53 protein-coding genes and 2 pseudogenes (2 of these 55 cut by a window edge) are annotated in these 56,964 nt (G+C 66.5%); 31 read left to right on the top strand and 24 right to left on the bottom strand.

From position 1 onward, the window contains the following. On the bottom strand, positions 1-699 hold the 5' portion of the coding sequence (locus tag ACU6WY_RS15120) for an NAD(P)-dependent alcohol dehydrogenase (RefSeq protein WP_483820430.1). The gene continues 336 nt to the left of window position 1, outside the view; the window shows 699 of its 1,035 coding nt (coding positions 1-699); the start codon lies at positions 697-699; the stop codon falls past the left edge of the window. A 389-nt stretch (positions 700-1,088) separates the two neighbouring features. On the opposite strand from ACU6WY_RS15120, the gene ACU6WY_RS15115 reads away from it, so the two are divergent. The 4 genes from ACU6WY_RS15115 to ACU6WY_RS15100 all read left to right on the top strand — a co-directional run bounded on the left by ACU6WY_RS15115 (position 1,089) and on the right by ACU6WY_RS15100 (position 5,389). Further along, positions 1,089-2,396 (top strand): GAF domain-containing protein, encoded by a 1,308-nt coding sequence (locus ACU6WY_RS15115; RefSeq protein WP_483820429.1) that lies wholly within the window; start codon positions 1,089-1,091, stop codon positions 2,394-2,396. A gap of 28 nt (positions 2,397-2,424) precedes the next feature. Beyond that, positions 2,425-2,949, top strand: coding sequence for a hypothetical protein (locus ACU6WY_RS15110; RefSeq protein ID WP_483820428.1), 525 nt, complete (start codon positions 2,425-2,427; stop codon positions 2,947-2,949). A 292-nt stretch (positions 2,950-3,241) separates the two neighbouring features. Beyond that, positions 3,242-4,792 carry an acetaldehyde dehydrogenase ExaC gene (gene exaC, locus ACU6WY_RS15105; protein WP_483820427.1) on the top strand — a complete coding sequence of 517 codons (1,551 nt, stop codon included), beginning with the start codon at positions 3,242-3,244 and terminating at the stop codon, positions 4,790-4,792. 207 nt (positions 4,793-4,999) lie between these two features. Then, on the top strand, positions 5,000-5,389 hold the full coding sequence (locus ACU6WY_RS15100) for a DUF779 domain-containing protein (protein ID WP_483820426.1): 390 nt from the start codon (positions 5,000-5,002) through the stop codon (positions 5,387-5,389). A gap of 78 nt (positions 5,390-5,467) precedes the next feature. Here the strand turns inward: ACU6WY_RS15100 and ACU6WY_RS15095 are convergent, their stop codons facing one another. The 6 genes and pseudogenes from ACU6WY_RS15095 to ACU6WY_RS15070 all read right to left on the bottom strand — a co-directional run. Then, a complete protein-coding gene (locus tag ACU6WY_RS15095; RefSeq protein ID WP_483820425.1) occupies positions 5,468-6,295 on the bottom strand; it encodes a hypothetical protein in 828 nt (275 codons plus the stop codon). Continuing rightward, complete coding sequence (locus tag ACU6WY_RS15090; protein ID WP_483820424.1) at positions 6,292-7,947, bottom strand: AAA family ATPase; 1,656 nt, start codon at positions 7,945-7,947, stop codon at positions 6,292-6,294. The genes ACU6WY_RS15095 and ACU6WY_RS15090 overlap by 4 nt, the downstream gene beginning before the upstream one ends. A 480-nt stretch (positions 7,948-8,427) precedes the next feature. Then, a protein-coding gene (locus tag ACU6WY_RS15085) for an IS3 family transposase (protein ID WP_483820423.1) occupies positions 8,428-9,665 on the bottom strand; the annotation gives its coding sequence in 2 pieces (ribosomal slippage) (positions 8,428-9,380 and positions 9,380-9,665; 1,239 coding nt in all). A gap of 100 nt (positions 9,666-9,765) precedes the next feature. Continuing rightward, complete coding sequence (locus tag ACU6WY_RS15080) at positions 9,766-12,186, bottom strand: S8 family peptidase (RefSeq protein WP_483820422.1); 2,421 nt, start codon at positions 12,184-12,186, stop codon at positions 9,766-9,768. A 185-nt stretch (positions 12,187-12,371) separates the two neighbouring features. After that, the gene (locus ACU6WY_RS15075; protein ID WP_230006341.1) at positions 12,372-13,328 is read right to left on the bottom strand and encodes an AAA family ATPase; all 957 of its coding nucleotides are present in this window, start codon (positions 13,326-13,328) and stop codon (positions 12,372-12,374) included. Between the two features lie 197 nt (positions 13,329-13,525). Beyond that, positions 13,526-14,170 (bottom strand): annotated as a pseudogene (locus ACU6WY_RS15070) (IS481 family transposase); the annotation flags it as partial. 70 nt (positions 14,171-14,240) lie between these two features. Here ACU6WY_RS15070 and ACU6WY_RS15065 point away from each other — a divergent pair. Further along, positions 14,241-15,418, top strand: a protein-coding gene (locus ACU6WY_RS15065) for an IS3 family transposase (RefSeq protein ID WP_483820421.1) whose coding sequence is annotated in 2 segments (ribosomal slippage) — positions 14,241-14,507 and positions 14,510-15,418 — 1,176 coding nt in all. Because the reading frame shifts where the segments join, the coding sequence is not laid out codon by codon here. 141 nt (positions 15,419-15,559) lie between these two features. On the opposite strand, the gene ACU6WY_RS15060 is transcribed toward ACU6WY_RS15065, so the two are convergent. Continuing rightward, the gene (locus tag ACU6WY_RS15060) at positions 15,560-15,781 is read right to left on the bottom strand and encodes a hypothetical protein (protein WP_483820420.1); all 222 of its coding nucleotides are present in this window, start codon (positions 15,779-15,781) and stop codon (positions 15,560-15,562) included. 112 nt (positions 15,782-15,893) lie between these two features. Here ACU6WY_RS15060 and ACU6WY_RS15055 point away from each other — a divergent pair, with 112 nt between their 5' ends. After that, complete coding sequence (locus ACU6WY_RS15055; protein WP_483820419.1) at positions 15,894-17,075, top strand: helix-turn-helix domain-containing protein; 1,182 nt, start codon at positions 15,894-15,896, stop codon at positions 17,073-17,075. 303 nt (positions 17,076-17,378) lie between these two features. Here the strand turns inward: ACU6WY_RS15055 and ACU6WY_RS15050 are convergent, their stop codons facing one another. The 7 genes from ACU6WY_RS15050 to ACU6WY_RS15020 all read right to left on the bottom strand — a co-directional run bounded on the left by ACU6WY_RS15050 (position 17,379) and on the right by ACU6WY_RS15020 (position 23,269). Next, complete coding sequence (locus ACU6WY_RS15050) at positions 17,379-17,699, bottom strand: hypothetical protein (protein WP_483820418.1); 321 nt, start codon at positions 17,697-17,699, stop codon at positions 17,379-17,381. An 8-nt stretch (positions 17,700-17,707) separates the two neighbouring features. Then, positions 17,708-18,655, bottom strand: coding sequence for a hypothetical protein (locus ACU6WY_RS15045; RefSeq protein WP_483820417.1), 948 nt, complete (start codon positions 18,653-18,655; stop codon positions 17,708-17,710). Between the two features lie 210 nt (positions 18,656-18,865). Beyond that, on the bottom strand, positions 18,866-19,471 hold the full coding sequence (locus ACU6WY_RS15040) for a response regulator (protein ID WP_483820416.1): 606 nt from the start codon (positions 19,469-19,471) through the stop codon (positions 18,866-18,868). Beyond that, positions 19,468-20,613 (bottom strand): sensor histidine kinase, encoded by a 1,146-nt coding sequence (locus ACU6WY_RS15035; RefSeq protein ID WP_483820415.1) that lies wholly within the window; start codon positions 20,611-20,613, stop codon positions 19,468-19,470. Before ACU6WY_RS15035 ends, ACU6WY_RS15040 begins: the two co-directional genes overlap by 4 nt. A 20-nt stretch (positions 20,614-20,633) precedes the next feature. Next, positions 20,634-21,431, bottom strand: coding sequence for an ABC transporter permease (locus ACU6WY_RS15030; RefSeq protein ID WP_483820414.1), 798 nt, complete (start codon positions 21,429-21,431; stop codon positions 20,634-20,636). After that, positions 21,428-22,363, bottom strand: a complete 936-nt coding sequence (locus ACU6WY_RS15025) for an ABC transporter ATP-binding protein (RefSeq protein WP_483820413.1) — start codon at positions 22,361-22,363, stop codon at positions 21,428-21,430. The genes ACU6WY_RS15030 and ACU6WY_RS15025 overlap by 4 nt, the downstream gene beginning before the upstream one ends. 75 nt (positions 22,364-22,438) lie before the next feature. Continuing rightward, entirely contained in the window at positions 22,439-23,269 is an 831-nt protein-coding gene (locus tag ACU6WY_RS15020) for a class I SAM-dependent methyltransferase (RefSeq protein WP_483820412.1), read from the bottom strand. 119 nt (positions 23,270-23,388) lie between these two features. On the opposite strand from ACU6WY_RS15020, the gene ACU6WY_RS15015 reads away from it, so the two are divergent. Then, complete coding sequence (locus ACU6WY_RS15015) at positions 23,389-24,330, top strand: ATP-grasp domain-containing protein (protein ID WP_483820411.1); 942 nt, start codon at positions 23,389-23,391, stop codon at positions 24,328-24,330. A gap of 62 nt (positions 24,331-24,392) precedes the next feature. Here the strand turns inward: ACU6WY_RS15015 and ACU6WY_RS15010 are convergent, their stop codons facing one another. The 3 genes from ACU6WY_RS15010 to ACU6WY_RS15000 all read right to left on the bottom strand — a co-directional run bounded on the left by ACU6WY_RS15010 (position 24,393) and on the right by ACU6WY_RS15000 (position 27,242). Then, positions 24,393-24,812 (bottom strand): hypothetical protein, encoded by a 420-nt coding sequence (locus ACU6WY_RS15010; RefSeq protein ID WP_483820410.1) that lies wholly within the window; start codon positions 24,810-24,812, stop codon positions 24,393-24,395. Between the two features lie 164 nt (positions 24,813-24,976). Further along, a complete protein-coding gene (locus ACU6WY_RS15005; RefSeq protein ID WP_483820409.1) occupies positions 24,977-26,038 on the bottom strand; it encodes an LLM class flavin-dependent oxidoreductase in 1,062 nt (353 codons plus the stop codon). A gap of 298 nt (positions 26,039-26,336) precedes the next feature. Then, positions 26,337-27,242 (bottom strand): LysR family transcriptional regulator, encoded by a 906-nt coding sequence (locus ACU6WY_RS15000; RefSeq protein ID WP_483820408.1) that lies wholly within the window; start codon positions 27,240-27,242, stop codon positions 26,337-26,339. A 104-nt stretch (positions 27,243-27,346) separates the two neighbouring features. Here ACU6WY_RS15000 and ACU6WY_RS14995 point away from each other — a divergent pair, with 104 nt between their 5' ends. Beyond that, positions 27,347-28,705, top strand: a complete 1,359-nt coding sequence (locus tag ACU6WY_RS14995) for an MFS transporter (protein ID WP_483820407.1) — start codon at positions 27,347-27,349, stop codon at positions 28,703-28,705. 5 nt (positions 28,706-28,710) lie between these two features. After that, positions 28,711-29,460, top strand: coding sequence for a 3-hydroxybutyrate dehydrogenase (locus ACU6WY_RS14990; protein ID WP_483820406.1), 750 nt, complete (start codon positions 28,711-28,713; stop codon positions 29,458-29,460). Positions 29,461-29,693: 233 nt separating this feature from the next. Here the strand turns inward: ACU6WY_RS14990 and ACU6WY_RS14985 are convergent, their stop codons facing one another. Beyond that, a complete protein-coding gene (locus ACU6WY_RS14985; protein ID WP_483820405.1) occupies positions 29,694-30,776 on the bottom strand; it encodes a hypothetical protein in 1,083 nt (360 codons plus the stop codon). A gap of 247 nt (positions 30,777-31,023) precedes the next feature. Between ACU6WY_RS14985 and rpsF the strand changes: the two genes are divergently transcribed. The 6 genes from rpsF to ACU6WY_RS14955 all read left to right on the top strand — a co-directional run bounded on the left by rpsF (position 31,024) and on the right by ACU6WY_RS14955 (position 34,712). Then, on the top strand, positions 31,024-31,416 hold the full coding sequence (rpsF, locus tag ACU6WY_RS14980; RefSeq protein ID WP_483820404.1) for a 30S ribosomal protein S6: 393 nt from the start codon (positions 31,024-31,026) through the stop codon (positions 31,414-31,416). A 5-nt stretch (positions 31,417-31,421) separates the two neighbouring features. Further along, a complete protein-coding gene (locus tag ACU6WY_RS14975; protein ID WP_483820403.1) occupies positions 31,422-31,937 on the top strand; it encodes a single-stranded DNA-binding protein in 516 nt (171 codons plus the stop codon). Positions 31,938-32,038: 101 nt separating this feature from the next. Next, positions 32,039-32,293, top strand: a complete 255-nt coding sequence (gene rpsR / locus ACU6WY_RS14970) for a 30S ribosomal protein S18 (protein ID WP_013584646.1) — start codon at positions 32,039-32,041, stop codon at positions 32,291-32,293. A gap of 10 nt (positions 32,294-32,303) precedes the next feature. Then, positions 32,304-32,756: a 50S ribosomal protein L9 gene (gene rplI / locus ACU6WY_RS14965; protein ID WP_483820402.1), complete on the top strand. Its 453-nt coding sequence runs from the start codon at positions 32,304-32,306 to the stop codon at positions 32,754-32,756. A gap of 218 nt (positions 32,757-32,974) precedes the next feature. Further along, the gene (locus ACU6WY_RS14960) at positions 32,975-34,288 is read left to right on the top strand and encodes an amidohydrolase family protein (RefSeq protein ID WP_483820401.1); all 1,314 of its coding nucleotides are present in this window, start codon (positions 32,975-32,977) and stop codon (positions 34,286-34,288) included. Next, complete coding sequence (locus tag ACU6WY_RS14955) at positions 34,281-34,712, top strand: cupin domain-containing protein (protein ID WP_483820400.1); 432 nt, start codon at positions 34,281-34,283, stop codon at positions 34,710-34,712. The genes ACU6WY_RS14960 and ACU6WY_RS14955 overlap by 8 nt, the downstream gene beginning before the upstream one ends. Positions 34,713-35,207: 495 nt before the next feature. On the opposite strand, the gene ACU6WY_RS14950 is transcribed toward ACU6WY_RS14955, so the two are convergent. After that, positions 35,208-36,671: a chaplin family protein gene (locus ACU6WY_RS14950; RefSeq protein ID WP_483820399.1), complete on the bottom strand. Its 1,464-nt coding sequence runs from the start codon at positions 36,669-36,671 to the stop codon at positions 35,208-35,210. An 81-nt stretch (positions 36,672-36,752) separates the two neighbouring features. Next, entirely contained in the window at positions 36,753-37,835 is a 1,083-nt protein-coding gene (locus tag ACU6WY_RS14945; RefSeq protein ID WP_483820398.1) for a hypothetical protein, read from the bottom strand. A gap of 601 nt (positions 37,836-38,436) precedes the next feature. On the opposite strand from ACU6WY_RS14945, the gene dnaB reads away from it, so the two are divergent. The 6 genes from dnaB (at position 38,437) to ACU6WY_RS14915 (ending at position 44,201) form a co-directional block, all read left to right on the top strand. Further along, positions 38,437-39,804 (top strand): replicative DNA helicase, encoded by a 1,368-nt coding sequence (dnaB, locus tag ACU6WY_RS14940; RefSeq protein ID WP_483820397.1) that lies wholly within the window; start codon positions 38,437-38,439, stop codon positions 39,802-39,804. Positions 39,805-40,017: 213 nt separating this feature from the next. Further along, positions 40,018-40,974, top strand: a complete 957-nt coding sequence (locus ACU6WY_RS14935; protein WP_005054599.1) for an SMODS domain-containing nucleotidyltransferase — start codon at positions 40,018-40,020, stop codon at positions 40,972-40,974. A 2-nt stretch (positions 40,975-40,976) separates the two neighbouring features. Then, positions 40,977-41,483 carry a hypothetical protein gene (locus ACU6WY_RS14930; RefSeq protein ID WP_005054597.1) on the top strand — a complete coding sequence of 169 codons (507 nt, stop codon included), beginning with the start codon at positions 40,977-40,979 and terminating at the stop codon, positions 41,481-41,483. Between the two features lie 13 nt (positions 41,484-41,496). Then, positions 41,497-42,786, top strand: a complete 1,290-nt coding sequence (locus tag ACU6WY_RS14925) for a ThiF family adenylyltransferase (RefSeq protein WP_005054595.1) — start codon at positions 41,497-41,499, stop codon at positions 42,784-42,786. Beyond that, on the top strand, positions 42,783-43,304 hold the full coding sequence (locus ACU6WY_RS14920; protein ID WP_052323164.1) for a Mov34/MPN/PAD-1 family protein: 522 nt from the start codon (positions 42,783-42,785) through the stop codon (positions 43,302-43,304). Before ACU6WY_RS14925 ends, ACU6WY_RS14920 begins: the two co-directional genes overlap by 4 nt. A 165-nt stretch (positions 43,305-43,469) precedes the next feature. Continuing rightward, complete coding sequence (locus ACU6WY_RS14915; RefSeq protein WP_005054591.1) at positions 43,470-44,201, top strand: DUF6602 domain-containing protein; 732 nt, start codon at positions 43,470-43,472, stop codon at positions 44,199-44,201. On the opposite strand, the gene ACU6WY_RS14910 is transcribed toward ACU6WY_RS14915, so the two are convergent. Further along, entirely contained in the window at positions 44,198-44,521 is a 324-nt protein-coding gene (locus ACU6WY_RS14910; RefSeq protein ID WP_005054589.1) for a hypothetical protein, read from the bottom strand. The genes ACU6WY_RS14915 and ACU6WY_RS14910 overlap by 4 nt on opposite strands. A gap of 332 nt (positions 44,522-44,853) precedes the next feature. On the opposite strand from ACU6WY_RS14910, the gene ACU6WY_RS14905 reads away from it, so the two are divergent. Genes ACU6WY_RS14905 through ACU6WY_RS14880 form a run of 6 tightly spaced genes read left to right on the top strand, consistent with a single transcriptional unit; the run spans position 44,854 to position 51,815 of the window. Next, positions 44,854-45,573, top strand: coding sequence for a TnsA-like heteromeric transposase endonuclease subunit (locus tag ACU6WY_RS14905; RefSeq protein WP_005055286.1), 720 nt, complete (start codon positions 44,854-44,856; stop codon positions 45,571-45,573). Positions 45,574-45,629: 56 nt separating this feature from the next. Then, complete coding sequence (locus ACU6WY_RS14900) at positions 45,630-47,783, top strand: DDE-type integrase/transposase/recombinase (protein ID WP_005055284.1); 2,154 nt, start codon at positions 45,630-45,632, stop codon at positions 47,781-47,783. Continuing rightward, positions 47,780-48,940: an AAA family ATPase gene (locus ACU6WY_RS14895; protein ID WP_005055282.1), complete on the top strand. Its 1,161-nt coding sequence runs from the start codon at positions 47,780-47,782 to the stop codon at positions 48,938-48,940. The genes ACU6WY_RS14900 and ACU6WY_RS14895 overlap by 4 nt, the downstream gene beginning before the upstream one ends. Then, on the top strand, positions 48,937-51,180 hold the full coding sequence (locus ACU6WY_RS14890; protein WP_101305218.1) for a TniQ family protein: 2,244 nt from the start codon (positions 48,937-48,939) through the stop codon (positions 51,178-51,180). Before ACU6WY_RS14895 ends, ACU6WY_RS14890 begins: the two co-directional genes overlap by 4 nt. Further along, positions 51,177-51,386: a hypothetical protein gene (locus tag ACU6WY_RS14885; protein WP_133177970.1), complete on the top strand. Its 210-nt coding sequence runs from the start codon at positions 51,177-51,179 to the stop codon at positions 51,384-51,386. The genes ACU6WY_RS14890 and ACU6WY_RS14885 overlap by 4 nt, the downstream gene beginning before the upstream one ends. A gap of 21 nt (positions 51,387-51,407) precedes the next feature. Next, positions 51,408-51,815 (top strand): hypothetical protein, encoded by a 408-nt coding sequence (locus ACU6WY_RS14880; RefSeq protein WP_043341843.1) that lies wholly within the window; start codon positions 51,408-51,410, stop codon positions 51,813-51,815. Here the strand turns inward: ACU6WY_RS14880 and ACU6WY_RS14875 are convergent. Next, positions 51,812-52,618: a metallophosphoesterase gene (locus ACU6WY_RS14875; protein WP_005054963.1), complete on the bottom strand. Its 807-nt coding sequence runs from the start codon at positions 52,616-52,618 to the stop codon at positions 51,812-51,814. The two genes, ACU6WY_RS14880 and ACU6WY_RS14875, sit on opposite strands and share 4 nt — an antisense overlap. An 80-nt stretch (positions 52,619-52,698) precedes the next feature. Next, positions 52,699-53,160: a hypothetical protein gene (locus ACU6WY_RS14870; RefSeq protein WP_005054965.1), complete on the bottom strand. Its 462-nt coding sequence runs from the start codon at positions 53,158-53,160 to the stop codon at positions 52,699-52,701. Positions 53,161-53,677: 517 nt separating this feature from the next. Here ACU6WY_RS14870 and ACU6WY_RS14865 point away from each other — a divergent pair. The 4 genes and pseudogenes from ACU6WY_RS14865 to ACU6WY_RS14850 form a co-directional block, all read left to right on the top strand. Continuing rightward, a pseudogene (locus ACU6WY_RS14865) lies at positions 53,678-53,827 on the top strand (translation initiation factor IF-2 N-terminal domain-containing protein); the annotation flags it as partial. A gap of 42 nt (positions 53,828-53,869) precedes the next feature. After that, positions 53,870-55,489 carry an AAA family ATPase gene (locus ACU6WY_RS14860; protein ID WP_230007221.1) on the top strand — a complete coding sequence of 540 codons (1,620 nt, stop codon included), beginning with the start codon at positions 53,870-53,872 and terminating at the stop codon, positions 55,487-55,489. After that, positions 55,486-56,589 carry a hypothetical protein gene (locus ACU6WY_RS14855; protein ID WP_005054969.1) on the top strand — a complete coding sequence of 368 codons (1,104 nt, stop codon included), beginning with the start codon at positions 55,486-55,488 and terminating at the stop codon, positions 56,587-56,589. The genes ACU6WY_RS14860 and ACU6WY_RS14855 overlap by 4 nt, the downstream gene beginning before the upstream one ends. A gap of 216 nt (positions 56,590-56,805) precedes the next feature. Continuing rightward, positions 56,806-56,964, top strand: partial view of a hypothetical protein gene (locus ACU6WY_RS14850; protein WP_165801300.1) — the beginning only. 1,038 nt of this gene lie beyond the right edge of the window; 159 of the gene's 1,197 nt are visible here — the first part of the coding sequence; the start codon lies at positions 56,806-56,808; the stop codon falls past the right edge of the window.

Below are 56,964 nucleotides of genomic sequence, written 5' to 3'. Positions count from 1 at the left end.
CTCGCGGATGCGCTCGGCGGCGTGCTCGTCGGAAGTCACCGTGTGGTGTGCGCCGACCTCGCGGGCGAGGGCGAGCTTGTCTTCGCTGAGGTCGACCGCGATGACGGTGGCCTGCGTGATCGCGCGGAGGATCTGCACGCCCACGTGTCCGAGACCGCCGACGCCGATCACGACGGCCGTGGCACCGGGGTACAGCTTCTCTTTGGCGGCGACGATCGCGTGGTACGGGGTGAGTCCGGCATCCGTCAGCGACACCGTTTCGACGGGGTCGAGGTCACCGAGCGGAACGAGGTGGCGCGGGTCGTCGATGATGACGTACTCGGCCATCGCGCCGGGGCTGCCGAGTCCGGGAGGGGTGATGCCCATCTCGGCGGCGTAGGGGCAGTAGTTCTCGGCGCCGCTGGCGCACGCGTGGCAGCGCCCGCAGCCCCAGGGGCCGTAGATGGCGTATGCGGCGCCGATCTCGACGCCCTCGACACCCTCGCCGAGCTCGTCGACGACGCCGGCGCCCTCGTGGCCGAGGGTCAGGGGGAGGCCGTAGGTGTACTGCTCCTCGGGCAGGTCCATCAGGAACCAGTCGGAGTGGCACAGGCCGGCAGCCGTCACCTTCAGGCGCACCTGACCGGGGCCGGGGTGCGGGTCTTCGATTTCGACGACCTCGGGTCCTTTGCCGATCTCGCGGTATTGCACAGCCTTCATGGCATCCCTTTCTGTCGGGGTTCGGGTACTTCCACGCTCCTCCCGCCGTGGGGGCGTGTCGAGGGGGGTGGCGGCGTTTTTCCGGGATGGGAACGGCTCTCATCAGGGGGTCCAGATCGTCGAGCGGATGCCAAGCCCGACACGCCGATGCGAGCGCGCTGATTCGCCTGCTGCGGCGCGTTTCGCCTCGTGCGGGGAGCCCCCTCGCCCGGTTCGGGGCGCGGAACGTGCACCGGGGCGGTCGATGTGCGCCCCACTGCACGGATCGCGCCCCGAACCCGCGGCGCCACTGCACGGATCGCGCCCCGAATCCGTGGCCGGGACGCCCCACGGCCTCGACCCCGCGACCTACACTGAAACCGACCACCGTCACCGCCGATGGGAGTCCCGTGCCTTCTCCGTGGTCGCGACCGGCCATCTCCCCCGAGACCTCGGGGTTGCTCATCGCGCGCGCCCACGACGAACTCCTCGCCGGCAACGACGACCCGCGACTCGCCGACGTGCGGGCCCTCGTGCGGGAATCGTGGCGGCGGTCGCTGGCATCCCTCGTCGGACCCGAGGGCCTCCCCTCCCTCGACCTCGCCTCGGAAGAACTTGAGGCGTATCGCCGCGCGCACCCGCTCGCTGGCGTCATGGACATGGTCCGGGCGCTGCTGCTGCCCGGGTCGGCCGAGGATTCCGGCGTCGTGGTGGCCGTGGGCGACGCGGCCGGACGCCTGCTCTGGGTCGAGGGCGACCGGCGGGTCCGCACCCTCACCGGCGACATGGGCTTCGTCGCGGGGGCGAACTGGGCGGAGGATGCCGTGGGCACCTCGGCCCCGGGAACGGCCATCGCGCTCGACCGGTCGGTGCAGATCCGCGGCGCGGAGCACTTCAACCGGCACGTGCAGCCGTGGTCGTGCACCGCGGCGCCCGTGCACGATCCCGAGACGCGGCGGTTGCTCGGCGTGATCGACGTCACGGGAGGCCCCGAGGCCGTGACTCCCCAGGCCCAGTTGCTCGTGGATGCCACGGCCCGCGCGATCGAGAGCGAGATCCTCGTCGCGCGACTCCGTGCGCAGCAGAACCCCCCGCCGCGTCGACCGAAACGCTCCCCCGGCACGCGCGCGGTGCTCCGGATCCTCGGCCGGGACCGGGCGCTGCTGGAGGTGTCGGGCGAGACCGGGGAGTCGGTGGTCGAGCTCGGCGCCCGCCACGCCGAGATCCTGCTGCTCCTGGCCGTGCACCGCGAGGGCATGTCGGCCGAGGTGCTGAGCGAAGCCGTCTACGGGCACCCGGCGACCGAGACGCTGCGACCCGAGATGGTGCGGCTGCGGCGCGTGCTCGCGCCCCTCGCGCCCGGGCTCGTGCCGGCATCCCGCCCGTATCGGCTGCCCGACGGTCTCGAGACCGACGCGCAGCAGGTGCTGTCGCTGCTCGATCGCGGGGCGCACCGCGTGGCCCTCGCCGCGTATCGCGGGCCGGTGTTGCCCGATTCGGTGGCGCCCGGGGTGGTCGAGGTGCGCGAGTCGGTGCGTCAGGCGCTGCGCGAAGCGCTCATCGAGGAGGCGGGGGTCGACGTGCTGCTCGCGTACGCCGAGACCGCCGACGCGCGCGACGACGGGGAGCTGCTGCGGCTGTGCCTCGAGATGCTGCCGGCCCGCTCCCCGAAGCGCGCCGGACTCGTCGCCCGGATCGAGCGCCTCGAAGGGGACTGATGTCGGAGGCCCTGGTTACGCTGGCTGCATGGACGAACAGACGCTCGACATCTTCTCGGCTGCTCGCGCGCGGCGCGACGTGGGGCGCATCCGCGAGGCTCTCGCCGAGGTGAAGGCCGGCGACATCGCCCGCGTGATCGTCCGCTCGCCCCGCTACGGGCTCTACGCGCTCGAGGGCACCGTGCGTATCGGCGTGGGCGGCCAGCCGCTCGTCGGCGATGTCATCCTCGCGACCAGCGCCGAGATCCAGCGCATCGACCTCGGCATCCCTGCCCCCGCGGCCGCCCTGTCGGCCGACGTCGTCGACCCCTCGACGCTCCCCCACGGAACGCCCGTGCGCGTGACCTTCCTCACGCCCACGCACAACACGTTCGCCGTCACCGGTCCGATCACCGCGGGCAACGACCGCTTCCTCCTCGTCGGCAGCTGGATCGTCGCCGACGACCGCGTGATCGCCCCGCGCGTGCAGAGCATCGAGCGTCTCGACGACGTCGACCTGCACGAGGTCAACGTCCCGCCGCTGCGGTCAGTGCTGGCCGACGCCGACGCGTAAGCGCACGACAGAAGGGATGCCGCGGCCTCAGGGTCGCGGCATCCGTCGTTCCGCGCGGTGCGCCCCCGCGGTGCGGCCCCTCGGCGCCGCCCCGCGGGCGCCCCTCGGCGCCGAGAACACACGATCCGGTCGAGAGCACACGTTACGGTCGGCCCCAACGTGTGCTTTCGACCCGAACGTGTGCTTTCGCGGTCCCGACCCATGCAACCGGATGCAACCTCCCCCGGCGTACCGTCGGCGCATCGCCGCCCCAAGGCCGTTGCGGCGTTCATGACCGTCGAAGGAGACACGCATGACCATCGTCGAAGAAGGCGTTTCCAGCGTCTACGCCGCCCCCGGAACGCGGGGAGCCGTCGCCGAGTATCGCTCGCGGTACGGGCACTACATCGGTGGCGAATGGGTCGAGCCGCACAGCGGTGAGTACTTCGAAGACATCACTCCCGTCACCGGCAAGCCGTTCTGCGAGGTGGCGCGCGGCGACGCCGCCGACATCGACCGGGCAGTGGATGCCGCGTGGACGGCGTTCGCATCGTGGAAGAAGACCACGGCCGCCGAGCGCAGCGTCATCCTGAACAAGATCGCCGACCGCATCGAAGAGAACCTCGAGAAGATCGCCGTCGCCGAGACGTGGGAGAACGGCAAGCCGGTGCGCGAGACGCTCGCGGCCGACATTCCGTTGACCGTCGACCACTTCCGCTACTTCGCAGGTGTGCTGCGGGCGCAGGAGGGGTCGCTCAGCCAGCTCGATGAGAACACCGTCGCGTACCACTTCAACGAGCCGCTCGGTGTGGTGGCCCAGATCATCCCGTGGAACTTTCCGATCCTCATGGCCGCGTGGAAGCTCGCTCCCGCGCTCGCGGCGGGCAACTGCGTCGTGATCAAGCCGGCCGAGCAGACGCCGGCATCCCTGCTGTTCCTGTTCGACATCATCGGCGACCTGCTGCCGGCCGGGGTCGTGAACATCGTCAACGGTTTCGGTATCGAGGCGGGGGCGCCGCTGGCGCAGCACAAGCGCGTCCGCAAGGTCGCTTTCACGGGTGAGACCACGACGGGGCGCCTGATCATGCAGTACGCGTCGCAGAACCTCATCCCGGTGACGCTCGAACTCGGAGGCAAGAGCCCGAACCTCTTCTTCGAAGACGTCGCGCGGGCCACCGACGACGCCTACTACGACAAGGCGCTCGAGGGCTTCACGCTCTTCGCCCTCAACCAGGGCGAGGTGTGCACGTGCCCGTCGCGGGCGCTGATCCAGCGGTCGATCTACGACCAGTTCCTCGGCGACGGCCTCGCGCGCGTCGGCAAGGTGAAGCAGGGCAACCCGCTCGACCCCGAGACGATGATCGGCGCACAGGCCTCGAACGACCAGCTCGAGAAGATCCTGTCGTACATCGAGATCGGCAAGGCCGGCGGTGCGAAGCTGCTCACCGGCGGCGAGCGGGTCGACCTCGGCGGCGACCTGTCGGGCGGCTACTACGTGCAGCCGACGGTGTTCGAGGGCACGAACGACATGCGCATCTTCCAGGAGGAGATCTTCGGCCCCGTGCTCTCGGTCACGTCGTTCGACGACTTCGACGACGCGATCTCGATCGCGAACGACACCCTCTACGGCCTCGGCGCCGGCGTGTGGAGCCGCAACGGCGACACCGCCTACCGCGCGGGCCGGGCGATCGAGGCCGGACGCGTGTGGACGAACACCTACCACCAGTACCCCGCGCACGCCGCGTTCGGCGGGTACAAGCAGTCGGGCATCGGCCGCGAGAACCACCTCAAGATGCTCGACCACTACCAGCAGACGAAGAACCTGCTCGTGTCGTACGCCGAAGGCGCGATGGGCTTCTTCTAAGCCACAGAGCCGGGGTCGTGGCGGCGACCCCGGCCCTCGTGACCCCCGGATCCTGTCCGGGGGTCACACCCGTTTGATCGGTGACCCGCCGAGCGCCGCGCCCCTTGTCCCACTTATGGCGGGTTTGCGGCGAGCTCGTCCCACTTATGGCGGGTTGGCCAGCCTTCTGCCAGCACATTTTGGGACATGAACCGAAAGGAGTGGGACATGACGACCCAGCTCTCACGCGTCGACGTGACGGATGCCGCGGCCGCGCTGCTGCGCGACCTGACGGCGAAGCACGGCCCGCTGATGTTCCACCAGTCGGGCGGCTGCTGCGACGGCAGCTCCCCCATGTGTTACCCCGTGGGGATGTTCCTCACCGGCCCGAGCGACGTGCACCTCGGCTCGATCGACGTCGGCCTCGACGACCCGATCGAGGTGTACATGTCGGAGTCGCAGTTCGAGTACTGGAAGTTCACGCACCTCACGATCGACGTGGTGCCGGGGCGTGGGGCCGGGTTCTCGGTGGAGGGGCCGACGGGGATGCGGTTCTTGATTCGGTCTCGGATGTTGACGGAGGAGGAGGCGGGGGCGTTCGGGGTGGTGGGGATGTAAGTGTCCAAGTGCGGGGGTGCCCGCGGCTCGCGGCTGACGTACTCCGACGGCTACAGCCGCCCATCGGCCGATGGCGGTCTAGTTGGAAATCGGTTGTCTGGCCGCCCACTCTGTCAATGCCGAGGCGAGCATGCCCTGAGTCGCACACTCGATCATCTCAAGGCCGGCCTTGCGCGCCGCCTTATCTGCCTGTTCCCATACGGCATGCGAAACTCTGCCGGTGATGCAGACGGCAACATCACGAGTAGCGTCGAGCCCGGACCAACGCTCGTCGATATTTCGTGGTGGTTTCGACTTCTCAGAGGCTATCCAATTCACGTCACTGGCCTGCAACCCAAAGGTAGATTCCAACATGGCGGTCGCGCTTGCTGTAGGGGAGCCGCCGACGAGGTGTAGCCGACGCTTCCGGAACTTTGACTTTATTGCCTCTGCCCTAAGCGCCGAGGGTTCCTGTTGCGGGTCGAAGATAAGTTCAACTGAGCGGGCGCCAATACAGACAGCAGACTCGGTTGGGTCCCAATACCGCCCATCGCTTAGTATTGCGTCCAAGGAATCGCCGTGGGCGGTCGCATCGAAGACAATGCATAGTCTCGCGTCCACTTCACCCAAGTATTCAGGCCGGATCTCCTCGTCAGTAGGTTCACGGTCACCATTGGAAACTCTGGTAAGGATGCTTTGGAGAGCGACCTGGCATTCACGCGCGAATCTTGGCGGCCCGAAGTTAATTCTTTGTTCTGGATAACCGAGCTTTTCGAGGCGCGCGATGACCCAATGAAAAGATTCAAGACCCAGTTCGACTCTATTCACTTCACCCAGGAGCACGACTCTCTTCCAGAACTCTTCCTCGTCGGCGCAGGTGCAGGTCGTTGGAGCGATTAAGAGGTGAGGATCTGTGAGGGTCGTCATGCTTCAGACTTGTCACGTCGACTTGTTATCGCGCGAACGATTGCGCGCGAGTCCTGCTCTTGGGAATCAAAGAATCCGTTGGGCCATTCGTCGAGATTGCCCAGGTCCGAAATTCGCAATTCTCGAACCTCGGTTCCTTCCGCGAGTGGCTCAGCGAATAGCACGTGAACTCGACGTCTAGAAACGCGCCGGTCTGCCACCCTGCGCCGCACTCTCGTGATCAGATACTCGCTGTGTGTCTCAACGATTATGCCTAAATCCTTGCGGGCAAATAGTAGGAAGTCGCCTAGTCGGGACTGAACTGAAGGATGGAGGTGTAGCTCCGGCTGTTCGAGGAGCACCAGCGATTGTGGTGGCGCGTCAAGAACGATGGCTATCACCGGTAGCAACTGACTGGCGCCAACGCCAACCATCGTGAGATCTCGGTCTACACCGTTTACGTTTACGCGCAGGCCCCGACCCAGTTTTCCTTGGTCTTCAACGGTGACTGCCTCACCTATGCCCAGGTATGACGCCCACAGTCCTACCGCGGTTGTCAGATCAGAGGTGCGCTCGTTTCCGTCCCAGTCCCGGTATTTCACTGGGCTTGTTCGGTTTGAAAGTAGCTCTGCCGTAAGTTCGCCTCTCACACCGACCGGCGTCGTGCGAGACCGTGGTCCGATTTTCGATACGACCTGAGGCTCTTCTCTCAAAGGACCCAGGTATCGAACTGACTGAGAAACTTTCGTTAGGACGTCATTTGCCGAAAGGAGTGCATTGAAAGCTGTCGATATCGCGGGAATCGTCAAAGATACATATCGTGCCGGAATACGTCGATACGAGTTTGCGATGCCAGGCCGGACGGGAATCGGCTGCCAGGTTCCATCTTCGGATCTATCGGCGAGCGCACGGAGCAGAATTTCGATGTCGGCATTGGACAATGTAGATCTTGATTCATCGATGAACAGAGAGCCGCCGACAACAGCTCTTGCCGCGTCGCTAAGCGCTCCTGCTTCTCTCTCCACCTGAGTCCGGTAAAAATTGGCGAAGATGAGCTCGGTGAATTGATTCGCAATGTCGTGATCCCTGAGGTTCGCGCGAGAGAACGTGCGACGAAGCTCGCGCAATGTTGTTTTCCCGTCGACTCGGGGGTGGAGCGCGACGGGTAGAAGGCCATTGAATGTGACGTAGGTGTGGGCGGGCGCCGGGTCGCCGTTGACCTCCCGGACCCTGAGGATTGTGTCTCCGTGCGCACGATCGCTATCGACTTGGGTGTGCGCACGCTCGGTTACCCTGGTGTCGCTTGCAAGGAATATGGGTGCACCCTCTCGGGTCACCACGCACTCGGAGACCTTCAGGCCATCGGTCGTGGGGCGAAGTGTTAACTCGACGAGCCACTCGACGCCTTCTGACCCGCTGCGTGATCGGGCTGTGCACGCTACGGCGAGGTTGGGCTTTCCGCTCTTGACGACGTCGCGAGGCACACCGAGTCTCACTAGGTTGCCATTGAGGGTGACCTCCTGGTCGCCCGTTTGCGCCATGAGAAGGAGGCTCTGCAGGAGGCTGGACTTTCCGGAGCTGTTCGCCCCCGCTAAGGCCACAAGTCCCGTCAGAGGAGTCTCGGCGAAGTCAATCGCTTTGAAGTTCCGAACAGACCACGACAGTGGCTGCATAATTCCGGGACGGTTTGGGCGCGCGTCTCCTTCTGCCACGGCAGTCCAATCTTTGTAGTCGCTTCGAACATCATGCCATCGGGGGACGCTGGTGCTCTCCTTGTGGGGACGTCGCAGAGACCGGTGCCGAGGACGCGAGTCGGATGGACCCAGGCGGGAGGTCTGATTACCTTTTGAAGGTTCGTCTAAGGCTGTGAGCCTCCCCGCTCACAATCTTGCCCAGCTTTCACTGGTGTTCTTAGGTTTCTGGAGGCCTATCCATCGCGCCGGAATGCTGTCGAGCTCGTGCAAAACGGCTCGCCGCTCGTCGACAAAGCTGGGGCATCGTGCCGCCCTTGTGGGGTCAATGGGTGCCGGGGCCGCATCGCGGCACGTGACGCTCGCCTCGCCGACAATGTGGACACGGCTTGCCGACCGCATCTGTGGCGGTGGCAGGGCAGGGTGAAGTCGTGTGGCCGTGAATCGGCCTGACTTTCGTTCCTATCGGGAGCCTTGTCCGGCCGGTGCCGGATTGGCTGATTCTTGGTCAGCGTAGTACGCCGTCTCGACCTCGGCGGGGGTGCGCATGTCGAGCTCACCGTGGAGGCGGGAGTTGTTCCACCACCACACCCATTCGAGGGTCGCGAGCTCGACCTGCTCGACGGTGCGCCATGGGCCGCGCTGGCGGATGAGCTCGGTCTTGAAGAAGTTGTTCACCGCCTCCGCCATCGCGTTATCAAACGAGTCGCCGACGGTTCCGGTTGAGGGGACGGCGCCGAGTTCGACGATCCGGTCGGTGTAGACCATCGCGGTGTAGTTCGACCCGTGATCCGCATGATGGACCAGCCCGTCCAGGCGCCCGCCGACGTTCCACGCGGCCATGTCCAGCGCCTGCATCGGCAGGATTTCCGACCGCAGCGTCGACGCAACATTCCAGCCGACGATGCGTCTCGAGTAGACGTCGGTGACGAACGCGACGTAAGCGAAGCCGGACCACGTGGCGACATAGGTCACGTCGCAGACCCAGAGCCGCCGCGGCGCACGCGCAGTGAAGCGTCTGTTCACGAGATCGCTCGGCAGAACCGCGGTCTTGTTGGGGCGGGTGGTGAACATTCGCTTGGACTTGCGGACGCCTCGGACGCCCGCGAGCCGCATCAGCCGTTCCGTCTGGTCGCGACCGATCTCCCACCCTTGCCGGCGCATGAGGGCATGCATCTTCCGGCGCCCGTAGACGCCGTAGTTCTCCGCATGCAACCGCGCGACCTCCGGTGCCAGCAGCTCATCTTTCAGCTGCCGGGCCGACGGCGCTCGAACGAGGGCGGCGCGGTAGCCGCGGGAGGTGAGGAATCCCTGGACTGCGGGTCGGAGAACCCGGCAGATGAGCTCGACCCCGAAACGATCCCGGTACTCGTTGATGAACCGGACCATCGCGGTCAGGGGCGGTCGAGCTCCTTCGCGAAAAACACGCTCGCAGCCTTGAGGATCTCATTCGCCTTCCGCAACTCCGAGACCTCCTTCTCGAGCTGCTTGATGCGCTGCGCTGCTTCGGTCGTGACCCCAGGCTTAGCGCCCGCATCCACCTCCGCTTGACGTTGCCACAACCGCAACGTCTCCGGGCTCATCCCCAACAGCCCCGCCACATGCCGCGCGGCGCTCATCAACGTCAGGTGCGACGGTCGCGTCTCCGCGAGCATCCGCAACGCCCGCTCACGCATCTCCGGCGAGTACTTCCTGTTCATCGAGTTCCATCCTTGCTTGAAGAACGGAACGAAAGTCAGGCCGATTCACTCGATGGTTCTAGCCGAGTTCCCGGCCCGGGACCGGCCCGCAACCACGGTCTCAGGTACCGACGCGTCCCCTGACCTCAGTGGCAACCCGAGTCCGCAGTCCTGCGCGAACCTCATCGTGTACGGCCACCGTGCTGCCCACCCGGGTTTCAATCGACACAACCAGTCCATACCTGACCGATTTTCCGCGGCGGAGCGTCGCGCCATCCTTCATGCAATCGATGTGCAAGGTGAGCGACTCATCATCGGTGAAAACAAGTGCGCGGTCGCCTTCGATGATTTCGTGTTGACATGACCCACGGCGCGCGGCGTGATAGTCCGCTTCGCGTCGGTCGCCAAGAGCGAACCGCTTCTCCGGCGCATCGAAGAAGACCTTGGTTCCGCGATATCGGGTGAGGGCTCCAGAGGTGGGCGCGAAGTAGGCGAGCGTCACGGTCAGCCGGTGCCATTCGGCTTGGCGTCGAAGCGAGGGTGGGAGAGGAATGTCGTACGTGTGGCGCTGATCTCGTTCGATGGAGCCGCCCGCGATGAGTGTCGCTCTTTGGGCGAGGTCGCGGTCGATTCGGTCCGAGTTGAGGACGCCGTATCCCAGGAGTGCGGTGAGTTCCTTCCGCGCCTTGAGGGCGTCCATACTCAGGACGCGCCGAAGCTGCGAGTTGCCGTCCCCCCACTCGCTTGCGTGTACCAGGAGCGCCTTCACGAGGACCGGATGGTAGAGCGCATCGGGGAATGCCGGGTCGCCCGTCGACGCACCTTCCTCCAGCAGGTCGAACAACAGGCTTGCTTCACGGGTAATGAGTGCGGTCGCGTTGCTCGTGCCAAACGTAAAGACGGAGTTGTCGAGGCTTCCGCCGACTCCTGGTGCGGCGACCTTCACCCCCGGACCGGTGGCGCGTGATGGGATGATTCTCACCCGCTGCTCGTTTTCTCCGGGAACCTGAACTGGTCTCGCGTAGAGTGCCCGTCCGCCGGTGTGGTGAATTTCGGGCTTCACGGATCGACCAACTCCCGGGCCTACGCCTCCGTAGAAGGCCGGGAGGCCCGCGATTGCAAGGTCCCATGCGGTCGCGGGAACGTCGATGTCGCCGGCGCCGTCCGCGTGCGTGGCACCGACCGTCAGTGCGTTTAGCGAGTCGCCTGGTGGGAGAATTCCACGAACGCGGGCGGACGCCTTCGCTGATCTCAGCGCTTCCGCTCTGACCCGATCTAGATCCTGTGCGTCTTCAGCGGTAATCGTCAACTCATGCGGATGGTTACCGGCGCTCACGACAAACAGAACGTTGTACTCAAGCGAAAGCCAGTCGAGCAGCCTGCCAGCGGCGCTCATGCGGCGGACAAATGCCCGAGTTTCGGCTCCGATGGAGAGGTTGAAGACGCGGACACTCGGCGCCGCAGCGGGTCGGCCGTTCTCGCCTTCGATGACACGTTTGACGGCTCGGTGCAGTAGATCAGGAAACAGCACGTCGCCGACGACCCGCTCGCTGTTGGAAAGGAACTCGTGTGGTCGCAGGATCGGCCGGACGTACAAGGGTCGGTCCAGCGGGCCAGATGAGTTCGATAGATCGCCGTGGAGTATTAGCGAAGCCATCGAGGTGCCGTGGTGCCTGGCAGACAAAGAGTAGGCCTGAGTGAGATCGTCGGGATCATCTACGATCAGTCGCCCCTGAAGGACGGTGTGGTTCTCAACCGGCAATCCATCTAGCAGCGCAATGCGAGGTAGCGCCTGCGTCGGGGCGGGCTCGGGTCTGACGGTGATCGGTCCGGCCTCCGCCTCCGCCGGCCCGACGCTCATCGGCTCGAACGGGGAGACGAACATCACATCATCCATGCCGAGCAGCCGAATCGCGCCCGCTCCATCGCGGAGCACGGACTCAACCTCCTGCGACGGCAACTCCGCGAGGATGGCGTGGTATCCGATCTCGGGGATCTCGGCGGAACTAACGATCCGTCCGCCCGAGTCAGCAATGATCGCTCGAACGTGAGCGTCCGCCTCGCGACGATTTGCTGAGTCTTGCCGGTACCAAAGCTCGACCTCGACCCGAACCGGGCTACTCGACTGACCTACAACCTCGAGCCTTTCGCGCCACGCATCGAGCAGGCCGGTCTCGCGGATGCGGTCCTCAGGTCCCCACCGCCGAATGGTGCGGAGCTGGCTGAAAGCGGATCGGAATTTGGCCAGGCCACGATCGAAGACCATGTCTGGCTCTGTGACCCACTGATCGAACAGTCGAACAAGCTGGCGTACAGCCTCGCTATTGGACATCACAAGGTAGAGCGATCGGCCGACCTTATCGTCGGGGCGGTCCTCGCCCGACGACGACATGTGAAAGTCGTCGTCTGCATCGGTTTCGTCCTCAGGGAGCTCGGCCAAGAACTCGAGACCATCGATGTGAGCGATCGCGTTCTTGAAGTCCTGCACGCTGCCGGCGAGGTCGAACACCACGACAAGTTCTGGGTCGATCTCGTCTGCCACGTCCGCGGTCAGCTCCGCACGACGATGCTCGAACGCCTCCGACAGTTCACGAAATTTGGGTGCGAGCCGCGCGCCCTGGGCTGTGCTCCCTGGCCCGACGACCCGCGGTGGAACCGATGGTGACTGACGTCCGCGGTTACCAACTCGCGGCGAGGGCAGTGCAAGTACCGGGTACGGCTCTCCGCTCATTCAGAGGCCTGTACGCGCCGGTGTTCAAGTCGCTCCTGCACGATGGCGCGCAGATTCGGCTCAGGTAACGCTAGAACTGCTCGACGGCGCACGTCGAGCGCAAATTCTTCTAGTTCCGCGTAGCTGGCGCCAGCCAACTTGTCCGCGAGGGTCCGCGGCGTGAATCCGAGATCGCCACCGAATCGTGCGGCGAGGCGCTCGAGAAATTTCGTTGCTCGAGCGCGACTAGGTACTTCGAGATCCACTCTGATCTGGAAGCGGCGCCAGGCTGCGCGGTCCAGCAACTCGCTGTGGTTCGTTGCTCCGACGAGGATGACATGGGCTGGCAGTCGGTCGATCTGCAGCAAGAGTGTCGAGACCACTCGTTTGATTTCGCCCGTCTCGTGCTCGTCAGCTCGCTCTTTCGCGATCGTGTCCAGCTCGTCGAAGAACAACACGCAACGTCGAGTGCGGGCAAATTCGAAAGCTGAGTCGAGGCGAGCGGCAGTTTCACCGAGGAAGCTGGAAACGATTCCTTCGTAGCGAACGACGTAGAAGGGAAGCATCAACTCGGATGCGATCGCTTCCGCGACGCTTGTCTTTCCGTTGCCAGGTGGGCCTGAAAGAAGCAGACGATTTCGAGGCTCAATCCCATAGCTTCTGAGGAGATCAGCTCGCTTCTGCTCTTCGATGAGTTCGCTCACGGTGCGCTCGGGAACGAGTGCGAGATCGAGATCCGACAGACGGCGCTGGGGGACGACCTCGTGAAGAAGATCACGAACTGCGTTGCTCTTGTCATCGCGAGAAATACCCTGCCCAGAGGTCGTTATGACTTCCGACAGGCGATCCGCGAGCAGGTGGTGCTGGTTCGCGCGCTCTTCTGCAATCACGGCTTCGACAAGCGCGCGAAAACGCTCCCGATCTCCGTGGCGCTCTGCCTGGACGAGGTCAAGCAGTAGGTCCGCGCGCGCCATCGTAGCCTCCTGTTTGCTGCCGTCTCGCGCCCGATTCTACTGGGGGAGCTGACATTCGCCACGATCAACCCGAGTGTGGTGCAGGACACGCGGCGATAGTTTCTCGACTGCGCGGGCCGCCGACGAAACGTTGGTGACCCTGAGCGTCCGTGACGTGCCGACACTGGTGGGCCCGTCCGCTCGGTGTTGCCGCGGGGCTAGATGTTGTGCCCAGGCAGGTTGTTTGAGATCCGGCTGATGGGCGGGAGCTTGCCGATGGCGGTGTGGGGCCTGTGGTGATTGTAGAAGTGCAACCAGGCGGGCAGCGCGGCCCGGCGCGCTGACTCGGAGTTGTAGTGCTTCGAGTAGGCCCAGCCGTCTGCCAGGGTGCGGTGGAAACGCTCGATCTTGCCATTGGTCTGCGGGCGTCGTGGCCGAGTGAACTTCGGCGTGATCCCGAGGTTGTTGCAGGCGTGCCGCCAGGCGTGCGACCGGTAGGCCGATCCGTTGTCGGAGAGCACTCGCTCGATGGTCACGCCGTGGTCGGCGAACCACGAGACCGCTCGGCGCAGCACGCCGATCGCGGTGTCAGCTCGTTCGTCGTCATGGATCTCGGCGTAGGCAACGCGGGAGTGATCGTCGATGACGGTGTGCACGAACGCGTGGCCGATCAGCGGGTCTCTGTTTTTGCCCTTGCGTCGGTTCGGTTCCGTCGCCGCACGGTTCTTCATGCCTTGGGCTCGGCCGACGAATCGCCAGCCACCGCCGATGGGGATGTTGCCAAGCTTCTTCACATCGACGTGGATCAGAGACCCCGGACTCTCGTGCTCATAACGACGCGCCGGCTCGCCCGTCCGCACGTCAGGGCGTGAGGAACGGATCGGTGACAGCTGATCGTTAGTGCCGGGAGGCGCTGACGGGGAGGATGTCATCATGCCCGGTCCCTATCCCAGAGAGTTCCGCGAGGACGTTGTCGCGGTCGCTCGTCGCCGTGAGAGCGGCGTCACCATCAAGCAGATCGCCACCGATTTCGGGATCAGCGAGGCGACGTTGCAGAACTGGCTCCGCCAAGCCGATATCGAGGAAGGCAACCGTCCCGGCCAGACCGCCGCGGACGCGGCGGAAGCGCGCGAGTTGAAGAAGCGGATCCGGTTGCTCGAGCAGGAGAACGAGGTCCTCAGGCGTGCGGCGGCGTATCTGTCGCAGGCGAACCTGAAACTGGGTGGCTCCCCAAAATGACGTACCCGCTCGTATCGGAGCTCGCCGACGCGGGGATCCCCGTGACGGTGTCGTGCCGGGTCCTCAAGCTCGCTCGCCAGCCCTACTACCGGTGGCGCAACGACCCGGTCCGCGACTCGGATGTTCTCCGTGCGTACCGCATCAACGCCCTGCATGATGCTCACACTGAAGACCCGACGTTCGGCTACCGGTACCTGGCCGACGAAGCACGCCGGGCCGGGTGGCGGATGAGCCGGCGCACGGCGTGGAAGCTGTGCTCGCAGGCCGGGATCCTCTCGTCCGCGCAACGCCGGCGACGCGGGAAGAGCAAGAAGGCCGGCCCGCCCGTGTTCGACGACCACGTGAAACGGGTATTCCGCGCCGACGCCCCGAACCGGGTCTGGCTCACGGACATCACGGAGCATTGGACGAGCGAAGGCAAGCTCTACTGCTGCGCGATCAAAGACGTATTCTCCAACCGGATCGTCGGATACTCGATCTCCGATCGGATGACCGCGAAGCTCGCCGTCGACGCCGTCCGAAACGCCGTCGCCCGCCGCAGCGAGGTCGCCGGGTGCATCCTGCATGCCGATAGGGGCAGCCAATTTCGCAGCAGGGCAATGGCCCGTGAGCTACGCCGTCACGACATGGTCGGATCCATGGGCCGCGTCGGCGCCGCCGGAGACAACGCGGCCATGGAGAGCTTCTGGTCGCTGCTGCAAACGAACGTGCTCAACCAGCAGCGGTGGACGACGCGGCAGGAACTACGCCTCGCGATCGTCGTCTGGATCGAGCGGAAGTATCACCGGCAGCGAGCCCAGGACACCCTCGGCGGGTTGACGCCCATCGAGTTCGAAGCCAAGCTAACCGAGCCGCTCACCCTCGCGGCCTAAACCACACCTGTCACCAGTTCGTTCCTCACGCCCCGATCGGCTAACTGCCGTATTCGCGGGCACTATCCCGAAAGCGGAGCGAACGTGACCCGACGTTGGAAGCACGCCGCACGCCGCACGCCGTCACCGTCACCGTCACCGTCACCGTGCGAGGTTCAGAGCGGCATCCATTCCGCGTCGACCTGAGGCAGCGGCGATATCGCCAAGCAGCTGCTGGGCGGCATCGCTTTTCAAAGCGCGGGCGCAAAAGTCATGCACGCCTGGGATGGTGACCAGGAGGCCTGCGCCTGCGGCGACGAGCGCCAAGCCAACCGGCACACGCCAGCTTGACGACGCGCTCTGGGTTGCTGTGTCCATGTTCATAATCTTCCCTTTCATGAGGCGAACTGCAGGTTTAGTCAGCTGGACGCAAAGTTAGCATGCTAAACGCTAACAGCGCAACACATCCTCGACTTTTCGACGCTAGACTGGCCCCATGGTCAGCTACTCGCTAGAAGCCCTCGGGAGCGTCATTCAGGAACTGCGAGATAAGCGCGGCTGGACACAAGAGGAATTAGGTCGTCGCGTTGGATATCGCGGTGGAGCGGGCGTCACGATCTCGCGCATTGAGAACGGGAACTTGAATCCCCCTCAAGCTCGTCTACTGGAGATCGCTCGTGTGCTCGACGTCGGCCCGGACGAGCTGTTGAACCTCGCCAAAGTCAAGACCGGCGCATCGATGGACGCGGGGGATAGAGGCGACGCTATCGAGGACCGAGTCGCTGAGATCAGTCGCGAGAGTGACCGCAGGACGAAGCTCCTCACGACCTTGGACGAATTTTGCGACGCTCGTGATCGGGCAGCGAGTGACTTCCTGGCAAGGTTCTGCCACATCGCTGCGCGAGTGGAAGGTACCTCGGTGCCGGACCTAGCCGAACTCGTGCCGCTTGGTCTCGTCGGCGGCGACGGCCCCGCGGCTGAATCCACCTACCAACTCCTGTTCACGCGAATCGGCGTTGCGACGACGCTCGCTCGATCTGCCAGGTCATCCGTGTTTGATGAGTCGGGTGACGCCTGGTACGCGTCGTTCGTGGAAGAGGTGAAGCGCGGCGCTGTCACGACGGGCGCGACTATTCTCGCGGGAACGAGCGGCACGGCAGCGATCAGTGGCCTCGGCGCAGCGATGCGCATGAGCGAGTCTGCCACCCCTGCCGCGGTCGCGGTTGATATCGCCGTTCGCATTGGAAAGGTCACCGGTGAGCTGCTGGGCAAGCTGACGGGAGTAGCGGTACGGAATCGCAAGCGGCAACTGGAGCTCGCAGCTGACGCAGATAATGTGGCCGCCACCATGAGGAGGACCCAACCAGGTGTCCTCGCCGTGACGGAGTTCATCCCTCGGGCAACAATGATCCTGGATTACATCGCGGTGCATGCAGGGCACGCGCTTAGCCGCTGGGAGGGCCAGCTTGGTGCCGATGCGATTGAGTGGCAATCCCTCAGCGCGCAGCATCGACGGCGCTACGACGACTTCGTTCAGATTGCGGCAGCGCAGCTTGCGGTCGCCTCCATCAGCCCGAACGAGTTGATTCTGAGGCGCGGAGCCGATCTCGATCGGGACAGGGCGCTAATTGACGCGCTTTTGTCCCAAACGCTAGAGGTGGTCACGGCGAGAGTATGAGTCGCGCGGAGCCGGTGCGGTGGGGAGCGACCAACGCGAACCGCTCGAAATCTCCGTGCTCCCGGCCCATTCCCGGCCCAAGGCCTCGGAAAGCCGACGTTGGCCGCATCCGATCGGTGCGTCTGTTCTCGATGCGCTCGCTCAACGACCGGGCGGCGCAGCATCACGCCCTCACTACGAAAACCGGCGCTGATCAGGGCAAAGCAAAACCCCCGCGGATAGAAGCTCCGCGAGGGTTTCTAGGGTGACGTAATGATCACCCGTGTGGCTCCGACGGGCGTCGAACCCGTGACCTAACGATTTTCAGTCGCGCGACAGGTCGGTGGGTAGTGCCCCCGAAGGCCGAGCAGCGACTTCGTTCGCGTGCCGATCGGCCATCTTGCGCCCGACCCGATCGCGGATCATCGCTGTGATCGCGAAGCCGACAATCAAGGCCGGCGCGGCGAGCGTCGCCTCGCTGGCGAGCGACGAGATGAGGGCGCTGGCGACAGCCGCCGCTGCCGCCGCTCCCGCGAGGGCACGCGGACTCCGGAGCTCGTATCCCAACCCGGCTCCGACACCGATCACGGCGGCGAGTATGCACACCACCACGGGCTCGCGGAGCAACGTGAGAACGTGTTCCATCTTCCGCCTCAGCAATAGGTGTGTGAAATTGCACCGGGCAGCGGCGCTACGACGATGTGCAAGCACCCCTTCGGGCGCAGGTTGTTCGCCGTAGCGGCCTGCACCTGCAGATATCCCGACCACAGCCCGCATGCGAGCACGAGCCGCTTGTCCTTCACCAAGGCGGCGCAGAACGATGAGGCGCCCGCGTAGTCCTTGATGTTCGCCGTTTCCGAGCGAGTGAGCGTGAGCCCCCATGTCGCATTCCGCCAGCCCCAGGTTGGATCGGCGACGATTGGGTAGATGGTGGCATCCGTCGGAGAGACGATCTGGACGAGTCGATCACCGCGAACCTCATAGTGCGTAGGAACGGGCGCGCCGCTCGCGTCCGTTGCCCAGGGGGCGTCAATGGGAACGGCGACTCCTTCACGGCTGTCCTGGACGAACGCCGCGTTGCCCGTTGTATCGACGACGGCCCGGAAACCGTCCATTCCGAACTCTGCCTCGTGCGTCGCGTGGCGATCAGGAATCACGGTGTGCACGCGGGTGTCGCCGGTCTCCAACGCTTGAACTGCGACGCTCGCGTCGTTGTCGCTCGTGTAGACGACGGTCCCGTCATTGGCCGCCTCTGCTCGGCTGAGGTCGAGTCCTTCCGGCAGCGTGATGCCGGCCGAAAGTTCTCTCCCTCCGACCGTCGTCGACACTTCGATGGGGTCATCAGGAGTGACGGGGATACTCGTGTCCGTACCGAGGGCGCCTGCCTCGAAGGAACTTCCAGTCTCGACGGCAGGCGCCGGTTCAATGAGATCCGGGGCGGCGTCCGAGACGAGGGTCGCAACCTCAGAAGCGTCGATGACGCTGGTGGGCTCGATTGCCGAAGCCGGCACCGCCGACCAGGCGACGACGCAACAGGCTATTGCCGCCACGGTCAGATGCCTGTAGAGCCGCGCTCGCGGGGATACGGGTTCGCTTGTCATGTGATTCACCTCTCTGCGCCGCGGAAGCGAGAGCAGAATGGCGAGTTGATCTCGTGCTCCGATGCCGTGGCCGCTAAGGAACACTAAGAAGCATGAGCATGCACGCACGCGTATGCGCCGCGAAATCCACCCGAAGCTGGGTTGTGTCCGCCACAGGGAGGACACGGCCGCTTCCCCCACGGGGTTAGTGAGGTTGCACTGAGCGTCGGCTTAGAGCCACCCCCGCTCCACCGCCACCCTCACCGCATCCGCCCGATTCCGTCCCCCGGTCTTCCCAATCGCGCTGGACAGGTGATTCTTCACTGTCCCCTCCGACAGATGCACCATCCGCGCAATATCCGCGATCGAGCCACCCGAACGGGCCGCGGCCAGAACGTCCGTCTCCCGCTCCGTCAGCGGTGAGTCCCCCTGCGCGAGTGACTCCGCGGCCAACGCAGGATCCACGACCCGCAGCCCGGCAGACACCCGCCGCACCGCATCCGCCAGCTCTGCCGCGGGGGTGTCCTTGACGACGAACCCCGACGCCCCGGCCTGCATGGCCCGCGCCAGATATCCCGGCCGGCCGAAGGTCGTGACGATGAGGGCGCGGCATCCGGGGTTCTCCGCACGTAGCTGAGCCGCGGCGGCGATGCCGTCGATGCCGGGCATCTCGATGTCGAGCAGCGCCACCGTCGCGCCCGAGGTGCGGGCGGCCTCGACCACCTCGTCGCCGCGGCCGACCTGGGCGACGACCTCGATGTCGGGCTCCAGACCGAGCAGGGCGGCGAGGGCGCCGCGCACGAGCGCCTGATCGTCGGCGATGAGCAGGCGGATCACCACGTCACCCTCACACGGAATCCGCCGAGGTCGCTGCGCCCCACGGTCATGCGGCCGCCCGCGGTCTCGACGCGCTCGCGTAACCCGGCGAGGCCGGAGCCGGAAGACAAAGACCCGGAAGGCCCGCGCCCATCGTCCGCGACCTCCACCGACCGAGAATCCAGCGAAACCCGACACAAAGAAGCCCCCGCGTGCCGCACCACGTTCGTCACCGCCTCGCGCACCACCCAGCCCGCAAGCTCGCGTCGGTCCGACGGCACCTGCTCCGTCGACCCGGGCAGCTCCGCGGTCACCCCGGCGCTCTCCAGCGCCGCCCGCGCGGCCGCGAGCTCGCCGCTGATGCTCACGCCGCGATACCCGTGCACCGTCGCGCGCACGTCGGCCAGCGCACCGCGAGACAGCTGCTCGATCTGCGCGATTTCGTCGCGGGCCGCGGGGGAGCCGGCATCCATCAGTCGTCCGGCCAGCTCGGCCTTCACCGTGATCACGGTCAGCGAGTGGCCGAGGATGTCGTGTACGTCGCGCGCGACCCTCCCTCGCTCACGCTCGGCGGCGAGCTCGGCCACCTGCTCCTGGGCGGTGCGGAGCTTCTCGAGCGTGGCGATGTTGCTGAAGAACGAGAACATCGTGATCGACGCCGACACGATGACGGCGGCGTTCAAGACGTTGAGGAAAATATCCGTGCCCGCCCCCACGCCCACGGCGAACGACAGCGCCGCGAGGGCCAGCACGAGCGACAGCACCACGGCCCACCCGAGGCGCGACACGGCGATGGCGACACCGACGAACGTCCACATCCAGCGGACGTCGGTGCCCAGCCACGGCACCAGCACCAGGCTGATCGCGAACAGGATGCCAGCGGGCACCAGCCGCGCGAAGCGGTGCGGCGTGAGACGCATCATCGGCACCGCGAGCACGAACACCGCGCCGAAGACGAGCACGATGCCCGACCCGACCACCCCGGCCCAGACGTCGTGAAGCTCCCACAGCGAGAGCAGCGTCGGGAACGTCCAGACGAGCGAGAGCCCCGCGCCGATGAACCAGCCGCGATCGCTCGGACCGAGGCCGGGCGCGGGTACCTGCCGCAGGAAGCGACCGAGGCCCCGAGCGCGCATGCGCCCCGGGCCGGTCGTCACGCTCATGTCGTTCACGATAGGGCGGCTCACGACCGCCGGGTATCGCGGCGGAAGTAGATCACCGTTCCCACGACGAACACCGCCATCCACACCACCGCGTTGATCAGGGCGCCGAGGTCGAAGGCATCCCCCGTCAACGGCGCACGCGCGAGCTGCGCGATGCCGTACACGGGCGTGAGCTTGCCGATCGTCTGCAGGAAGTCGGGCATCGACGACAGCGGGTAGAACAGCCCGCCGAGGAACGACATCAGCACTACCGCGAGGCTCGTGACCTGCGCGACGTTCTCGCCCGGAACCATGTACCCCACCATCAGCCCGAGCGTCGTGAACACCGCCCCGGCCAGCAGCCACGCGGCCAGCCCCGTCACGATCCACTGGTCGACCGACAACTCGACCCCCGAGAAGGATGCCGCCACATAGGTCGCGACCACGGCGACGAGTCCGAACACCATGCCCGCCGCGAGCTTGATGATCACGTTGACCACCGGGCTGAGCGGTGTGAGTCGCAGCTGCCGCGTCCAGCCCTGCGCGCGCTCGACCGCGACCGCGGCGCCCGTCTGAGTCGCCGACATCATCGCGCCGTACATTGCCATCGACACCATGATGTGTGCGGCCACCGACACTCCCCCGTCGGCCAACGGAACGCTCGTCAGCGGTTCGTCGAGCCACTGGTACCCGACGATGAAGAACATCAGCACCGGGAACGCCACCGTGAAGAACAGCGCGCGCGGGTTGCGGAGTTTCCGCACCAGCTCGATCCGCAGATACGTCAGGGTGAACCCGCCCAGGACGGGCGTGGGGCGATCGAGGCGGATGGCGGTCATCGGAGTGCTCCGTTCGCAGCGTCGGCGGATGCCGGGGAGTCGATGGTCAGAGCGACGAACACGCTCTCGAGGTTCTGCGCGGTGATCTCCAGATCGCGCGCGGCGGTGGCGGTGAGCAGGTGCTTCGCGAGCGCATCGGAGTCGCGCGTGTGGAGCGTGACGCGCTCGCCGGAGGCCTCGACCGAGTCGACGCCCGGGAGCGACGCCAACGCCGCGAGATCGGCATCCGGGATCGTCGCGTGCACGACCCGCCCCGAGACGAGGTTCTTGATCTCGGCCGTCGAGCCGTCGGCGACGATCTGCCCGCGGCTCATCAGCACGATGCGGTCGGCGTATTCGTCGGCCTCGTCGAGGTAGTGCGTCGCGAACATGACGGTGCGTCCGCGGGCGGCATCCGCTCGGATCGCGCTCCAGAACGACCGCCGCGCCTCGACATCCATGCCGGTGGTCGGCTCGTCGAGGATCAGCAGCGCCGGATCGCTCACGAGCGCCATCGCGAACCGCAGCCGCTGCTGCTCACCCCCCGAGCACAGGCCCACGCGGCGGTTCGCCAGATCCCGGATGCCAGCCCGCTCCAACGCCTCATCGACGGGACGCTTCTCGGCGAACAGGCTCGCCGTCAGCTCCACGGTTTCGCGCACGGTCAGGTCTTTCAGTAGCCCACCGCTCTGGAGCACGGCCGAGACGAGGCCGCGCGAGACGGCGCCACGGGGCGTGTTGCCGAACACCTCGATGGAGCCGGAGTCAGCGCTGGTGAGCCCGAGGATCATGTCGATCGTCGTGGTCTTGCCGGCGCCGTTCGGGCCGAGGAACGCCACGATCTCGCCGGGCTGCACGCGCAGGTCCACGCCGCGGACGGCGTGTACCGAGCCGAAACTCTTGACGACGCCCCGCGCGTCGATCGCGGCGGGGCCGGGGGTAGAGGAGGTCATGTCCTCATCGTGGCGCGGCGGCGGGGCCCGTGCCTGGGGCGGGGGTCACGTTGTCGGGGTGACGTTCGTCAGGGGTCAGACCGGCTTCGAAGCCCGGATCGTGTAGCTCAGCGGCATGACCGACGGCTGCTCGGTGAGGGCGTACTCGCCGTCCGGGCGCAGGGTCATGCGGCCGGGGAGCGCCTCCCACGGCACGATGTCGTGCTCGATGAGGGCGTCGATCCGTAGGCCCCGATCGAGCAATGCCGTCACGATCTCGCCGAGTCCGCGGTTCCACTCGTACGTCCGCGTGGACTGCAGCGGTGCCGACACCTCGACGTACGTACTGTCGTCATCCCATTCCAGGGGCGCAGGCTGCTCGAAGTACGGGAACGCGAGCGTGAGCCCGGGCAGCGTTTCATTCATCGACCACAGGATGGGGTGCCCCTCGCGGATGTGCAGGGTTCCGCCCGGGGCCAGCAGGTCTGCGACGACGCCCGCCCACTCGGTGATCGACGGGAGCCAGCAGAGCGCCCCGATGCCCGTGTAGACGAGGTCGAACTCACCGGCCGGCAGCACATCGGTCGCGCGAGAAACGTCCGATTGGATGAAATCGACGGCATCACCTGTCTCGGCGACGAGACGTCGCGCCTCCTCGACCGCGTTCTCCGAGAAGTCCAGGCCCGTCACCCGGGCGCCGAGGCGTGCGAGCGACAGCGTGTCCGTGCCGATGTGGCACTGCAGGTGCACGGCGCGCTTGCCGGTGAGGTCGCCGAGCAGCGTCTGGTCGAAACGCACGACGTCCGACAGGGCCTCACGGTCGTCGACATACCGCTGAACCCCGTAACCCGACCCGTCGCGGGCCGCATGCAGGGTGGCGCGCTCGTTCCAGTTGGCGCGGTTCGCATCGAGGTACTCGGCGGTCATGGCATCCCTCTCCGGTCGTACAGCCTTGCCACGATACAGATTTCGGATGCCACTCCCCCAGTGACCCCGCGTGACGCAAGGCGGCCCGTGTGTCGGGGGGTCGGGTTAGCCTGGCGAGCATGTCGGGCAGCGTCTATGTCATCCACGAGAACCCCCAGTGGCTTCCGCCGTTCCAGGCGGCGTTCGAGGCCGAAGGTATTCCGCTGACGGAATGGCTCCTCACCGAGGGATCGATCGACCTGTCGGTGGAGCCGCCCGAGGGCGTGTTCTGGTCGCGACTGAGCGCTTCGGCGCACACGCGCGACCACGGTGACAGCAAAGAGTACGGTCGGGCGGTGCTGCGCTGGCTCGCGTCGTGGGGCCGGACGGTCGTGAACGGCGCCGACGTGCTCGAGCTCGAGGTCAGCAAGGTCGCGCAGCACGCGGCTCTGCGTCATGCCGGCATCGAGGTGCCGCGAACGGTCGCGGTCTTCGGAACTGCGGGGTTGGCCGCGAAAGCCGAGGAGTTCGAGGCGCCCTTCATCAGCAAGCACAACCAGGGGGGCAAGGGCCTCGGCGTGCGCCGGTGGGATTCGCAGGCCGAGTTCGCCGCCTGGGTCGCCGGCCCCGACTTCGAGCCGTCGCCCGACGGCATCACGCTGCTGCAAGAGCTGCTGGTGGCGCGCTCGCCGTTTATCACGCGCGCCGAGTTCGTCGGTGGCGAGTTCGTCTACGCCGTGCGCGTCGACACGAGCGCGGGCAGCTTCGAGCTGTGCCCGGCCGAGGCGTGCGCGATCCCGGGCGCCGACGGCGTCGAGCCCGAGCCGATGTTCCGCCTCCGCGACGACGTCGACCCGGCTCTCATCGACCGCTACCTCGCGTTCCTCGCGGCCGAGGGCATCGGTGTCGCCGGCATCGAGTTCATCGAGACGCTCGACGGCCGCACCGTCACCTACGACGTGAACACCAACACGAACTACAACCCCGACGTCGAGGCATCCGCCCCTCGCTCCGGTCCACGGCAGATCGCCCGCTGGCTCGGGGCGCTGCTCGAGCACGACGCCCCGGCCCTCGTGCGCTGAGGCGGCGGGGTCGCGGTCGCGCGGGCCGCGTGCGCGTGCGGACATCGCTGCGGGCACGCGACTCAGGGAAACGACGCCGCGAGGTATTGCCCGATGGCGACGGGAATCAGCCAGACACCGAGCGTGACGGCGAGAGCGATAGACGCCAGGACGACGAGGCCAGGACGCCGCTTCGCACCGGTCGCGACCGCGCCGGCGTTGCCTCGGAGAGCACTGCGCAGTGCCATACCGGCCAGCACGGTCAGGCCGATCGGGAACAGGAACCAGATCACCGGACCGAAAGGCACGACGAGCGCCGCGAGGAACGCCAGGATCACCATCGGCACACTCAGCAAGATGCCCGCCCCAATGGTCGCGGCGGAGAGGGCGCCACTCCTGCTGAACTCGTCGTCAATGGTCCGAGGAACGGAAGGCAGGGGCTTGGCCGACGCTGGACCGAGATCGTCGGCAAGGTCGCGGGGCGGCTGGGGGATGTCGTCCACCCGCCCACGCTAACCCTGCAGGGCTCGCGGCGAGGAGCGCATGTTGGCGCCCACGGTGAGTGTCCGAGACATGCGGATGCCGAGGCGCGCCATCCGCGTGTCTTGGACACTCAAGGGCCCGGGTAGGCGCGCGGTGGCCCGGGCAGCCGCGCAGCGCCCGCGCCTCATGCGTCGCGCAGAGCCTCCAGCCGCCGCACGCGCGGGATGACCTCAGCGGCGAACCGCTGCAGTTCGGGCAGGTGCGGCGAGAACTGCAGCAGCAGGGTCGAGACGCCGACGTTCGCGAACTCCACGACGCGCTCGGCGACCTGGTCGGGCGTGCCGACGAGGTTCGGGCGGAGGCCGCGGTTCGACACCGAGTACTCCTTGAGGTCGACGGGGGTGTCGAGCTTCGACTTGCTCACGAACTCCTGGTACGAGCCGTAGGCGGCTCCCCCGCGCACGTCGGTGATGCGGTCGATTTCGGCCTGCGCCTCGTCTTCCGTGTCGCGCACGACCGCGTACGCCGCCATGCCGAACGCCTCGAACGGCGTCGCCCCCGCCTCGGCGCGGCGACGCCGCATGTCGGCGACCTTCGTCGACAGCTCGTCGAGCGTGCCGCCGTGCGTCAGGTAGGCGTCGGCGAACCGCGTGATCGCGGTGCGTCCCGCCTCGCTCTCTCCCCCGGCATACAGGCGCGGGATCACCCGCGGCTTCGGCTCCAGGAACGTGCCCTCGGTGCGGTAGTACTCCCCCTCGTACGCGAACGGCGTCTGCGTCCACAGGCCGCGGAGCACCTCGACCCACTCGATCGTGCGGGCGTACCGGTCGTCGTGCGCGCTGAAGAGCCCGTCGTACTGCTTCGCTTCCTCCGCCCACCACGCCGACACGACGTTGAGCGTAAAGCGCCCGCCGCTGATCTCGTCGATCGTCGCGGCCTGCTTCGCCGTGTGGAACGGGTTGTGGAAGCCGGGTCGCACCGCCGCCAGCAGCTCGAGCTTCGAGGTCACGGCCGCGAGCCCCGCGGTCACGGCCCACGCGTCGAGCGACGGCGCCTCGACGCCCTTGATGTCGTTGAGGTTCAGCTCGGGAATGAGCGTCAGGTCGAAGCCGCCCTCCTCGGCGGCCCGCGCGATCTCGGCGATGTGGGCGAACGACACCGGCGTCTGCTCGTCGTCGACGTTGCGCAACCACCCGCCGAAGATCGGGGTCCAGTAACCGAAACGCACGCGCTGGGGGGAGGTCATGGCATCCATCCTCACCCGGCATCCGGTGTGTGTCGTCACGGGGAGAAACGGTCCGTCACATGTCGTTGACCGCTCGCGCGGCCGGTGTGACGGTAGCCCGCAACCGATCACCGAGGAGCACCCATGACCGACATCGCGTCCATCCACGAGCCGCTGAAATTCGCCTATTGGGTCCCCAACGTCAGTGGCGGCCTGGTGATCAGCTCGATCGAGCAACGCACCGACTGGAGCCTCGACGACAACGTCGAGCTCTTGTCGGTGCGGTACGGATCCGCGCATTCCTCGTGTGGAATACGCGCTACGCGCCGTCGAGCATCTGCTGTGCCCGCGCGGTCTGGTCTCGTAGTGCCTCCGCCAGCGCGGCGACGGCGGGGATCCGCAACGAGTCCGCTCGCACGATCATCCAATAGGGAAGTCGCTCGTTGACCTCTGACGGGAGCAGCCGCACCAGATCGTCGTGCCGGTCGGCGGCGAAACAGGGAAGCATGCCGATTCCGGCACCTACGCGTGTCGCCTCCACGTGCACGAACACATTGGTCGAGGTCACGCCGTCGCGCATGCGCGGAACGAGCCGCCGCGGAAGGTCGAGTGCCTCCACCTGCAGCATCGAGTCGACGAAGTACACCAGCCGGTGTCGCTCGAGCTCGGCGAGGTCGCGGGGCGTGCCCTCGCGTTCCACGTACTCCCGCGAGGCGTACATGCCGAGGGTGTAGCTCCCGAGGCGTGTCGCCTCGCCGCGCGAGGTCTGCGGCTCCCCGACGACCACCTCCAGGTCGAGCCCCGGCCGGTGCAGGGCGGCGCGGCGCTGGGTCGCCACGATCTCGACGGAGAGCTCCGGATGCCGCTGCCGCAGTGCCGCAATGGCGGGAGCGGCCACGTACGCGCTGAAGCCGTCGGTCGCCGACATCCGCACGACCCCCGACACCGGGTCGGGCTCCTCTCCCCCGCCGGACAGTCGCGACATCGCGGCTTCGATCCGCCCGGCCGTCTCGACGGCGTGCTGTCCGAGTGCTGTCAGCTCCCAGCCGCGGCCCGAGGAGGCCACGACCACGCGACCACCGAGCGCGTCCTCGAGAGCGGCGATGCGCCGCGCGACGGTCGTGTGGTCGACGCCGCGCACGTGGGCTGCGGCGGTGTACCGGCCGGTGCGGGCGACCGCGAGGAGCGTCAGGAGGTCGTCGGCGCGGACGTTCGTGGCATCCATGTGTGCAATTGTGCACACTAGGCGCGCGTCATTGGGCATTGCCGCATGGTGTGCGGCTCCGCAAACTGTCTCGCGGGTGTCACCGTCGACACCGAAGGAGCAGCATGGAATCCCCCACCACCGCGCACCACAGCGCCTCCCCCACCGCCCCCACGAGCAAAATCCGCCGCGTTGTCGCCGCCTCCATGGCCGGAACCGTCGTCGAGTGGTACGAGTTCTTCCTCTACGCCACCGCCGCGAGTCTGGTCTTCGGCACGTTCTTCTTCCCGTCGACAGGATCCCCCTATGACGGCATCATCGCGGCGTTCGTCACCTACGCGGTCGGGTTCGTCGCCCGCCCGCTCGGTGGCATCGTGTTCGGCCAGATCGGCGACCGGTTCGGCCGCAAGCCCACGCTGCAGGCGACGATCGTCATCGTCGGCGCGGCGACGTTCCTGATGGGATGCCTCCCGGGATTCGCCTCCGTCGGATACTGGGCGCCCGCGATGCTCGTGGCCCTGCGCTTCATTCAGGGCTTCGCCGTCGGCGGCGAGTGGGGTGGCGCCGTGCTGCTCGTCGCGGAGCAGAGCCCGGATCGCACGCGTGCATTCTGGTCGAGCTGGCCGCAGGCGGCCGTTCCGGTCGGAAACCTCCTGGCCACGACCGTGCTGCTGATCACCTCGTTCGTGCTCTCGCCCGCGGCGTTCCTCGACTGGGGCTGGCGCATCGCGTTCTGGCTCTCGGCCGTAATCGTGCTCGTCGGCTTCTACATCCGCACCCACGTCGAAGAGGCCCCGATCTTCCTCGAGGCCAAGAAGCAGGTCGAGCACGAGAAGGCCACGTCGTTCGGCGTCGTCGAGGTGCTGCGGCGCTACCCCAAGGGTGTCGTCCAAGCGATGGGCGTCCGGTTCGCGGAGAACATCGTCTACTACATCGTCGTCAGCTTCTCGATCGTCTACCTGAAGACGGTGCACGCCTACGACACGAGTCAGCTCCTTCTCGCGCTGCTCATCGCCCATGTCATCCACTTCGCCGTCATCCCGCCGCTCGGACGCCTGGCCGACCGCATCGGCCGTCGGCCGGTGTACCTCGCCGGCGCGATCCTCAGCGCGACGTGGGCGTTCTTCGCCTTCCCGATGTTCGACACGCTGAACCCGGTCGTGATCGTCGCGGCCGTGTCGATCGGTCTGGTCTTCCACGCCGGTATGTATGCGCCGCAGCCCGCGGTCATGGCCGAGCTCTTCCCCACCCGCATGCGGTACTCGGGCGTCTCGCTCGGAGCACAGGTGACCGCGATCCTCGCCGGTTCGCTGGCGCCGATTCTGGCGACGCAGTGGTTGCGCGACTTCGGTTCGTGGCTGCCGATCGCGATGTACATCGTGGTGGCGTGCGTCGTCACGTCGGTCGCCGTGCTGTCGCTGAAGGAAACGCGCGGCATCTCGCTGCGCGCCATTGACGCCGCCGACGCGGCGCGAGGGAAGTAGGAATAGTGGGCATCGACCTCAGTGGGCGCCGCGCCCTCGTCACCGGGGGCGCCAGCGGTATCGGCGCGGCGATCGCGCGGACATTCGCCGGGGCCGGTGCCGAGGTGACGGTCGCCGATCTCAACGGCGCGGGTGCTCAGGCCCTCGCCGCCGAGATCGGCGGCCACGCCTGGACCGTCGACCTGTCGGACACGGCGGCCCTGGCCGACCTGAGCCTCGACGTCGACATCCTGGTCAACAACGCCGGCATCCAGCACGTGAGCCCGATCGAGCAGTTCGCGCCCGAGCAGTTTTCGTTCATGCTGCGCCTGATGCTCGAAGCGCCGTTCCTCCTCATTCGCGCGGCGCTGCCCGGCATGTACGAGCGCGGCCTCGGCCGGGTGCTGAACGTGTCGAGTGTTCACGGCATACGCGCATCGGCATATAAGTCCGCGTACGTCACCGCAAAGCACGGTCTCGAGGGTCTGTCGAAGACCACGGCGCTCGAGGGTGGACCGCGCGGCGTCACGAGCGTGTGCATCGACCCCGGATACGTGCGATCGCCGCTCGTCGAGAAACAGATCGCCGATCAGGCGCGGGCGCATGGCATCCCTGAAGCGGAAGTGCTCGAGAAGGTGCTGCTGACGGATGCCGCGATCAAGCGGCTCGTCGAGCCGTCGGAGGTCGCGTCGCTGGCGCTGTGGCTCGCGGGCCCGGATGCCGGGATGGTCACCGGCGCGAGCTACACGATGGACGGCGGCTGGTCGGCGCACTGAGTGCAGCGGCGAGTCCGGCCGGGGCGGGAGTGCGCGCCAAACTCCTGAGTTCCGAGACGTCGATGGCGGGTTGCCCGCGGCCGAACTCCTGAAATCCGATGCCTCAGTCGCCGGATGCCGTGGCGAAAGCCGTCTACCGGCGAAAAGTCAGGAGTTCGGCCCAGGCCGCCGACCAGCGGCCGCCCGGATCTCAGGAGTTCGGCGCGCGCCGCGCGTCACCGACCGCTCCGCGGTCAGCCGACGATGATGTCCACGACGACCGAGAACAGCCACCAGCCGATCGCGAGCACCGCGATCACCGCTCCGATCCACGAGAAGCCGCGGCGCAGCCGGCGTCCCTCCCGGGCGACGCCGGCGGGCGGGGGAGTGAGGAGCGGAATGCCCGAGGCGGCGGGTGCGGCGTCAGCGGTGAGCCGCTCGTCGCGCCACCGCGCCCACTGCGCGAGCTTGTCGTCGATGGCATCCACCGTGCCGAAGATCCACTCCCACACGGCGGGATCGAGGGTCGAGAGTTCGCGCCGGGCATAGAGGAACAGGCGGTCGTCGACGATCTCGACGTCGAGGGCGGCGGCGTTGTCGACGAACCGCGCCATGACGTCGGGGGTGAACAGGTACAGGGCGTCGCGCTCATAGCCCTTCGGGCAGTACAGCGCGAAGTACCGGTCGAAGTCGCCCTCGAGGCTCAGACGCTGATCGCGGCTGAACATCGCCGGGAGGTTGGACCCGCCGAACAGGCCGTTGTTGCCCACGGCATCCAGGACGATGTGGGGCAGCGGCGTGTCGAGCCGGATCTCGACGTACGCCCATTTGTGCGTCTGCTCGTTCTTGCCCGACCCGGTCTTGTAGGTGTAGTTGCCGATCTCGACGCCGCCGGGGAGCGGTCCGCGCACGACGTCGGTCGCCTCGCGGTCGCGTCCTTCGCTGAAGATCATGCCGGGCAGGCCGGGGTTCGAGACCGTCGGGGTCCACGACATGCCGTTGGCTTCGGCGAAGCGCGCGAGCCGGTAGCGGTGCTCGGCTCGCCCGTGGAGCAGCTTCCCCAGCGCATATCCGACGGAGAGCACCGCCGCGACGAACACCAGGAGGAAGAGGATGCCGATCGGGCTCGGCCGGCCGTCGGCGTCCGCGAGCAGTCCGAAGCTCACCACCGCGGCCAGCAGCGTCGCCGAGAGCAGCAGGATGCTGCCCACCACGACGAACCCGACCACCGTGAGGACGATGCTCGTGAGCTTCCCCTCGCGCCGCAGTCGGGCCGTGAACGCGCGCACCTCGGCGCGGTCGACCGGACCCGTGAGGGCCGAAGTGTCGAGGGCCATGCGCTCCGCCTTCCGTCGTCGCCTCCACGCTACCGAGCGCCGGCGTTCCGGCCCCGGGACCCGCACCGCTCGCCCCACACCCCGACGGGCCCAGAGAGGTTCGATTCCCCCCGGGCAGTGGCATCCGTTAGACTACGAAGGTTGTCTGGCGACGCCCATGCGCGTGTAAGCCCGAGACGACGTGCAACACACCCTCCTGCTGCCGGGAAATGCCCGTCAGCCGTTCTAGTCCGAAGGAGGTGGGTTAGTGACGCACCAGTACCAACTCATGGTCATCTTCGACCCCGAGATCGACGAGCGCCAGGTCGCTCCGAAGCTCGACGGGTTCCTCAAGGTCATCACCAACGATGGGGGAACCATCGAGAAGGTCGATGTCTGGGGCCGCCGTCGTCTGGCCTACGAGATCAAGAAGAAGAACGAGGGCATCTACGCCGTCGTGGACTTCATCGCCACGAGCGAGGCCACGCAGGAGCTCGACCGCCAGCTGAAGCTGAGCGAGCAGATCATGCGTACCAAGGTCCTCCGCGCGGAGGAGGCCATCGCTCAGGTCGCCGCCGAGGCGAAGCGCTCCGAGGAGAAGGCTGCTCGCAAGGCTGCCGCTCCCCGCAAGGTCGAGTCCGCCGAGAAGGCTGCGAAGTAACGACGATGGCCGGCGAAACCGTCATCACCGTCGTGGGCAACCTCACGGCTGACCCCGAGCTGCGGTACACGCAGAACGGCCTGCCGGTGGCGAACTTCACGATCGCGTCGACTCCCCGCACGTTCGACCGTCAGGCGAACGAGTGGAAGGACGGCGAGGCGCTCTTCCTGCGTGCCTCGGTGTGGCGCGAATTCGCCGAGCACGTCGCCGGTTCGCTGACGAAGGGTTCCCGTGTCATCGCGACCGGTCGCCTGAAGCAGCGTTCGTACCAGGACCGCGAGGGCAACAACCGCACCTCGATCGAGCTGGAGGTCGACGAGATCGGCCCCTCGCTCCGCTACGCGACCGCTCAGGTCACCCGCGCTGCCTCTTCGGGCGGCGGCGGTGGCGGCGGCGGACAGCGCCCGCAGGTGCAGCAGTCGAACGACGAGCCGTGGTCGACCCCCGGGTCGAACAACGCGGCCGGCGGCGCCGACGCCTGGAGCACTCCCGGTTCCTACGGAGACGACACCCCGTTCTGATCTCGTCGCGCCTCACGGCGTGACGACCCCGAAAATTCCGGATGCCACCCGCCAGGCGGCTCGCCCGCCCCGGCATCCGAACCCACACGAAAGAAGGAAGCATGGCTGGAAAGGCCACTGGCGACCGCCGCAAGCCGCGGAAGGGCGCGAAGAACGCAGCCCCCGCGAAGGCGATCCGCGTCGGCGTCATCGACTACAAGGACGTCGCGACCCTCCGCAAGTTCATCTCGGAGCGCGGGAAGATCCGCGCCCGTCGTATCACCGGTGTCTCCGTGCAGGAGCAGCGCCTGATCGCCCGCGCCATCAAGAACGCGCGCGAGATGGCTCTCCTGCCCTACGCCGGCGCTGGCCGCTAAGGAGCACCCGATGGCAAAGCTGATTCTCACGAATGAGGTCACCGGGCTCGGTAGCGCCGGTGACGTTGTCGAGGTCAAGAACGGGTACGCCCGTAACTACCTCATCCCCCAGGGCTTCGCCGTGTCCTGGTCCCGCGGTGGCGAGAAGCAGGTGGCGTCGATTCGCGCCGCTCGCGAAGCCCGCGCGATCCACGCCCACGAAGATGCCGTGGCCCTGAAGAACTCGCTCGAGTCGACCACCGTCAAGCTGGCCGTCAAGGCCGGTGCCGAGGGTCGTCTGTTCGGTTCGGTCAAGACCGGCGACGTCGCTGACGCCGTCAAGGCTGCCGGCCTGGGCGAGCTCGACAAGCGCAAGATCCAGATCACTTCGGCGATCAAGTCGGTCGGCGAGCACGAGGCGACCGTTCGCCTGCGTGACGACGTCACCGCCGTGATCACCCTCCAGGTGGTTGCCGCGAAGTAATTCGCTCCAGACACGGCCCCGGTTCTGCTTCGGCAGGCCGGGGCCGCTCTGCGTTCGGTGGCGGCACGGCTTCGTCGGGGTTGGGGCGCGATCCGTCCTTCGGGGCGGGCATCGTGCGCCCCAACGCACGGAATCCGCCCCAAACCGTGACGGCCGCCGCCGCGCCGCACCGCCCGTGCGACATCTGGCCGTCACACCGCGTCCCTAGGCTGAGGGTCGTGCAAGAACGTCCGGGGCCTGTCGTGCTGTATTCGGCATCCCTCGTCATTCCCATCACCGCGCCGCCCATCGTCGACGGCGCGATCGCCGTGGCCGCCGGGCGCATCCGTCACGTCGGTGACCGCGAGTGGGTGCGGCATGAGCTGCGCCAGCGCGGGGTCGAATTCGACGAGGTGCACTGGCCCGGCGTGCTGATGCCGGGCCTCGTCAACGCCCACTCCCACCTGCAGTACACGGGCATGGCCGAGGTCGGCCGCGGCTCGTACGCCGGGTTCGAAGATTGGGCCGCAGCCTTCCAGCCGGTCTACGAGTCGGGCCTGGATTGGGCGATGGATGCCAGGGCGGGGGCCGCGCACATGATCGCCGCCGGCACGACCGCGGTGGCCGACATCGTCACCGACGTCGAGGCGGCGTCGGCGCTGCACGACGCCCGGCTGCACGGCATCACCTACTGGGAGGTGATGAGCTGGACCAACGAGGCCTGGGCCGAGCGGGGGAGGGCCGAGGTCGAGGCGGCGCTGGACTCCCTCCCGTCGCCCCCGGGCACCGGTCTCTCGCCGCACGCACCGTACTCGCTCGACGTGGAGCCGCTGCTCGAGATTCCCGACATCGTGCGCGAGCGGGGGAGCCGCCTGCACATTCACCTCGGCGAGGCGGCGTTCGAGCGCGAGCACGGCGAGGCGCTGCCGTGGCGCGAGCGGCGTCCGGTGAGCTTTCAGGCGCTGCGCGACGAGGGGTTCGGCACGGGGGCGACCGAGTTCGTCGACGAGCTCGGCGTGCTCGGCCCCGATTGCCACATCGCGCACGGGGTCTACATGACGGCGCGCGACCGCGCGACCCTGCGTCTGCGCGGCACCACCGTGGCCCTGTGCCCGCGGTCAAACGCCGTGATCGGACTCGACGAGCCGCCCGTGGCCGCGTACCTCGTCGAGGGGAACGCGATCGCCGTGGGCACCGACTCGCTGTCGTCGTCTCCGTCGCTCGACCTGCTCGCCGACGTGGGAGCGCTCCACCGCCTCGCGCGGGCGCAGGGATACGCCCACCGGGATCTGGCATCCCTGCTGTTGCGCGCGGCGACACTCGGCGGCGCGCACGCGATGGGCCTCGACACCGGCCCCGAGCGCACGGGATACCTCGCCGTCGGCGCCGTGGCCGACCTCGCATTCTTCGACGTCGATGCCGGCCCGGTCGACGACACGCTCGAGACCCTCGCGGTCGACGGCGCCGGGCGCGCGGCGGCGACCGTGATCGACGGCGTGGTGCGCTTCGCATCCACCGCCTTCACCCGAGAGACCGGAGTGCACTGTGACTGACGACCGCCCCGCCACCGCCCGCCTGCTCGACCTCGAGCAGCACCCCGAGGGCGGCTGGTTCCGACGCGTGTGGACCGGGACGGTCGCGGTCGAAACGCCCGCGGGTGCGCGCCCGGCCGCCACGTGCATCCACTACCTGCTGACGCCGGGGGAGCACAGCGCGTGGCACGTCGTCACGAGCGACGAGGTGTGGCTGTGGCACGGGCCGGGGCGTCTCGCGCTGTCGCTCGGCGGCGACGGGTCGGCCCCGGAGCTCGACCACACCGTCGTGCTCGGCCCCGACCTGGCGGCGGGGGAGCGGCTGCAGTACACGGTTCCGGCGGGCGTGTGGCAGGCCGCGCAGCTCGCCGAAGAGGAGGAGGCGGTCGTCAGCTGCCTCGTCTCGCCCGGGTTCAGCTTCGAGGACTGGCGCCTGGCCGACTGAGCCTGGGTGGCGCCGGGTACCGCGCTGCTCGGAGTGCGGGAGGGGCGTGCGGAGGGCGCGTGCGGGGCGGAGGGCGTGGGCGGGGCGGAGGGCGCGTGCGGTGGGGCGTGCGGGCGGAGGGCGCGTGCGGTGGGGCGTGCGGGGCGGAGGGCGCGGGTGGGGCGGAGGAGGGTTTAGCTGTGGGGGTCCTCCGCTGGTCCCTGATCCTCCGCTTGTCGCGGGGGTGGGTGCGCGGGGATCCGCGGCGCTCTCGGTGGCGGGGCGGGGTGCGTGGCATGCGTGTCTCGGGCTGTTGTGGAGGGGCGTGCGGGAGGGGCGTGCGGAGGGCGCGGGCGGGGCGGAGGAGGGTTTCGCTGCGCGGGTCCTCCGCTGGTCCCTGATCCTCCGCTCCTCCCGGGTTCCCCCCGGCACGCCGAACACCGGATGCCATGCCGCGGCGGGCGATGGCATCCGGTGCCCGAGCCGGGAGAGGCCGGAGCCCCTCCCGGCGGGGTGTCAGGCGGTGGCGCGACGGCGGGCGAGCACCGCGCCTCCGAGGCCGAGCATGGCCAGGGCGGCGAGGCCGAGGCCCCACAGCGATCCGGCGTCGGTGCCCGTCACGGCCAGGGTGCGGTTGCCGGATGCCATCGCCGGCAGAGCCGACGCCGACGACACCGAGGCGACGGAACCGGTCACGGCCGAGCTCGCGGGCGTGCCGGGCGTGCCGGGCGTCCCGGGGGTTCCCGGTGTTCCCGGGGTACCAGGCGTGCCAGGGGTTCCCGGCGTACCAGGGGTTCCCGGGGTACCAGGCGTCCCGGGGGTTCCGGGGGTTCCGGGGGTTCCGGGGGTTCCGGGAGTTCCAGGGGTACCGGGCGTTCCAGGCGTACCCGGCGTTTCGGGGGTTCCGGTCTCGGAGCCGACCGTCGTGCTGTCGCCGATGATCGAGACCGCGTTGCCGCCGATGGTGACGGGGAGGCTGATCGGCACGATCAGCTGGTTGCCGCCGAGGAGGCCGTCGGTACCGTCGGTGGTGGTGTCGCCGGGCAGGCTGCCCGTGGTGCCGCCGGTCGTGGTGGCATCCTCGGTCTGGCTGTCGCCGATGACCGACACGGCGTTGCCGCCGATGGTCACGGGCAGGCCGATCGGGGCGATCAGCTGGTTGCCGCCGAGGAGGCCGTCGGTACCGTCGGTGTCGGCCTCGCCGGAGCCCCAGGTGCTGCCGCCGGTGGTGCCGGCATCCACGGTCTCGCTGTCACCGATCACCGACACGGCGTTCCCGCCCACGGTCACGGGTACCGAGATCGGCGCCACGGCCTGGTTGCCGCCGAGCAGGCTGTCCGAGGCGTCGGTGTCGGCCTCGCCGGAGCCCGAGGTGGTGCCGCCGGTGGTGCTGGCATCCGAGGTGTTGCTGTCGCCGATGACCGACACGGCGTTGCCGCCCACGGTCACGGGCACCGAGATCGGCGCCACGGCCTGGTTGCCGCCGCCGATGCTGTCCGCACCGTCGGTCTCGACGTCGGTCGGCGCCGCCTCCTCCGCCGGAGCGGGAGCCGGGGTGGGAGCCGGAGCGGGAGCGGGAGCGGGAGCCGGGGCGGGAGCGGGCGTCGAGGTCTCGGCATCCGCGGTCTCGCTGCCACCGATGACCGACACGGCGTTGCCGCCGACGGTCACGGGCACATCGATCGAGATGATGCCCTGGTTGCCCGAACCGATGCCGTCGCCGCCATCGGTGGTGGCGTCGGGCGCGGGCTCCGACGCAGGGGCCGAGGTGCTGGCATCCTCGCTGTGGCTGTCGCCGAGGAGCGACACGGCGTTGCCGCCGAGGGTGACGGGCAGGTCGACCGAGATGATCGCCTGGTCGCCCGAGAGGAGGCCGTCGGTGCCCGACGTCTCCGCGGCGTTGGCCACGCCGGCTCCGACGACGGCCAAGCCGCCGCCGATGAACGCGCCGATGAGGGCGCGCGAGTAGATCTTGCGCATGAGAGTTCTCTCCTGAGATGTGAATGAGGGTGCGCGAACGCGCGGGACCGTCTGTCGCGCCGAAGCACGACGAGGCCCGCCTCAGTCAGGAGAGACGTCGGTGTCGAACACCGGAGCGCCGGGGAGATCGTCGTCGACGAGTGCGCTGCGAGAGAAAAGAACGAAGGTGGGCGCACTCGCACGATCGTCGAGGCGCGCGGCCGCGGGGCTCGCACCACCCGAAGACGCGGATGCCGATGACGAACCCGGGATGCCATCGCCCAGCGCGTGCATCACCGGGGTCTCGCTGCGGGGCGGGGCCTGCGGCGCGGCGGCGGGCGTATCGGCGGCGGACAGCACCGCGGCCGCGGCGAAGGCGGACGTCGCGGCGCGCGCAGCGGCCGCCGCGGAGGGTGCGGCGGGCACGGCCAGCTCGACGCCCTCGGTCACTGCCGCCGGCAGCGGGGTGGTGACGTCGGTGCCGGGCGCGGGGAGTGCGGGAGTCGCGGGAACGAGCGGAAGCGCGGGAATCAGGGGAAGCGCGGGAGTCGCGGGAGTGACCGTGTCGACGATCTCGTCGACTGTGCCGTCGGGAAGGCTCGGCACGAGCGGACCGGTCGGCGGCGCCGTGCCGACGATCGTGGGAAGGGTGCGGTCGACCACGTCGGTGACGCCCGTGACGACGTCGTCGAGGCCGGTTTCGTCGACGATTCCGCCCACGACCGGCACCGCGACCACGGTGTCGACCACCGGGTCGACGATGGCGCCGACGACTTCGGCACCCGCGACGTCGGAGACGGTGTCGGTCACGACGTCGATCGCGCTCGCCGCGGTGTCGTTCACGCGGTCGACCGTGGTGTCGACGGCATCCGTCACGGTGTGCGTCACCTCGGCGACCGGCTCGCGTACGGGCGCGGGAACCACGGCGACCACCGGGGCCGTCACCGGCTCGATCCGGTCGGCGACGGATGCCACGGTGTCATCGACCGTGTCGACGAGACCGTCCACGGCACCGACCGTGCCCTGCACGGTGTCGCCGACGACGCCCAGGAGTCCGGAGCGGGAGTCGTCGTTGGCCGAGGCCGATGACGTGGTCAGAGTGAGCGAGAGGGCCACCCAGGCGACGGCGGCGAGGAAGGCCAGACCGAGCAGGCGCAACGCACGGTGTGCGTGTGCCCGGGTCATGGCATCCATCTCGAACTCCCCAAAGCCGATCGGCGGTGACCTATGACGCAGGACTCTACGCCCGCCAGCACGGCGAGGGGAAGGACTCAGTGAACTGCCAGGGAGCGCCGGGTGAAACGCGGGAGTACGACCGACACGCCGCGGGTGAACGCGACTTGACAGGGGTGGTCGCCATAGGTATCTGCTCGGCGCAGTTATCCCCCGAGTTGTACACACCTTTTTGTCAAGTCCGAGAACCTTCAAGGCTTACTTCAACCAGGATTCCCCCAGCTTTCCTGTGGATAAGTAAAGGCCAGGTCAGGGTGCACATCGAAAATCTGTTTCCACATGATCGCCCGAGTTCTCCACAGCAGTTGTGCACAGCCTTCGCGGCGTTTCTCGCAACCTGTCCACAGAGTTATCCACAGGCTTGTTTGCGTGGGGGAGGGGTGGTGCTTACCGTAGGTGCATCCCATCGGGCTCACCCGTCACCACCCGCGCGTCGATGTCGGAACTTGGTGATTCGATGCTGCCTGAGGTCGTCATCTCGACCCGTCCGACGCGATCCGCACCGCGGGCCGCGGTCGATGGGCGAGTGCGTCCGATCTGAGAAGGAGTGCCTGTGGCGATCGCCGACATCGCAGAAGAGCGTCTCGGAGGACCCCAGCGTCAGGAGCGCACGCCGCCCCACGACATCCTGGCCGAGCAGAGCGCCCTGGGTGGCATGCTGCTCTCGAAAGACGCCGTCGCCGATGTGATCGAGACGCTGCGCGGGCCCGACTTCTACGTGCCCAAGCACGAGCTGATCTTCGAGGCCATCCTCACGCTCTACTCGCACGGTGAGCCGACCGACGTCGTCGCCGTCACCGATGAGCTCATCAAGACCGGTGAGCTGCAGCGCGCCGGCGGCGCCGACTACCTGCACACGCTCACGTCGATCGTGCCGACCGCCGCCAACGCGGGCTACTACGCGTCGATCGTCGCCGAGCGTGCGCTGCTGCGGCGCCTGGTCGAGGCCGGCACGCGCATTGTGCAGATGGGCTACGCGGGCGAGGGCGACCCGACCGAGCTCGTCAACAGCGCGCAGGCCGAGATCTACAACGTGTCGGGCGACGACAGCGCCGAAGACTACATTCCCCTGACGATGGCGGTGGATGCCGCGGTCGAAGAGATCGAGGCCGCTCGCGGTCGCGACGGGTCGATGACCGGTATTCCCACCGGCTTCGCCGGCCTCGACCAGCTCACGAACGGTCTGCACCCGGGCCAGATGATCGTCATCGCCGCGCGCCCCGCCATGGGTAAGTCGACGCTCGCGCTCGACTTCGCCCGTGCCGCCGCGGTCAAGGCGAACATGCCGACGATCTTCTTCTCGCTCGAAATGGGGCGCAGCGAGATCGCGATGCGTCTGCTGAGCGCCGAGGGGTCGATTCCGCTCCAGAGCATGCGCAAGGGCACGCTCGATTCGCGCGACTGGACGACGGTCGCCTCCACTCGCGGTCGCATCAACGACGCGCCCCTCTACATCGACGACAGCCCCAACATGACGCTCGTCGAGATCCGTGCGAAGTGCCGTCGCCTCAAGCAGCGCGAGGGTCTGAAGATGGTGGTCATCGACTACCTGCAGCTGCTCACCAGCGGTAAGCGCGTCGAGTCGCGTCAGCAAGAGGTCAGTGAGTTCTCGCGTGCGCTCAAGCTGATGGCGAAGGAGCTGCAGGTTCCTGTCATCGCCTTGTCGCAGCTGAACCGTGGTGCGGAGCAGCGTGCCGACAAGAAGCCCGCCCTGAGCGACCTGCGTGAGTCGGGCTCGATCGAGCAGGATGCCGACATGGTGGTGCTCCTGCACCGCGAGGCCGCGTACGAGAAAGACAGCCCGCGTGCGGGTGAGGCCGACCTGATCGTGGCGAAGCACCGTAACGGGCCGACCGACACGATCACGGTGGCGTTCCAGGGGCACTATTCGCGGTTCGCGGATATGGCGCCGGGGATGTAGTGAACTTTGTAGGTTCTCGGCGAAGATGGCGGATTCTCAGATGAAGTGGCGGACAAATGGCGGATCCGCCATGTTCCTGAGAACGCTGCATGTAGTCGGACGTGAGGGCGCCGAGTATGCGGGACGAGAGACGGCGACTCTTCCGCAAGATGTCCGAGGTCGGCCGTACGCTGAATCAGCGCCCGCACCCGGGCCGCTGGGGAGAGGTGCTCCATGACGGTTCTCGAGTCTTTCGCTACCCTGCAGTCGGTTGTCGACGCGGATGTGAAGGTCGTGCAGATTGCCCGTGACCGTCGCGACACCTTCACGTCCGCGTTGCTGACCGCGCCGGATGTGAAGGTGGTGTGGGGGTCGGGTTCGCTCGCCCGCAGCACCCAGCTGCAGCCGGTGCATGATGTGGATCTCGTGGTCGAGTTCGATCAGGACGAGCACCCGGACTGGGGCGAGGACGGGGGCTCTGCCGAAGAGGCGATCGAGCGTTGCCATGATCTGGTGAACGATCTCCTCTCCGTGTCCCACGGATCGCGCGCGCAGCTGGTGCGCCTGATCCGCACCGCCGACCGCAATCGCGCCGCGAAGTGTTTCGTCGATCCGCCGGAGCAGGACAACGCGTTCACTGTCGATGTGATGCCAGCGTTGCGACGTCCGGACGGGATCCTGATCCCGTTCAAGAAGGAGGAGCGCTGGTCGCTCGCAGACCCTGAGTACCTCATCAACGAGGTCGCACGGCGGCAGCAGGACTGGTCGTTGTTTCGCCCGCTGGTCCGGGTCCTCAAGTACTGGTCGCGTCAGCATGAAGATGTGACCGGCACGGTCAAGTCGCTCGTGATGGAGGTTCTCGCGTTGGACTGCCTGTCGGTGAGCAACAACCGACCCGAGGCGTTGAAGAACTTCTTCGTCAACGCCTCGACGCACTCCTTGCGCGTTGAAGATCCCGCGGAGCTCTCCGGGTTGATCCAGCCGAGTCTGGACGTGGCCGGTCTGCGCAGGTCCCTAGAGGATGCAGCAGCTGACGCCGTCGCGGCGCTTCGGGCCGTCGCCTCCAATGATCAGCCGGCCGCGACACGTCACTGGCAGTCCGTCTTCGGGACTGCGTTCCCGCTCGTACTGCCTCCCGGTGGAGCGGGAGAGACTGGGCCGCGTCCGGTTCGCGATTCCCCGCAGGGCTGACCTTGATCCTCCGCAGCTGGTGGGAGGATGACCCGGGTCGTCTCGCGCAGGAGATCGACGACATCGGTTCGGTGGCCCCCGCCCTCGAGTGGACGCCCGAAGGTGCCGGTCACTTCAGCGGCGCACTCCCGGTATGGCCATTCACACGACCCGAACCAGCCGGGCTGTCAAACCTCGTCGACCAGCCGCTGCGCGCGCGGGTCGCGTACGGGCACGGCTTCCCCGCGGTCCCACCAATCCTCTACCCTTTGGAACCGCAGCCCGACGTCACCCTGCGAAGCTTCACCCAGTACCACGTGCTCCCCAATGGCGGCCTCTGCCTGCTCCGTGATGCCGACCAGTGGGACCTCTTCTCGCGGACCAGCGATCTGATCCTGAAAGCGTCGGGATGGATGATCGAGTTCGCCCTGTTTCAGCGCGGCAAGATCCCGAACATGACAGTCAACGGCATCGTCACCGACGAGCAACTCGATCACTTGATCACCGCGACCGCGGAAGAGACAGCGTGACCGAGCACAGCGCATGAGTGGCGAGAACTGGCTGGTGCTGTTGCCCACCGAAGCGATGGAGGTCATCGACAAGTCGTACGCGTGGGGCAATCTCACCTGCCGTCTGTCCGCACCGGACAAGGCCGCCATAGTCGTCGCCCTCTCGAACGAAGACTCGGACCTCGTCCATCTCACGGAGGATCCCGACCACTTCCTCACGGTCGCCGACTTCAATCGCGTCGGCCACTGGTACCGAGTGCCGGCGGACGCCGCGTTTTGCGCGTACCTTCTCACCCACCAACACGCGACAATGCCCTTCGACGCCTTCCAGACCCTCGTCCCGCAGGCGATCGCACCGCTTCCCGGCCAATGGCACATCGCCGTGACCTTCTGTCCCGACCCTCCGGAGATCCGCGATGGGGAACGGCTTCCGGCCTGGTCGGCGTGGACGATCTCGAACGACACCGTCCGCCCCATTTCTTTGGACATCCAGGACGGAACCCAGCATGTGACCGCCCTTGGAAGCCTCTGGCCAACCAGCCTCCTCTCGACCTCGCGGGCGCTCCTGCTAGGCGCCGGCAGCATCGGAGGAGCCGCAGCCGAAGCACTCGCAAGCTACGGAGTTGGCCACATCGACCTGGTCGATCCTGACAAGATCCTCTTCCACAACGTTCCCCGGCACGTCCTCGCTGCCGCGAGCGTTGGAATGTCCAAAGTGGATGGATTAAAGGCATCCCTGAACAGGCAGTGGCCGGAAAGCAACATCAGCCCATGGCCCATCGACCTCACCGCCAACGCCAACATCACCCGACCCCTGATTGACGCCGCCGACATCATCATCTGCACCGTCGACGGAGTCGAACCCCGACGCGTCGCAAACTACCTTGCACGCCGTGCGGGCAAACCGATTGTGTTCGCCTGCGTCCTCGCCGACGGCAGATACGGAGAGATTCTGCGCATCCGTGCACTGCCCGAGGTCGGATGCCTCGACTGTCAGCGTCGATACATGCGCGACAACGGAATGATCGATCCCGAACCGAGCCTGGACCGAGGCTACGGGGACGGCACCCGACACAACCCGATGACCGCAATAGGTGGAGACCTTCACCTCGTTGGGAGCATCGCAGCGAAAGTCGCCGTCGCGACTCTCTTGCAAAACGCCGGTGAAGTCGATCAGACCCTCACCGATGACAACCTCGTCATCGCCCTCCGCCCATCACCCGGCTACGCCGCCCCCTTCGATGCGCGACGAGCACTCCACCCGCACTGGTCCTCCGCGACGCCCCCTTACCCGGACTGCCCCGCATGCCATCGCCACCCGTGAGCTGGACCGTCGGTATCACCCAGGGTGCGCTCACATCGATCAGAACGATCATCGCGAGAAGCGACCCCACGCTCGAAACCGGCGGCGCACTCTTCGGACACGAAAACGCCCTCGTCATTACATCCGCCTCCGCACCCGGTCCGAACGCCGTCCACCAACCCGGCTACTTCCTCCGTGACCTCGAATACACCCAACTCGCCGCGGACCGCGCCCACAAGGTCGACCGCTCACAATGGATCGGAGAATGGCACACCCATCCCAACGGTCCGCCAGAACCCAGCCCGCTGGATCTCAACACCTACATCTCCCACCTCGTCGACTTGGAACTTCGCTTCCATCGATTCATCGCGCTTATTGGGTCACCGAATCCCCGCCCGCACCTGAGCGTATGGGTGCTCGCGCAATCGCCAGACGGCATCGAACTCCACCGTGCCGCGCTCGCACTCACAGCAACCGATCAGGGCTCGCGGAACCAGATGCCACCCGGCGAAGCCACTGAAGTCCAACATCGAAGTTGAGGTTTCACCAGTACCGGCCGCTGCCCACATCATTGCTGACCGCTATGCGCGACGGGTAGAACTACGTCGTGGACCTACACAAAGCGCGTGGCGTCCGAACACGAACATTCGACACCATCCCCGCGGGCGATCTCCCAGCCGCGTCCATTGAAAGCGAGACCACCCATGTCCGAACCGTTCGACCTTGCCAAGGCATATACGGCGAAGCAGGACCACATGCTCACAGGGCTGGGGCTCATGCCGCAGTTCACAGATCATCCCGGCACCAAGGGTGACGCCACCGAGGAGCAATGGGTCAGCGTGCTCCGGGAGTTTCTTCCCCAGCGATACGGGGTCGGGCCAATCTTCGCAATCGACTCCCTCGGGCAACAGAGCGGACAGATCGACATTGCGATCTTCGATCGACAGTACTCGCCCCTTTTTTTCGAGCAGGGCGACGTCCGCTTCGTGCCGGTCGAGAGCTTGTACGCCGTTTGTGAGGTGAAGCCCAGAATGAACAAGGAGAACCTCGACTACGCCCGGGACAAGGTCGCCAGCGTTCGCCGACTTCACCGCACCTCAGCGGAGATCCGGCATGCAGGCGGTACGTATCCAGCTCAGGATCCGGAAGCCAAGCCGATCCTGGGTGTCTTTCTCAGCACGGATCTTGATTGGGGAGATATCCGCGGTGCTGCAGCTGTGGGCTCGATCACCGAGCCTCAGCCCACGGGGCTCGATCTCGGCATTGCTGTCCGAGGAGGCGCCTTCGATCAGACTGACGGGGTCGCGTACTCCCCAGGAGGACAGGAACTGATCTGGTTCGCGACGCGTCTGTATCGCGCACTTTCCCGGCTGGGAACAGCTCTAGCAATCGATCTGGATGCCTATTACGTTCCGCTGCAGTCCCCAGGCAGTTAGGAAGCCGTGCGCTCGGCCGATGCGGCTTCCCGGTCGGCGGCGTAGCGTCGCGCGGCTTCCCACCAGTAGTTGTCACGGATCCGGTAGAGCAGGGTCCGCTCTCCGGGCACGCGTCCGACGAACTCAAGGAAGTGTGCGTCGCGGAGCTTGTGGATCAGTGGGTGGACGATGCTCCCCAACAGTCCAGTCGCTTCGACGATCTGCTTGGGAGAGAAGGTGTCGCCTTCGAGGGCGGCGATCTCTATGACGACAGCGTTCATGTAGCTGTTGCCGAAGAACAGCCGCGACTCCGCTGGTGCGATCGGCTCCACTATCGTCATGCCCCGAGTTTCGCATACGTCACCGACGTCCGGCACGTGCGCGAGGTGATTCCGAGGCGACTTCCTTCCCGGTGTTGTCTATCTGACGTACACAACTTGATTCTGGTCGTTTCGAGAGTACAGTGAATGTGACATTCACTAGAACGTACGTCACGTAGTACGTAATTGACCGATTCGCAAGAGCAACTCGGTATGACGTGTGTTACGTATTCGTGGTGGTTTCGTGCATGGATGCACGCGTGTGTGGGCGCCCATGATGGCGACATGTTCACAAACCGCCGGACCGCAGGGGCTGGTTCGTTTCCGTTGTCGTACCAGGGAGCGTCGGGGCTGTGACCGGGCTGGCGTCGACGGTTCAGATTCGCAGGTCAGACGATCACGTCGATGTCATCGCCTTGAATGATGTTCGTCTTCGTCAGTTCGATACCGCGGTGCCGTGGCGGGAGTTTCGTTGGTACCGCAAGCAGCGACACTTCTCCGGCTCGTACTGGTCGGCGACGATGGAGGCCCCGGTGGGGTACGAGTCGCGGTTGGAGTATGTGAACCTGCTGCTGGCCGACTTCGACCCGCGGGTGGTGTGGATCCTCTCGCAGCCGTTTCTGCTCGACGGCGATGATCGCGGCACGCGCCGCAAGCACGTCCCGGATTACCTGTTCGTCCACGCCGATGAGTCGGGGTGCGTGGTTGATGTGAAGCCGGCTGAGAAGTTGTCACGCCCGAAAGTGCGCGATTCTCTGGGATGGTCGCGGCGCGTGATCGAGGGGCACGGCTGGGAGTACCGGGTGCAATCCGAGCCCGATCCTGTCGTGCTGGCGAACGTGCGGTTCCTCGCCGGGTATAGGCGGCGCTTCCAGTTCCTCGAGTCCGAAGTCGATGGCGCAGCAGAGTTGCTATCCACTCCGGTCACATTCGGCGAAGCGGTGCGAGCTGTCACGGCGATCACTGCCGATCCGCGATTGGCTCGGTCCGTTGTGTTGCACCTGATGTGGACGCGGCGCCTGCACACGGACCTCACCCGCGTGCTCGACATCACCAGCCTCCTGGAGACATGAGTGTCGAGCGCGACGATCCACACACCCGCAGATCAACGAGAAGGGAAACGCGTCCGATGAAGAACACCTGGAAGGTCAGCCCGGGGGCCCAGATTGCCTACGACGGAAAGATGTGCACGGTCGCGGAGATCGGTGATGGCGCCGTCATCGTCCGCACCGCGGATGGGCGCACTCGCCGTCTCCGCATGATCGATGTGCTGCAACCGGAGTCGGAAGGCGGCAGAGTGCACGTGCCAGGCAGGGTGGGCGACGACGAGCAGACGCAACCTTTGATGCTTGTCTGGTCGGACGCAACCCAGTCCGCTCAGGCGGGTGCTCACCATCGGGCGGATCACGTCCGTGAGGTGCTCACGGGATACCGGTCGGGCAGTCGTGAGGTCGCCCGAGAGGGCGAGCCACGACTGGAGTACCACCCGCAACGGCCGCTCCGAGAGCGACAGAAGGCCAAGGCCAAAGAGCTCGACATAGGCCTACGGACCCTGGAGCGATGGGTCTCCCGGTATCGAGACACCGGGGAAGCGGGTCTCATCGATACCCGGATGTCACGGACGGGTGCGGCACTGACAAACTTCGACCCGCGGTGGGTTGACGCCGCGCGAACGATACTCGATGAGCAGGACGATCAGTCCAAGGTGCAGAAGAAGATCATCCTCGCCCGGATCCGCGCACGCATCGAGAGACTTCACGGCCCCGACGTCGTCACATTCCCGTCCACCGCCAGCGCATACCGGGGCTTGGACGAGCTCACCCGCGGACGAGGCACTTTCGCGGGTTCCACGAAGGCAAAGAGATCGATCGCGAACCGGCCCGCCGCTCCCTACGGACGGTTGACCGCGTCACGTCCCGGTGAGTTCGTACTTCTTGACACCACCCCACTGAATGTGTTCGCCGTCGCTCCGGTGACGGGCAAGTGGGTCTGCGCGGACCTCACGGTCGCGATCGATCTCTACTCACGGTGCATTCTCGGGCTGCGCTTGACGCCAGGATCGACCAAGTCCATCGACGTGTCCGGTGTTCTCGTCGAAGCGATGCTGCCGTTCGACCTACCGGGCAGTTGGGATACCGCCGCTCGTGTCCCGTATCACGGCGTGCCTGACACGGTGCTCGTCGACCCCACCCGAACCGATGTCGCCCGTTTCACACGCGCCGGCATCTTGCCCGAGACGATCGTCGTGGACCACGGTCGCCCTTTCCTCTCCGAGCATGTCACCACCGCGTGCGCCCGACTGGGCATATCAATCCAGCCAGCCCGTATCTACCAGCCCACCGACAAGAGCCCGGTGGAGCGCTTCTTTCGCACTCTCGACTCTCTCCTGCAGGAGCTCCCCGGCTACAAGGGTGCGGACGTGTCGGGTCGTGGGGACGATGTTGAGGGTGAGGCGGTGTATACGGTTCCGCAGTTGGAGCAGATCATCCGCGAGTGGATCGCGACGGTCTATCACCTCCGCCCGCATGAGTCGCTCGCCGATCCCAGCCTCCCGGGTGTGAAGTTGAGTCCGGCGCAGAAGTATGACCAGGGGCTCGCTGTCGCGGGTTCGCTGCGGATGCCGACGGACCGGAATGTGCTGTTGGAGCTGCTGCCGGTGGTGAAGCGTCAGTTCAACCACTATGGGGTGGAGATTCACAATCTTCGCTACACGGGGGATTCGGTGGCGAAGTACCGCAACCGGGCCCGGTCGATCCACCGGGACACGGGCACGGAGTGGCCGTTCGTGGTGAACCCGGACGACCTGACGAAGATCTACTTCCACGACCCGGAGGATCACACCTGGCACACCCTGGAGTGGGAGCACAAGGACGCGTTCGACACCCCGTTCAGTTTGGACGCGTTGGAGTATGCGAAGAAGATTGCGATCCGGCAGGGCCGCCCCTCGCAGGTCGATGATGTTGCCGCGCAGTTGCTCGAGGACTGGGGCGCGGGCCGAGGGTTGACACCGTCGGAGCGGCGGATGAGCGCCCGGATGGCGGCCCGCCTGGATGAGAAGAACCCCGATCCGGAAGGGGTGTGGTCGTTGCGGACGGTGCAACGGATGCTGGACGCAGAACTCACGGCCGGGTCGGACCTGGCGACGGAGCTGACCGGCGGGGTGAGGGATCCGAGGACACGGGTCGATGTGCCGGAGACCGGAGATGATGACGACGAGGACGACATCGACGAGCCCACCATCCGTGGCGACTACCGCTTCGAGCCGATGGAGATGCTCCGATGACAACCACCCAGCCCCAGCCGCAGGCGGGAGCACGGCAGCGGAGCCTGTCCACCTACGAGGGGTGGAACGACTTCGCAGAACGCCCAGCCCGGACCCGTCCGGACACCCTCACGCTGAAGCGGCTGGCGGCGCTATCCACGCAGGAGCGTGTCGGGTATGACTTGGCGCGGCGTCAGTGGCACGCGAACATCCTGCTGCGCACCCGACAGGTGCAGGAGATCGAGTTGCAACTCGGCGACATCCTGGACTCGAACCTGCAAGACGCCGACCGGGTGAAGTCAGCGGCGGCGATCGACGCGCCGCCGGCGCTCGGGAAGTCCACGGTGGTGAACAACTTCGGTCGAGTGTTCCACCAGCAGCGGATCGCGGAGGCCGGGGAGTGGCTGGATCAGGACCGGGACGTGCGGCACCTGCCGGTGTGTCATGTGACGTTGACGGGCCGGCCGACGATCAAGGGTCTGCACATGATGATCCTCGGGTTCTACGCCCACCCCGCCACCGCCGGGATCCTGCACCGCTCGATGGCGGGTAGAGATCTTGCCCGGGCAGCCGCGGAGTGCATCGAACGCCACGACACGCGCCTGGTGATCGTTGATGATCTCCACTTCCTGCGGATGAATACCCGTGACGGGGTAGAGGTCGCGAACCAGTTGAAGTGGCTCTCGAATGAATACAACGCCACGTTCCTGTTCGCCGGTGTCGCCCTCCGCAAGCGGGGACTCGTCGGGGAGGGCCAGACCGGCGAAGGCGCAGCAATGGCGCAGACCTTCCGACGGTGGACAGTCCTCAGCCTGGAACCTTTCACCCTCGCCCACAAACGCGGCCGCGATGAATGGGACCGGCTGCTGTTCGGCATCGACCAGGCCCTCGTGCTGACCGACGGGAGAGACGGGATGCTCGTCGACCTCTCGCGGTACCTGTTCGCCCGCACGACCGGGAACATCGGGTCGCTGATGGACCTGATCCGCCGCGGCGCATCGCGCGCAATCCGCACCGGCAGGGAACGCATCGATCGGGAGCTGCTCGATGATATTCGCATCGACGAGGGCGCCGAGACGGAACGTCGTGAGCTGGAGGCGAAGCTGGAACGGCAGCTTCGAAGCCAGAGAGCGGGCCGCCGCCGAAAGACCCAGGGTGGCGAGGTGGCAGCCGCATGACCGGCAAGGCCGCGACGCGTTCCGACGAGGTGCGGGTGCTGCCGTTTCGGGTGCGGCCACTGCCGGATGAGCCGTTCGATTCCTGGCTGGAGAAGATGGCGGCCACCTATGGGGCGACGATGAACGAGATGGCATGCGCGCTCGGTCTCATCGAGCAGGAGAAGGGTTTGGCTGTATCGGCGACCGCGTGGATGGCGGACAAGTGGGCCACAACCCTCACCGAGGAGCAGGCTGCCCGGCTTGAGGCTTCCACGGGCATCCCTGCCGATCAGTTTCACGAGATGACGAGGATGCGCTTCGCCCGTCACGCGATCCGCTATACCCGGCAGGGTCGGATCAGCGCGCAATGCCCGGCTGCAGGGACCGCGGGACGATACTGCCCGGAATGCCTGGTCGATTCGGGTGGACGGTGGCGGATGTCGTGGCAGTTCCCGTTCGGGTTCGCCTGTGCCCGCCACCGCCGCCTTCTCGTGGATCGGTGCCAGACCTGTGATCTTCCTGCCCGACACCGCGCTCACCCGCTCGCACTTGTTCCCGTTCCCGGGCGTTGCCACAATCCCGTGCGGGGTCCGGGGAGGGGTCCGCAGGCCAACCGGTGTCGCGCGGACCTCACCGAGGACCGGACCCGCACGCCGGTGCCGCAGGCGGTGCTGGATGCGCAACGGGCGATGATGCGCATCGTCTCCACCGGTCAGGCGCAGTTCGGGATCTATGCTGATGCACCGCAGCCGGCCGTGCCTGTGTTGGAAGACATTCGGCTACTGTCCCGCACCGCGCGGGACGCAATCGTCGGCGGTCACAGCATCGACGCGAGCCCGCTGGGCCGGGAGCTCATTGGGCTGTTCGAGATGAGCGAGGACTGGACGAGGGCGATCCGGGCGCGACCAGACTCTGCCGTCGGGGCCGCTGTCGGCACCACCCTCGGTCACCGCGCACTGACCAATCCGGCCGCGATCATCTCCCTGCTGCAGGGGCGGCTGGCGCACAGCACGTCGTACACCGCGCACACACCACAACTACAGACCCTGATCGCGGCCGCGCTGGGTCGCCGCCGCCGCCCCACCGTGTTTCTGCAGTCCGCACCGCCGTCGGGCGTCAGCCCGGAAGAGCGAGCACGGAAAGTGCCGGCACAGTTGTGGGGGGACTGGATCGCCCAGTACGCCCCACTGCGGGTCGACAACGAGATCGCCGCGTCCGCGCTGGCAGCAGCGGTCGTGTTTACCGGCACGAGGCTCACACACTCCGCCGCGCTCGCGCTGCTCGATCCGCACGCACCGTCACGGCAGGTGACGCACGTGATGCGTGAGCTGGGCCGCAGCACTCACCACGTGACGACCCTGCACGCGGTCCTCCGCCTGGCAGCTCTATTGGACACGCAAGACGTGCCCATCGACTACGCCCGCCGCCGCCACCTCGACTACACCGATCTCCTGCCCGAATCACAGTGGGGGCAGCTCTGCCGGGACGCGGGCGTGTCCCCAGGGAGCGGACGACGCTGGGAGTTGGCGCGCGCAGCCCTGTACCAAGAACTCTCCGGGAACCCGCTGCGTGCGATGCCTACGGCGTGGCACACGACCAGGGCGAGCCCGCCCGCCGTAGCCCGCTTCGTAGAGGAGCTCCCGCCGGCGGTGCGGGCGGCGCTCGATCAGATCGCCGCAGAGTTCCTCGTCGCCAACGGCATTCAGGAGCCCGTCACCTGGACACCCGAACCCACCCCTCAGCTCCCGGAAGTCGGACCCCAGATCGCGCCGTCGTGGCCGCCCATCCGGCCGGCACGAGCGACAGCGACAGAAGCCATGCCACCAGACCGGCTGACGCAGGTGTACGCGGCGGGAGCTTCCACCTACACGATCGCCGCAGACACGAGGGTGTCTCGGCAGACAGTGGGTCGCATTCTCGCCGACGCGGGCACCCGGACTCGAAGGGGACGACCCCGCACCTTCGACCTCGACCCCCGTTGGCTCCGCGATCACTATGAAACGAAGCACTGGACCATCGCACAGATCGCGCAGCTCGCCGGCTGTAGCGAGATGACCATCAACCGGCATTTGCATAGCGCCGGCATCCCGGTCCGCCCACGCGGGGCGCGCATCAACGGGTCTACCTCGGACGCAGGCAGGCAACGATCTGACCCGCCCGCCCCGCGGGGCCCATCACAGGCTCACGGACTCCGTCGCAGCACTCCCGTCGAGCCATCGACGAATACTCGAATTCCAGACACGCGAAGGACGTCGGCATGACGCAGAAGAAACGAACTTCCAGTCGGCTGCGGCACGACGCGCGGGAACGCGTGAAGGTGACAGGAGAGAAGTACACCACGGCGCTGAAGGCAGTCATGGATGCGGGTTCATCCAGCAGCCGAGCTGGAGGACGAGATCAGGGCGAGGAGCCTGCGGGTCCCGCCGACACGCAACGCGCACCCGACGACACCCGTGACCGGAGCTGAGTCCGGGGTGGGATCTCTGCGATGACGGTCGAGGGCAAGGAATGCGTGGTGTCGGCCGACTCAGGCCGGGAGGACAAGCCGTGGTCGGCACCTCACCTCGCGCCGCTGTTCATTGAACTCACCGCTGACGAGACGGCGCCGGTGTGGGCGCGTCGCGCTGTGACATTCCTCCATCGCTACGCCCGCGAACACGGCCAATCCCCGACCTTCCGGGAAGTATTCCCGGAGCTCGCGTCGCACGATCTCAGCGCCGCGGAGCATCAGGCTGCCTGGACGTCGTCGTCGCCGCGGTACCTGACGATGGTGCACTGGCAGCGTTGTGGATGGATCCGCTTCCGACGAGAACCGCGGACCCTCCGATCCGGCCCCGCGGCAGGCGAACTGTTCATACCGTCGCCCGCGCCGAAAGCGCGTCCGAGGCAGTCCTAAGCCTTGGCGGTGTTCCCGGGGGAGTCGGGGTGGGAAGAGTAGAGCGCGCCGAGGAGTTCCTCCAGCGCGACGCGCAGTTCGTTGTAGCCCATCGTGTAGAACATCGCGTCGGAGTTCGAGGTTTCGGTGGCGTCGAGGTTGGCGAGGAGTTGACGGGCTTCACGGACCGCCACATCGAGCCACGGCTCGACATCCGGTAGGCCCCGGACCCACTCGTCGATGACGGTGAACGGGATGGGCGCGTATGCGTGGGCGTCGACGCCGACGTGGAACTGGTGCCCATTCGGGCCGTGGTCGCGTGCGTGCGTGTGACCGTGCAACAGCGGGATCCCATCGTCCCAGCGGGGCCGGTGCGACGTGTGTCGGTCCGACTCCTGCGAGTCGCCCTTGTACGGGTAGTGGGATGCGAGGATCCGGTAGCCGTGCCGGGTGCCTTCGATGACCTCCGGCAGAATCGTCCACCCGGCCGCCTCGTAGAGCGGCGCGAACCGTTCGATCGCCTTCCTGGACTGTGTCGCTGGTGAGACCCGGTCATGGTTCCCGGGGACGAGGTACCGGTGACCGTTCAGCTGCGCGGTGAGGGTGATCGATTCCTCGATCGGCCCGAGCGCGACATCCCCGAGATGTAGCACCACATCTGTCGGGGCGACCGTCTCGTTCCAGCGGCGGATGAGCTCGGTGTTCATCTCGTTGACGGTGGTGAATGGACGGTCCGCGAGTTCGCTGATCCGGGCGTGGCTGAAGTGGGTGTCCGCGGTGACGTAGTCGACTCGGTCGAAGTCGAACCACGGATACTCACTCACGGCTAACGCTCCTCGCATGTGACGGATGTCTAGCAGAATCTAGCGGTGTCTAGCGTTTCGGTAGACACCGCTAGATGTTCCTAGAGTTCGTCGAGATCGATCCCGAATTTCCGGGCGAGATCGGAGCGCGCCACCTCCGCACTGTCGGCGGGACGCTCCCGGGCGATACGGGCGATTTCCTCGTCTTCCGCCGCATCCTCCGTGGCGGCGACCGCTGCCAGCTCATCGATCAGGACAAGAACGGGTGTGCCGTCGGCGGTCGCGCGGCGGCGGATCTCGGCGGCGGCATGGCCGAGGGTGTACATCCGCTCCCACGGGTGCTCGCCGTGGCGAGCGATGGCCACGGTGTCGCGGGTGTAGCTGCGCTCATCGCCTGGGACGAGCCACCGTTCGGTGCCGTCCGAGGCGAGGAAGAAGTCGACGTAGCAGTTCCCACACGGCATCCGGTAGACCCCGGGCTCGGTGGGGGCAGAGTCGGTGCTACGCGCGATCATGTCGCGGATGATCCGCCCCCAGTCCGTGTTGCCGTCAGAGTGTGACATCGGCCAGACCCTTCGTTTGGCGAACGGAGTAGTCTCTCACACCGGTGAATTTGTGTCCACTGATTGGGTCAGAGCCTGTTCGAGTCGAGTGGTTGCTCTCGCTCAGGAAGTCTCGCCCGTCGTGAGATGCTCGCCTCATGGCATCGCACACTTCAAGCGGCTGAAAGCGGCCCCAGAAGACCTCATCGACATCCAGCGCTGCGTGACGTTCGTCGCGGGCATGGGCCTGGACCCCGTTTGGCCCGAGGCCCAGCAAGGCCTAGCAGCCGGTGGAAGGCCATTTCACTCGACGCGCTGGACCGATCACAACTCAATGGGTAGCCCACCCGAGGCACATGAACGTGCTGCTCAAGGCGCGCCGCCTCGGTGGGACGGCGGACGGCGACTGATATATCGAGCCGTGTCATCGCAGCCGGTGTCTGCAGCATGCAACAGACTGATCTGGCAACCCGGCTTCGCCGGTAATGCACAGCCCCTGGCAGACACAGCGGGCCAAGTGACCACGAGCGGAGAACAGATGGCGAAGATGCGAGTGCACGAGCTCGCCGCCGAACTGGGAGTCGACGCAAAGGCCGTCTTGGTCCGTCTGCGAGAACTTGGTGAGTTCGTCAAGAGCCCGTCTTCATCGATAGAAGCTCCAGTTGCTCGCAAGGTGAGGGCGTCGTTCGGTGCCCGACCCCCTCGACCCGGTTCGCCTCGGCCATCGCCGATGCGACGTGAGCACGTAGACCCGCATGTCGATCGGCCGGGATTCGATCCGACCGCACCATCCACTCGACAGTTCGGCTGGCGATCGGGCGCTGTGGCGGCGCCCCAGCACCCAGACCTGCTGGCAAACGTCGAGCGCGTTCGATACAAGTACCCGGTCCTGCGTGACCACATCGACGCTCTGCGAAGTCTTGGCTCCCAGGTGGTCTACGCGGGGTTCTGCCGTCAGGATGGCTTCAGGGACTGCGCGATCGTCCATGTGCGATTCAGTGGAGCGATCGAGGCCGGGTTTGGGTTTACCCGCGAGGTGATGATCTTCTACAGTCCGCATGAGGATCTCCAGGGCCGGACCTTCCAGGCTGCGGCCCGCGAGCTCGGTGGCGCCGATCGTTCCATCACTCCGGACATCTTCTTCATGTGGTCGCCCGATCGGCGTCTACAGATCAAACTGAACGACTGGTCGCGCCCCGCGAAACTAGCGATCCCGCTCTTGATTGACGACGAAGACGAACTCTCGCTAATTACCCTTCTTCGCGACTACATCTATGCCCGAGACCTCTTCTACATGACGACTCCCGTGTATGGCGCGAGCTTCTTCGGCCGCAGGACACTGCTGCAGTCGATGCGTGACGACGTGTTCAACCAGCGAGTCACAGGCGTCTTCGGACTGCGGAAGTCGGGCAAGACGAGCATCCTCATGCAGCTTAAGGAGGAGTTGCAAGAGGACAAAGTGGTGACCGTCCTCATGGACCTGGAGGCCTTCCCCTCTCCGCCGGAAGACCCCACCGACGACATCGTCAGCGATCTGCGTCGACGACTGATTGCTGAACTCAAAGCTCACAAGCTGCGCACCCAAGAGCTTTCGCAGCTGCAGGAACGCCCGAGCATCCTCGACCTGAAGAACGCTCTCCAGGCGATACTCAAGCATCTCCACAAAGACGGGCATAGGATCCTGCTCCTCCTGGACGAGATCGAGTACTTGACCCCAGCGGATCGCATCGATATCGCTGAAGGCGACATGCCACGCATTGCGCAGCTGCTATCGGCCCTCAGGAGCATCGTGCAGGAGTCTGAGAACTTCACCTTCGTGCTGTCCGGCCTTACAAGCGCCATCGTTGAAGGTGGACGACTGTATGGTCGACCGAATCCCCTCTTCTCTTGGGCGAAGGCCGTGTACGTGAAGCCGCTGGAGCGAGAAGAGGCGGACGATCTCGCGAGCACCGTCGGCGGCAAGATGGGCATCCAGATCGAACCTGGTGCGCTCGAGGCACTCCACGAGGCGTCCGGTGGTCACGCCTATCTGTATCGAAATCTGAGCTCAGCCGTCGTGCAGCACCTTCCGACCGACGTCTTCCAACGTACGATGACTCGCGCTTCCGTGCTCACAGAACTTGATGATTGGAAGAGTCGCGTCCAAGGCAACATTGAGGAGATGGTCCAACACGTCAAGCGCTACTACGCGAACGAGGCCGTCATGCTGGACGTGCTGATGGACAGTGCAGCCGACTTCAAGGAACTCGCATCCAGCGAGCACGTCGCAGTTCGTCGACTGAAGGACCTGGGTCTGATTCACGAACAGGACGGCGAGTTCGAAGTCAGCGTGATCCTGGAGCTCGTATGAGCGCGACCGACTACTCCGACTGGATACTGGGCGTTCACCGAAAAGCGGAGCAACTCCGCGTCGTGTTCCTGCAGCTGGGCTCGAGCAACGAGCCAGCCCGCCGCGCTCTGGGGGCTTCGCAGGTGAACGTGACGCGCGTCCGGGACTACTTGCAGCCAGATGGCCCACTTACCACCGGAACAGTCGTGATCGACGGGATGGAGTCGCTCACGATGCAGAGTGAGGCCACTCAGATGGGTGCGCTACGCGAGCGCGTCTTCAGCGACGTCGAGGCCGGCGGCAGGGTCATCCTCCTCTCCCGGGCGCCTCGGATTGCTTTCCCTCCAGTGGTCGGGAGTTCGCTCCTTGACGACGCCAGCCTGGCGCATGCTCCGGTCGTCAAGAGCACAGGCGCTCACGAGTGGCCAACGTGCGTTGAAGACGGCGCCTCCCCGGCCGACGTACTGTGCCGGGCGCTGACAGAACTCGGTATGGACCTGGCTGCGTCTCTCGATCGTGTCGTGTACGAGAGCCTGCTGATTGGCCAGAGCGCGCTGGGCCTGCTCAACGCGAGGGAGCTTGAGGCGCTGGATGGTTCCAGCCTTACAGCGCCCGACGGTGCGACTCGGACATGGAATTTTCCGAAGCATCTCGGACCGCTCAAGAAGGCGCTCGACGAGGTTCTCGCGGATGCCCTCGATCCTCAGCAGCAGCTTGCCGAGGTGAGTTCGGGACTCTGGAAGATCGAGCGGATCATCCGACGCGAAGTGCGTCGGCGCGCAATCGCCGCATGGGCGGAGAACTGGCGCACGCAGTGCCTGAACGGCGACCTTCCGGAAAAAGTGCTCGAGCGAGCGAGCGAATCGGCATACATGGGCGCCACGTCGGTCAAGCAATTGCGCGACCCTCTCGAATGGCTCTCACTCGGGGAGTTGCTCCAACTAAAGGACCGTTCCCAGATCGGCGACTTGGGGTTGAGCGCCGCTCACTGGCGACAGTTCAGCGCGCAGATCATGCCGATTCGGAATCGTCTGGCACACATGCGCAGTCTTCGGCCCGAGGACGCCGCCGACGTCGTCAAATGGCAGCGAGTGCTCGAAATGCGATTCCCCACAAATTGAGACGAGCGCACTGCGAGGAGCGTACGCCCGATCAGTAGGCTCATCTCGGTAGCGGGTGAGGAGATTCGAATGGCGGAGAGCACCACTGCCGATCTGGACGTCAACAGGTCCGACCGGCGACTCGGGCGCGCTGTGACGCGGGTTCATCAAGCCTCGCGCACAATCGACCCGGCTCTGAGACCCAGACTCGAGTCACTACTTCACGCAGGCGAAGCGATGGACTTCGTCGCCCGCATCCATGGATTCTCCGACCCCTTGAGTGCATCCGCCCTCGAGTCTTTCGCCGTCCAGGCAGGAATTGGAAGGCAATCACTTCACTCGACCGTGCTGCCGGCGCTGAAGGCTGCCAATGTTGCAGACTTCGCGCTGGACACA

This window comes from Microbacterium sp. ZW3a (genome assembly GCF_057167165.1).
This window is presented reverse-complemented; position numbering and strand designations above follow the sequence as displayed.

Bases quoted from the DNA above. Each gene is read 5' to 3' on its own strand.
- ACU6WY_RS14945 (WP_483820398.1), bottom strand. From the start codon at position 37,835: ATGACCCGGGCACACGCACACCGTGCGTTGCGCCTGCTCGGTCTGGCC.
- ACU6WY_RS15045 (WP_483820417.1), bottom strand. From the start codon at position 18,655: ATGACAAGCGAACCCGTATCCCCGCGAGCGCGGCTCTACAGGCATCTG.
- ACU6WY_RS14975 (WP_483820403.1), top strand. From the start codon at position 31,422: ATGGCCGGCGAAACCGTCATCACCGTCGTGGGCAACCTCACGGCTGAC.
- exaC (WP_483820427.1), top strand. From the start codon at position 3,242: ATGACCATCGTCGAAGAAGGCGTTTCCAGCGTCTACGCCGCCCCCGGA.
- ACU6WY_RS15100 (WP_483820426.1), top strand. From the start codon at position 5,000: ATGACGACCCAGCTCTCACGCGTCGACGTGACGGATGCCGCGGCCGCG.
- ACU6WY_RS15015 (WP_483820411.1), top strand. From the start codon at position 23,389: ATGTCGGGCAGCGTCTATGTCATCCACGAGAACCCCCAGTGGCTTCCG.
- ACU6WY_RS15025 (WP_483820413.1), bottom strand. From the start codon at position 22,363: ATGACCTCCTCTACCCCCGGCCCCGCCGCGATCGACGCGCGGGGCGTC.
- ACU6WY_RS15005 (WP_483820409.1), bottom strand. From the start codon at position 26,038: ATGACCTCCCCCCAGCGCGTGCGTTTCGGTTACTGGACCCCGATCTTC.
- ACU6WY_RS15060 (WP_483820420.1), bottom strand. From the start codon at position 15,781: ATGAACATGGACACAGCAACCCAGAGCGCGTCGTCAAGCTGGCGTGTG.
- ACU6WY_RS14910 (WP_005054589.1), bottom strand. From the start codon at position 44,521: ATGACGATAGTGGAGCCGATCGCACCAGCGGAGTCGCGGCTGTTCTTC.
- ACU6WY_RS15055 (WP_483820419.1), top strand. From the start codon at position 15,894: ATGGTCAGCTACTCGCTAGAAGCCCTCGGGAGCGTCATTCAGGAACTG.
- ACU6WY_RS14860 (WP_230007221.1), top strand. From the start codon at position 53,870: ATGCGACGTGAGCACGTAGACCCGCATGTCGATCGGCCGGGATTCGAT.
- ACU6WY_RS14855 (WP_005054969.1), top strand. From the start codon at position 55,486: ATGAGCGCGACCGACTACTCCGACTGGATACTGGGCGTTCACCGAAAA.
- ACU6WY_RS14870 (WP_005054965.1), bottom strand. From the start codon at position 53,160: ATGTCACACTCTGACGGCAACACGGACTGGGGGCGGATCATCCGCGAC.
- ACU6WY_RS15110 (WP_483820428.1), top strand. From the start codon at position 2,425: ATGGACGAACAGACGCTCGACATCTTCTCGGCTGCTCGCGCGCGGCGC.
- ACU6WY_RS15090 (WP_483820424.1), bottom strand. From the start codon at position 7,947: ATGCAGCCACTGTCGTGGTCTGTTCGGAACTTCAAAGCGATTGACTTC.
- rplI (WP_483820402.1), top strand. From the start codon at position 32,304: ATGGCAAAGCTGATTCTCACGAATGAGGTCACCGGGCTCGGTAGCGCC.
- ACU6WY_RS14995 (WP_483820407.1), top strand. From the start codon at position 27,347: ATGGAATCCCCCACCACCGCGCACCACAGCGCCTCCCCCACCGCCCCC.
- ACU6WY_RS15030 (WP_483820414.1), bottom strand. From the start codon at position 21,431: ATGACCGCCATCCGCCTCGATCGCCCCACGCCCGTCCTGGGCGGGTTC.
- ACU6WY_RS14915 (WP_005054591.1), top strand. From the start codon at position 43,470: ATGTCCGAACCGTTCGACCTTGCCAAGGCATATACGGCGAAGCAGGAC.
- ACU6WY_RS15020 (WP_483820412.1), bottom strand. From the start codon at position 23,269: ATGACCGCCGAGTACCTCGATGCGAACCGCGCCAACTGGAACGAGCGC.
- ACU6WY_RS14935 (WP_005054599.1), top strand. From the start codon at position 40,018: ATGACGGTTCTCGAGTCTTTCGCTACCCTGCAGTCGGTTGTCGACGCG.
- ACU6WY_RS15095 (WP_483820425.1), bottom strand. From the start codon at position 6,295: ATGACGACCCTCACAGATCCTCACCTCTTAATCGCTCCAACGACCTGC.
- ACU6WY_RS14985 (WP_483820405.1), bottom strand. From the start codon at position 30,776: ATGGCCCTCGACACTTCGGCCCTCACGGGTCCGGTCGACCGCGCCGAG.
- ACU6WY_RS14880 (WP_043341843.1), top strand. From the start codon at position 51,408: ATGACGGTCGAGGGCAAGGAATGCGTGGTGTCGGCCGACTCAGGCCGG.
- ACU6WY_RS15050 (WP_483820418.1), bottom strand. From the start codon at position 17,699: ATGGAACACGTTCTCACGTTGCTCCGCGAGCCCGTGGTGGTGTGCATA.
- ACU6WY_RS15035 (WP_483820415.1), bottom strand. From the start codon at position 20,613: ATGAGCGTGACGACCGGCCCGGGGCGCATGCGCGCTCGGGGCCTCGGT.
- ACU6WY_RS14890 (WP_101305218.1), top strand. From the start codon at position 48,937: ATGACCGGCAAGGCCGCGACGCGTTCCGACGAGGTGCGGGTGCTGCCG.
- ACU6WY_RS14950 (WP_483820399.1), bottom strand. From the start codon at position 36,671: ATGCGCAAGATCTACTCGCGCGCCCTCATCGGCGCGTTCATCGGCGGC.
- rpsR (WP_013584646.1), top strand. From the start codon at position 32,039: ATGGCTGGAAAGGCCACTGGCGACCGCCGCAAGCCGCGGAAGGGCGCG.
- ACU6WY_RS14885 (WP_133177970.1), top strand. From the start codon at position 51,177: ATGACGCAGAAGAAACGAACTTCCAGTCGGCTGCGGCACGACGCGCGG.
- ACU6WY_RS14900 (WP_005055284.1), top strand. From the start codon at position 45,630: ATGAAGAACACCTGGAAGGTCAGCCCGGGGGCCCAGATTGCCTACGAC.
- ACU6WY_RS14925 (WP_005054595.1), top strand. From the start codon at position 41,497: ATGAGTGGCGAGAACTGGCTGGTGCTGTTGCCCACCGAAGCGATGGAG.
- ACU6WY_RS15000 (WP_483820408.1), bottom strand. From the start codon at position 27,242: ATGGATGCCACGAACGTCCGCGCCGACGACCTCCTGACGCTCCTCGCG.
- ACU6WY_RS14895 (WP_005055282.1), top strand. From the start codon at position 47,780: ATGACAACCACCCAGCCCCAGCCGCAGGCGGGAGCACGGCAGCGGAGC.
- ACU6WY_RS15075 (WP_230006341.1), bottom strand. From the start codon at position 13,328: ATGGCGCGCGCGGACCTACTGCTTGACCTCGTCCAGGCAGAGCGCCAC.